Genomic DNA, 57,671 nt, shown 5'->3' on the forward strand with positions numbered 1-57,671 from the left:
GCGCGCCAGACCCATCACCTCTTATTACTACAATGAGCTGGGCGAGCAGGTCGCTGTCAGGGATGCGCGCAGCCACTATACCGGCGATGTTTATTACAAGAAGCAGGTGGTGGAAAACGGGCAGGTTGTTAAGTCCTTTGATCGCACGGGAGCGACGAAATCCTTTGCGTACGACATCTACGGCGCCAAACGTACGGAGGTCACGGAGCTGGGGCAGCGTATCCAGTATGGTTACGATGCCGTAGGCAATCTCACTTCCCAAAAACGCTTCAACGCCGCCGGTCAGTTTTACGCCCAGGATAGTTATGGTTATGATTCCCTGGGTAACCGCATTACCCATACTGATGCGGCGGGCAATACAGAAACCTATCTCTATGACGGCGCGGGTCGAGTCCGCGAGCATGTCAGCTTAGCCAGACGCAAGACCCAATACGCATATCGCTATATCGAGTCCATTGGCGGAGGTTTGGGGGGCTACGAGAAAATCACGCAAACCGGCATGTATGGCGGCAGTGGCGAGTTAAATCGCATCACAGATCAGTCTGATTACTTTGGTCGCGCCCGACTGCATAACGATTTGGGCGGTCATGTTTTCTCTTACGACTACAACCAGGCGGGTTGGCTGATGCGCCAAACCGGGACTACCGCGCTACTGGAGTCAGAATCCCGGCACAAGACCGCCCGCAATAACCAGGATATTGAGTATCGTTACTATGCTAACGGTTATCTCAAAGAGGTCATCGACCGCGGCGCGGGAACCAAGGCGAGTTATCAGTACGATAAAAACGGCAATCGCACTCTGGAGGCTTATTATGATCTGGCCCACGATGCGGACAGCGCCTCAACAGACGGATACTCAGACTATCTGCCCTATCAGGTGGCCCGTATTTATTATGATGAGCTGAACCGGGTCAAGCAGGTTGTGGACCCCGGCTTTGATATCAAATACGGTTACGACGCCAACGGCAACCGCCGCTTTACCGATACCAGGTACCTGGAATATACCGATGCAAGCGGCGCCAGACCGGCGAAAGATCCGCAAACGTTTTTCTATCTGTATGACAAGGAAGACCGTTTCAATATCACTATGGGTCGCCGTACGGGCAGCAATGGCGGCTATGTGATTGATCAAGGCAACACCGGCTACGCCATCCAATATTATGCTGACGGCAATCGTAAGAGTGCGGAAAGCAATTTGCTGGATAACAACGGCGCGGCATCGTATAGCTACGAGCGCTATGAATACGGCGACTTGGGTACTGTAGACAGGGTGTACCTGAAAACCGCTCCAGGTGGAGTGGAATCCTTGCGCGCCAAACGTGTGCATAACAATGTCGGCCATATGCAGACTTATACGGAATATGACGCTTCCGGTAACGTGACCTCGCACCACGGCTACACCTATGACAAAGACGGTGTCGTGGATAAAGACACGACCTACAAAAACGCCACGGACCTGACGAAAAAGAAATCGGAGCTGGACTACAACTATCTGATGGACGGCAAGACCGTTAAGAACGTCATCCAGACGAATTACAAGTCCAATGGTACGTCAATGGAGACCCAGATAACGACATCCTATATCTTTGATGACTCTGATAAATGGGACAGTTTCAAAGCGACGGAAGTGAGAATTAGCGGCACAGGAAGTAAAGATTACTTAAAAGTTGGCTGGAAAGAAGGGCGCTCTGTTTACACCTATGATGCTAATGGGCATAACACATACTTGTTGGATGGCCATACTGGACGTTCCATCGACTATGTCACCAACTATCAGGGACGAGTTCTTCAGCGGCAAGAGCTGAACCGCGATGAGCGTATGTCGGAGGGCAAGGCTCCGTACATACGCAGATTCTATTTCGCTAACAACAAAGTCATTGGCGATGTAGGCAATGATCCGGTTCCCTCCCGGTTTGATTATGCGCAGGCATTGGCTCAACAGGACGCCAATAAGCACAACGATATTCGTGAGCGAATCACGCCAACGACCTCTGCGGATTTTGATCAGAACTATCAGCCGATTAACCCGGATTATCCAGCGAAATCCCCTACTTATTATGTAGTGAATGAAGGCGATACCCTGCAAAGCGTCGCGCTATCGGTATGGGGAGATAGCTCTCTTTGGTACATTCTGGCGGACGTGAATGGGTTGAACGGTTCAGAGAAGCTGGTCGCCGGCTTCAACCTGAAAGTGCCGAATGTCGTCACTAACATTCATAACAACTCGGAGACGTTCAGGCCTTATGATCCAGGACTGGCGCTGGGCGATACCAGCCCGACATTGCCAGATCCGCCTCCGCCCCCACCACCCAAGAAGAAATGCGGTTTCAAAGCCCTTCTGGTTATTGTGATTGCCGTTGCAGTAGCTGTTTTGGTAACGCCCGCCGCAATTCAAGGGGTTGGAAACTTAATTGGCGCAACCGTAGCAGAAGCGGGCGCAATAGCGTTGCCCGGTGGTTTTGTCGCCAATGGATTGGGCTACACGGCTGTGGCGGCGGGAGGATTTGCCGGCGGGTTTTTAAGCAGCGCTGTATCTCAGTTGGCGGCGAAAGAGTTTGGATTGCAAGAGCACTTTTCTCTTCGAGGCGCCATACGCTCGGGGCTGACCGGCGCGGCGACCGCGGGCGCCAATAGCTATGTCAAAGTAAACGGATGGGACCAGTGGGCGCAAAACGCTGCTACAGCTGGCGCTGCAGTGGGCTCTAACTACTTGGCGGGCAAAGCCACGAATCTCCCCACCACCTTCCGCTGGAGAGACGTCGCGACCAGCTTTGCCGCCGCCTCAGTGATGAGCGGCATTGGCGTCGGCGATGAAAATGCATTTTACAACAAAGGCCTAAAGGGCTATGTCGACGGCCTTCTTCCAGACAGCATTAAAAACTCCAGTATCGCCAGAGACGCTGTCCAAGGGCTAACAGCAGGCGCAGTATCCGAAGCCGTTCGCGTAGCGATCTATGACAGCGAAGATTACCGCCCTGATTATGTGGGAATGATCGCGGGGGTTGTTGGTAGTACGTTGGGAGGCTTGGCGGTAAGCGCTGCAACAGGGGGGCAGATGATGTCTGCACAACAAGTTGCTCGTCGTGAGATATCTACAGTAAGTAATCTTGAAGGAACTACGTATCTGTACGCTTCAGAATCAGCAGGTGTAGTTGATACGGGACTGGGTAGCTTAGGTATACAGTTGGATGAGGAGACTCCAAACGCAGGCCAATATACGTTATTCGATGAGTTTTATGGATTAGCATCCCCTAGTACTGATGTGGATGAGTTGTTACTCATGGACTTTACAGATAGTCTCAATTACGGTATGAGCAAGCGCACAGAACACTTTTTTGATGACTACCAATTAAGCCTCAATGGTGGACCTTCTTGGTGGGATGAAATTAATGGACCGGTAGAGCCTCTGTGGAATGTCCAGATCAACCGTAATACAGACGTTGTCCTTACTTATGGAACTATTGATACAGGGAACGTGGTAACTAACTTCATAAGCTTTGGTGTGAAGTCACTTGCAAATGGGCTATTTACTCTCACCAACGCATTTAGCAACGGTGCTTCTCTACCGATACAAGGTTATGCGGCTGCCAGGGACCTTACTTTAGATGACGCAGATACTGAACTCACTGCGTTGGGTGCAAGTACAGGGGCCTTAGCGCCCCTGACTATGACTGGAGCCAAAATAATTTCGGTTGCACCTTTGAGATTTTTAAATAAGCTTAGCCGGTATAGCTATCTCCCTGAAACTGTTAGAGCTGCTTCAGGTCCGGTTGATACGGCCTTTATCAAATTGGATGATGGCTTTGTTGCAGCCGCAAGGCAGAGTAATTCGCTGACTTTTGTTGATGATCTAGATAGTTTCCGGTTAAGCAGCGAGGTTGGTAATACACCTAACAGGTTGGATATTGTTACCCATGGAGACCCTAAGTCCGTAGTCGTTGGTGGGGAGAGCGTTAGTGGGTATCAGCTAGCTAATGCCCTTATAGAAAGTGGGCAGCTTGAAGGTATTACACATATTAAACTAATTAGCTGTTCAACTGGATGCGACATTCCAGGGGACAAGAACGTAGCTCAGATAATGGCTAATGTAACTAGATTAAAGGTTACCGCGCCAAATAGAGATTTATGGGCTGTAAAAGGCGTGGATAAAATATTTGTCGCTGATGATATAAAGTTTGACCGCGACTGGAATCAGTGGAAGCCAGTTAATGAAGGCTTATTTGTTGACTACTTTCCAGAATAAAGGGGGGGGGATGAATACTGTTGAGTTGTTGGATTATATAAGTGGGTTAAATAAGTTTTTGGTTTCAGATGGGCCGCCAAAAGTTATTGATGTGGATGAGTGGATTGATTTGAAGGTCATGGGAGAGCTTAAAGGAGAGCCTGTTTTAAGTAAGCGTGAAAAAGAGGAGCTTTCTTCTTTGCCGCCTCTGGAGTTGCCGGTAACCACGTTGGGTTTTAATTGTCCTATTGAAAACAAAAAGATTTTCTTGGGGTTGTATTATTATGATGTGGGGGGGTGGCTGATTAATTCTATATCTGTTTATTATATAATTAACTATGATATAGTTGTTCCGGATGACTTGGTTTGTAAAATTAAAGCTCTGAGCTTGAGGGAGAGTTAAGAAAGAGTTGATGTTTATATCAATAGGGTCAGTATCAATAGGGTCAGAGCCATTGATCCTTCATCACGCGAAGATTCTCAGACTTCCTATCTCTGAATCGCCCCAATGGCTTTGTCCGTCTGCCAGTTTTGGCTTGTATCTCAGCTTTAAAACGATTATTACCTTGGTGGTCGCTTCCCGGATAGCGAAAACCTACAAACGCCACCCATACAGCGCCAACACTCCATTACCCTCATTGCAAACAAATTCCCTACTTCCCGGCAGATAGTTAACAGGAAGGTCGCACGGGTATTCGTATAGCAGTGCGCCGCTTTCCAGATCCCAGATGGTGATGGCGTCGCCTTTTCCGTGGTTGAGAACAGGTATTGGTCGTAGTAGAAGGCGTTTATGGTGGGGCCGGCGAACCATTTGATTTGGTCGCCGCTTTTGACGTCGAAAATGGCGGCGCTGGCGAGGGGGACGTCGTAGTCAGTATGCAGGTCCTGGCATCCCCAAATACAGATGCGGTCTTCGTCGATCCAGAAAAAGGGCGAGGACCACACTGACAAAGGTTACAGGTGATGAATTCAGTATGTATACCTTGGGCGCTCGGAGAACCATCATTCGGGGTAATGGTGAAAAAGTTACCGTGAGCCAAGATGTTTATGAAGGTCTAATTTCTGGGCAATATGGTAAGTGGTCTGGCCACACCCATCGCCCTGGATACTCTATCGACCCAGGTCCAGAGGATCGTCCGATGTTAATTAAGTTAGAGCAAAAGCAGAGCGCTATATGGCCTGCTAACGCAGATACCGAGCCATATTTATTTGGGCAAATAGGCAAGGCTGACGACTTGCAACTTCAATCTGATGTGGCTAGAAAAATTTGGGAGAAACTCTATGGGCAATAATAAACAAGGTGGTGTAGAGGTCGTAACCGAAAAGTTCATTGATGAGTTCCTTCGAATTCATCCGCGAGGCGGTCTTCCTCTTTGGTTTAGAAATAAAACTACCCATCAAACCCTAGATAAAGGCGATAGTTGGCAGCTTTCAATTGTTGCATCAAAGAATCACCGGAAACCCGGTAATTCTAATGTTGTTATCGATGAAAAAACTGGCGAAAAGCGCTACGTGATTGCTGATTCTTATGAGGAGATCGTTCTGTTTTCGATGAGATTTAGAAAGTCAGATTTATCTGGTGAGGTTATAGTTGATACTGATTTTTCTCAGATAGATAGTGATCAATTGGTTGGTTTAAATTAGTTGTTCCAGACAGTGATGCTCTTTTAAAGGGGAGCATGTAGACATCGTACAAAAGGGGGGGGCGGCAATGCAGCGGACCTACGTTCATTAGATGATGAGTTGAGACTAGCCGATGGCTACGGCTTCTACATAGTTGATGATGTAAGAATTAATTATATTGGGAATCTAAAACCACCTCCAATGGAGGTGGTGATCGTCAGGCAAATCGCACTATATGGTTGAATAGTAGGCAGTAAGCTCAGAGAGTACGCCTCTTTTTCTCCCCTAATAAGGACTGTTATGGGTTCTTCTTTAATTGACGGCGTTAAACACCATTTCTCCAGCCTTTCTGATCCTCGTCGAGAGACGCTCAATATGCGGCATAATTTCTATATGGCTGGCCCAGGCGATCTTTATTTGCTGAGAAACTACGTTCAGCAAGGACAAAAAGAAGCAGGTTTGAAAGTGCAACAGAATAGCGGAATTTGGAACCTGGATGGTGTTTGGGGGTTAATTGACAATGGGAACTAGTATGGATGTTGAGAAAGCTCAAGATATAGCAGAGTCTTTTGTAAAAGCTAACCCAAATAAGCTTGGAAAACGATTTAAGGAACTAGCTGCTGAACAGCTAGTTCCTAATAGTACGATTAAGAACAAGGAGTATTGGGAGTTTTGGTTAGTTCAAGAGGACTCAAAGCTTATTAATACTGAATTTACAAGGAGCTTGGGTATCAATTTGGGAGATGTTCTAACCTTTGCAGGTAAACCACCCTCAATTTTGTTATCAAAGTTGAGGGTCAATAAAGTATGTGGCGAAGTTGAGGTGGTTAATTTAACTTGAGTTTGATGTTCCAAGCTCATATATCAATAGGGTCAGAGCCATTGATCGAGACTGTAATTAAATTTGTGTATCTGCCTATCACTAGTACCCTATTGCAGGGTTAAGGATAGGCAGATAATGAGTCGGAAAGTATCAATAGGGTCAGAGCCATTGATCCTTCATCACGCGAAGATTCTCAGACTTCCTATCTCTGAATCGCCCCAATGGCTTTGTCCGTCTGCCAGTTTTGGCTTGTATCTCAGCTTTAAAACGATTATTACCTTGGTGGTCGCTTCCCGGATAGCAAAAACCTACAAACTCCACCCATACAACCCCAATACCCCATCGCCCTCATTGCAAACAAATTCTCTACTCCCCGGCAGATAGTTAACAGGAAGGTCGCACGGGTATTCGTATAGCAGTGCGCCGCTTTCCAGATCCCAGATAGTGATGGCGTCGCCTTTTTCCGTGGTTGAGAACAGGTATTGGTCGTAGTAGAAGGCGTTCATGGTGGGGCCGGCGAACCATTTGATTTGGTCGCCGCTTTTGGCGTCGAAGATGGCGGCGCTGGCGAGGGGGACGTCGTAGTCAGTATGCAGGTCCTGGCATCCCCAAATACAGATGCGGTCTTCGTCGATCCAGAAAAAGGGCGAGGACCAGAAGTAATCCCAGCTGGCGTACATGACTTTGGATTCGCCGATGTCCGGCTCCCAGGCGTTGTGGTTAAGCCAGTGTTGCAAGTCCCAGCTGTAGGCGACGCCAACAGGGTGCCATACCCAGCCGATCGTGGCGATGCGTTGGCCGTTCGGCGAGATAGCGAGGGCGCCGCTCCATTCACTCATAAAGGTAGCGTCTTCATCATGTTCTGGCGGCGTGTCGGAATGGCGTTGGGTTAGACATTCTCCTGTTCTTGGGTCGAAGATATCCAGTTGATTCCAGTCGGTGGCGCGTACTAACAAGGTTTTTCCATCATGTTCGAAAAAAGCAACGGGGAAGTCCGCTTCTTCCATATGGTAGTCGCCAGCGTCAAGCTGCATGAGGACCTCGCCAGAGCTGAGGTTCAGCACTAAGCCTTTATTGGAAGAGCCTTCGTCTGCATGCCGGTATAGCAAAGAGGTGATGGCCAGAAACTGATTGTCAGGACTGATCTTCAGGGTAATTGCCCCAGCGGGATGGATCTGCTCAACAGGTAAGGTTGCGACCTGGACGGATTCGCCATTCTGGAGATTCACACGCCACAGTCCGCCATCATCGGTGAAAAGCATGGCGTCCGTGGGATGGCTCTTTAATGGTTCAAGGGCGAGAAGGCGGCGCTTGCTCAGTAAGTCGAGATGAATTTCCCGCCGGGTAAAATGGAATTCTTTCGGTTCCCTTTTGATTTCCAGCATGCCGGCTATCGACCAATAACAATCGGCGTCCGCGGCGGCAAAACAGTCATCGCACCAATAGCAGCGGTTGAAGCTTTCTGCTTTAGCGCACTCCGAACAAAGATACTCCGCTTGCTCTCCAACTCCGATAAAGCGCTTAACGCCATTTTGAACAGACTTGTCGAAAACATGAGGGCAGACGCAAATGTGTGGGTTGGCGTGGGAACAGTGTTGAGTTGTCATTGTCATCCTTTGAGCAGACTGCTTTTAGGCAAGAATAAACCAGGCTATCGGGTTTGACTGGTGCGCCTGATGCGAATGGCGTTAGTCTGGGTAAGCTAGCGGCTTGATCGACTGGAGTCAATCGCCCTTGAGAGAAGGGCGATTGAGTTTACATCAGGCGGCGCCATGAGCTTCCGGGTTATTCAGGCGTATCGTTATCTCATGCAGGCGCGACCAGCTCTGTAATGTCGTCGGCAGTGAGACTGCCGCGTCTCCAAACTGCCAGGAATAGGTGACAATGGAGAACAGGGCGCCTGTGGTTATGCCGACATAGCCGCTACAGAGCCAAAGATTGAGCACAACGAAGGCGGTGATCAGCAAAAAAATCAGGCCGTAGACGATGGACTCCGCATCGGACAGGCGCACCTGCCAATGACGTATGGCGTGCAGATGCTTCAGCAACTGTCCCGGCTGGCGGGCGCTTAATATGCTGACTTGGCGCTCCATCTGCGAGTTAAGGCCGCCATTGAGTCGGAAAAAACGCTGATGGAAACACAGGTAGATCGTCAGCATGGCGACCAATAGCCCAAGGGAGCTCATCGCCAGGTCCATTGAGAAGGACGACAGAATCATCGCGGAAGCAACCAGTGTGATCACCGCCGCGAATAGTTCCGGCGTGTCCTTTTCAATAAAGTCGACCAATTCCGTCGCCATCTGCAAACGCGCATTGCGAATGGAGACGGACAACGCCTGCTGTCGTTGATCCAACTCCGAGCCAAGCTTGACGCGGATTTTGCTGTAGGCGCGGGTGTCATAGAAACGACGCAAGACCGCGATGGCTGTGATCAAAACGAAGGCGCATACCAGCCAGGCCAGTTGGGTGGAGCCGCCGGACAGCATGTCGTCTATCGCCAGTCCGATCAGTAGAGGGATGGCCGCGTCCAGGGCATATTCGAGAAACACCAATAGCCAAGTGAGTCCCACGCGCCAACGGAACTCTTTTAATATCCGGCGTAAGCCTATTTCAGGTATTACGTTCATCGCGAGGCCTTCCATTGGTTATTCACGCAGGCGGGTCCAGCGTGTAGATTTTTTATCGACTTCATAGTGTCAGGTTCGTCAAGTATGTAAGTTGTCATTGTTGACAATCTATTTGTGCAAGAATAAATTGTCAATAATGATAATTTATATGGGAGGCTTTATGCCGCGACCAAGCAAAAAGTTGGAAAGAACGGAGGAAATCATGCAGGCGTTTCGGCGTTGCGTGGCCCGATATGGTCTGGAAGGGAGCACGCTGGAGCGTATTGCGGAAGAGTCGGGATTGCAGCGCAGCCTGGTGCGTCATTATGTCGGCAACCGTGAGGATTTGACTCTGCAACTGATAGAGCAAATGGCGGCGCAGTATGAGCGTGAGTGGAGAGAAATGCTGAGTGAGCTGCCGGCGACGGAAGTCGCGCCAGCATTTCTGCGCATGCTGTTTGAGTATGAAGACGATGACAGAGAGCGTATGCAACTGGAGTCAGCCTTGATATTCGCCGCGAGCCGGGATGCGGCGATCAGCGACGCCATGCGTTCCTGGACAGAGCGGTTTTACAGCGATATTGCGGAGGTTCTCAGACGGGATTATCCCGATGCTGACGACGATGCTCTGCAGTCTGTCGCTTTCGGAGTCGCCTCTCTGTATTTCAATATAGATTCCATGCAGCCCTTACAGATGGCGGACCGCTACCGCGCCTCTGCGCTTGACGCCGCACGTCGTTTGGTGGCGACGTTAGAGTGATTTTTGCGCCCACCCTCCCTGTGTTGCGTAGATTTTCCCCTTCAGATATCCACATAACCTGTGGATATCTCTTTGGAAAACACCGCAATCCCTTTATTCCGTAGGGCTTGCGGGAATTTTTGCAATTTATGATCAGGGTGTTTTTTACACGGTGATGACAGTGATGGAAATGAGTTACTCGATGTAGGATTTCAACACTCTTTCATAGGTTGAAAGTCCATCGTCGCCATGATCATTTTTCAATTGGTCCAAGACATGCTGAAAGAGTTGGATCGTCTCATCTGGTGTGCCTTTGTGGAAGGCGAAATAGAGGTCGCCCGCGGAGCCAAAACTCCAGACCGATTCATAGTCCTCCAGTTTGGCGCCTTGTTGCTTGAGCAGCCATAGAGCGGTTCTTTGTCCGTATGACCATAGATGAATGCGTCGGAAAATCAGCATGCGGGCGGCGATATCCGGGTGAGAGACGGTCTGCCGAATATCTTTTGGAATATGGTAGGCGTCCAGCACCTGCTCGCCCATATCGCTGGCGACCGCGACGACTGAGAGGTCGTTCAGGTCCGATAACTGTTTCACTTCAAAATCCCGGCGCTTTCGCGCTATGAGCACCACCGGTGAAGAAGCGACCGGGCCGACCCAGCGGAACAGGTCTTCGCGGTCCGGGTTGCGGCGCGTGCTGAACAGCACGGTATTCGGCTCGTTCAACACCATGCGGTATCCCCGCGCCCAGGGATGCACCTGAATGTCTTTGCGTGTCCGTTCGGAGCCGATAATGTGCAGCATCGCTTCCAGTAAATCTACGGAGCTTCCTTTGAGCTGACCATTCTCGGTGTAGTTATAGGGGGGCGATTCTTCGGTGATAAATCGAAGCCCGCCGGCGGGGTCCGCAGCCATCGTCAGACCGGATGGCAGCAAGAATACGCATGTCAGGAGCAGGCTCCGCAACTTCAACTTCTTTGATCTGAACATCAGAACGCCACCTGCTTAGAAGGCGAACGCCGACGCAAGGCCCAAAATATCTACGGCGTCGGCTGTAGTTGTTTAAAGTATTGTATCGATATGCGGAAGCGTCAAACGGGGCGGGGAAGTTTGAAAGAAACAGGGAGCCGTGGAAACTTTGGAGTTCCTTTCAGTCAGCAATGGGAGATCTCTGATTAATGTAGAGAGTGGATGCTGAAGTTACACTTCTTATTGACTCCAATCAATTTAAATCTGCGTCAACAGTATTCCATACCGATATTAATATAATGCTCCGGTATTAAAATGGCCTCGCCTTTTAGGGGATTGTAGTCATGAAAAGGTATTCATAAAAAATGGCTGGGAATTTCTTGAATTGAGTATTAAGTCGATTGTATTGACTTAGCTCAAAACAATGACTCGACAGCTCTTTTTTTGCACGAAGAAAATAGGCGGCTTTTAATTTTATTGATGTTTTTCAAATGATTGTGTGAATTTTTGATGGTGTGAGATGCAGTGTTTCAAACGCTTGACCAAATGGCCTAATCCTGATAGATTGCCGCCCGGCTAACCTAGCCGGTAAAAGGATATGGAACGATCCGCATATAAGGAGATACGTTGTTTGGTCTGGCATAGGCTTATATTTATAAGTTGATGTATATGCCTGATCCCCGCCTTTTATACATATAAAAAATGGCTACGCATAATATCTGAACAGTTAAACGGAAAGATATAAATACTGATTTATTTAGGTTAAAAGGAGTTATAACCGTGAACAAAAACACGCTTAAACGGGCTATTACATTTTCTGTTTCTACCTTGGCGCTGGGCGTTTCCGCCGCAACCATGGCCGACGTTTCCGGTCAGGACGCGCAGTACGTTCGCGACTATCTGGAGCGTTTCCACGCTGACACCGCGGCTGTCATGGACGAAGTGCCAGTCAAAGAAGCGGTCAATGGCGACTTGGCGATGCCGCTATTCAGCGACGAAGCGATTCTCTCCGGCGAGTTCGTGGAAGACAAAGATAAGCTGCGCAGAGACCTGCTGAACAGCACAGGCGGCAACGGCTTTATGATGATGCGCTCCATGGAGCTCAGCAATGACAATGCCGCGCGCCTGGTGGACAACGGCGACCAACTGATCGGCAACGTCCATGAAATGGATAACGCCAACCTGACGCAAGCATCTCTGGACGTCCAGCCCTGGTCTGACGATTACTGGGCCCTTTACAAAGGCGCTCTGGGTATTCGTTACGCCGATCCCAAGCTGAATGATTCCTGGCCAGCCAATTGGTACGACCATTGGATTTTCGCCACTAGCACTCACAAGCCGCAAGAATACATCGACGCAGGTGAAATCGATAACCTGTCCCCGTCCGAAAAATACGACTTGCTGGTGGGCGACTCCAACTTCACTCTGACTCAGAAAATGTGGGAGTCCGGTAAAGGTTACTGGGATCGTTATGGTTCCGTTGAAGCCTGGATGGGTCTGTGCCACGGTTGGGCGCCTGCCGCCTACATGCTGCCGCGTCCAGCTAACTCCATCACGGTTAAGTCGCCAGAAGGAAAGGACATCAAGTTCTTCCCATCCGACATCAAAGCGCTGGGTACGCTGTTGTGGGCGGAAGCGTCTCCAGGCGTTCGCTTCATCGGCGGACGTTGTAACTCCAAAGATCCCGGCAAGGATGAAAACGGCCGTATCCTGGATCAGGCGTGTTTCGACAGCAACCCAGGCAGCTGGCACAAAGCGGTGGTCAACCAGATCGGCGTGAGCAAGCGCAGCTTCGTTATCGACGCGACGTTTGACTATGAAGTGTGGAACCAGCCGGTAATGAAGTACGAGTACACCTACTTCAACCCGCAAACTGGCGCTTCTTACAACTCCGCGCAAGAAGCGATTATCGCCATGAGCGATTACACTCAGGACAAGTTCTCCAAGTATCGCGCGCAGCAAGCCACTCAGGTGGTTGGCGTTCAGATGAAGCTGACTTACATTGTGGAAACCAGCCCGACTCACAGAGACAAAGACTATCCGTCCTATGACCGCGCCTACACTGTTCGTTACGTGTATGACCTGGAGCTGGACTCCAACGGGGACATCATTGGCGGCGAGTGGTACAACAACCGTCATCCGGACTTCCTGTGGACTCCGGCTCCTGGCGCGCATGCTGTTTCCTATTACAATCCGACCGGTTCTTCCAGCGAGACCAAGTCTGAGCAGAAAGCGGGCGTAATTGAGCAGAACAAGTGGGCGTTCTATGGTCCGTTCACCACCACTAGCTCATTCAAAGTCACCATGAGCGGCGACAGCGATGCGGATCTGTACGTGAACAAAGGCGCTCAGCCAAGCGACACTACTTATCAGTGCCGTCCATATCTGGAAGGCTCTAGCGAGGAGTGCTCTGCAAACGAAGCGGGAACTTACTACGTTGGCGTTAAAGGCTACAACAATAGCTCCAACTACAAACTGAACATTCAGTACACCCAGGGCGCCTCTGGCTGGGCGAAAGGACAACCTATTCCTTCCAGCTGGAAAACCAACGCCAAAAATGCGGCGGGTTACAGCCAGCCTCTGACCACTATCGTTGAGCAACTGTTCAACTGGTCTGCGGAGTAATTCGACGCACCTTTTACGTTATTTAAAGAATGCATGAGAGGGTCCGGTATTTAAGTCCGGGCTATTTTCCGGGGCGCAATTTTGCGCCCCTTTTTTTTGTTATTTTTAAAACTGTTTGGGGCTTTGATGACCGGCGCATTGCGGTTTTCATAAAGCTTGTCCATGTTTTGTGTTTTTGTTAGAAGTCCTAGGCAAAATTCGCTAGAGTGCTCTACTTTGGAGCAACCTCTCTGATCAACGTCGCCCCTGGCGGATACTGGGTTCACGGCGACTTCAACATATCTGTGTTCATTAATTAACTTCTTGTGTAATTCGCATGGCAAAGAAAACGCGTCGTCCTGCTGTGGTGGGAGTGGTCATTTTTGTTGTTTTGGCCGCTGTCGGCTGGAACGCCCTGAGTTGGTTCGAGCCTGAGCCCGTTGAGTACATCACCGCTCCCGTGGAAAAACGGGATATAGAGGAAACCGTGTTGGCCACAGGCGTGCTGGAAGGCTCCAAGCAGGTGGCGGTGGGCGCTCAGGTTACCGGGCAGTTGAAGTCCATGAATGTCTCCGTGGGCGATAGAGTGACCAAAGGCCAACTGCTGGCGGAAATCGATCCGGTTTTGCAGCGTAACGATCTGAACCGCGCGATGGCGGAATTGAAAAACGCCAAAGCTTCGCGGCGCGCCCGTGAGGCGATGTTGCGCTACTACGAGCTGGAGTTTAAACGTCAGCGTGAAATGAACGCGCAGGCGGCGGCGTCCGTATCGGAACTGGAAAACGCCCGCGCTCAGCTGGAAAGCGCCAAAGCTGAAATCGAAGCCCTGGAGGCTCAGATCAGTCAGGCGGAAATCCAGGTTGAAACCGCAAAAGCCAACTTAGGTTTCACCAAGATCGTGGCGCCGATGGACGGCGTGGTGATCGCCACCAAGTTTGAGCAGGGACAAACTCTGGTTTCGACTCAGGAAGCGCCGACGCTGCTGATTCTCGCTAACCTGGATACGATGACGGTGAAGGCGCAAATATCAGAAGCGGACGTCACCAAGGTGAAGTCCGGTCAGGAAGCCAATTTCACTGTTCTTGGCGATCCCGATCGTCAATACAACGGTATTCTGCGCACTATCAAACTGGCGCCGGATAATATTTCCGATAACGGCTCCGTCAGTAATTCCACCACTGCTGTCTATTACAGCGGCGTGTTGGAAGCGCCCAATCCCGATTACTCCCTGCGAGTGGCCATGACCGCGCAAGTGTCCATCATTATTAATAGACAGTCGCAGACACTGAGCATTCCAATTTCAGCGTTAGATCCAGAGCAGGAGATCAGCGGCGCGCAACACAAGGTGCGTGTGCTGGTGAACGGCCAGCCGGAAGACAGAACAATCGAGACCGGCATCCGCGACAATGTGTATGTGCAAGTGCTGTCCGGTCTGAATGACGGAGACAATGTGATCCTCGGCGACAGCCTGTCGGTTCCGGTTGATGGTGAAACATCTGTCGTAATTGGGGGCTGATGTCGCAGTATGAAGGAGCCTTTGATTGAAATAAGCGCCCTGAACCGTATTTTTCAGGCTGGTGAGCAGCAGGTCGCAGTGCTTAAGGACATCGACCTGAAAATTTATCCGGGGGAAATGGTCGCTATCATGGGGACGTCGGGCTCTGGAAAGTCCACGCTCATGAATATCCTGGGATGCCTGGATCGCCCCAGCAGCGGCAGCTACAGAATCAGCGGTCGTGAAACCCGGGAACTGGATGACAATGAGCTGGCGGCGCTGCGCCGTAATCACTTCGGCTTTATCTTTCAGCGTTATCATCTCTTGTCCCACCTGGATGCTTTGGGCAATGCGGAACTGGCGGCGGTTTACGCCGGAGTTTCCAAAAGCTCGCGCCGGGAGCGTGCGCACATGTTGCTGTCGCGTCTGGGGTTGGAGGAGCGTTGTGAGCACAAGCCCAGCCAGCTTTCCGGTGGCCAGCAGCAGCGGGTGAGCATCGCCCGAGCGCTGATGAACGGCGGCGAAGTCATTCTGGCGGACGAGCCCACCGGAGCGCTGGATACGCGCAGCGGTCAGGAAGTGATGGCGGTGTTGCGGGAGCTGCATCAGCAGGGGCATACCGTCATTATCGTTACCCATGATCCGCTAGTTGCGGCGAAAGCGGAGCGCATCATTGAGATTCAGGACGGCGAAATTATCGCCGACCGGGTGAACCCTGCTTCGGAATTGGAAACGTCCGCGTCGTCTGCGACGGACGCTGCTTCGGCGGCAGGCCGCAAAGAGACGAGAGGCGCCTGGCTTGGGCGTTTCTCTGAAGCCTTCAAAATGGCTTGGGTCGCCATGACGTCTCATCGGTTGCGAACGCTGCTGACCATGCTCGGCATCATTATCGGCATTACCGCTGTGGTGAGTATTGTCGCCATTGGCGAGGGCGCCAAGCAGAAAGTCATCAGCGATATTAATTCGATCGGCGTCAATACTATTGAGATTTTTCCAGGTAAAGACTGGGGAGATGAACGAGCCGCAGCCATTGATACGTTGGTGGCTGCAGATGTTGAGGCGCTACAGGCGCAGCCTTTTGTCGACAGCGTGACGCCCAGCATCGTCAATAGTCAGCAATTGCGTTACCGCAATGTCGCTGTCAATGTGAACATCAACGCCGTCGGCGAGCAGTTCTTCCGTGTAAAAGGGCTGGTCGTTGCGGAAGGCCGGCCGCTGCTGCGGGAAGATATTCGCACCCAGGCGCAGGTGGTGGTGATCGACAGCAATACGCGCGGAAAACTGTTCGCAGCTGAAGATGACCCCATTGGCAAAGTGATCTTGATCGGCGCCTCGCCCTGGACTGTGATCGGTGTGGCGGAGGATAAAAGCGATATGTTCGGAGGCGGCGGTAATCTGTCTGTGTGGATGCCCTACAGTTCCGCCACGACCCGCCTGATTGGCAGACAAAACTTCAGCTCCATTATCGTCCGCACGCCGGATGGACTCTCCAGCGCAGTGGCGGAGCAAGGCATCATTCGCTTGCTGACCGTGCGCCATGGGGTAAAGGATTTTTTCACCTTCAGCACCGACAGTATTTTGAAGGCGGTGGAGAAAACCACGACAACCTTGACCTTACTGGTGTCCTCCATTGCTGTCATTTCTTTGATCGTCGGCGGCATTGGCGTCATGAATATCATGCTGGTGTCCGTTACCGAGCGCACCCGTGAGATTGGCATTCGCATGGCGGTCGGCGCCCGGCAAAGCGACATATTGCAGCAGTTTCTGATTGAAGCGGTAATGGTGTGTCTGATCGGCGGGGGCATTGGCATTTTGTTGTCTTTCGGCGTGGGCGCTCTGTTTTCGTTGTTGGTGCAGGATATGCAAATGTCGTTTTCCGTCACGGCGATAGTGTCGGCAGTGGTTTGCTCTTCCCTGATTGGCGTGTTGTTCGGCTTTTTGCCTGCGCGCAATGCGGCGCGGCTTGATCCGATTGAAGCCTTGGCGCGGGAGTGATTGATGCACGGTAATCACATGCAGTTTGGAGTAAAGCGGGAGAGTCTCATGGGCGCGAGCGGGAAAAAACACTTAGCCCTTTTATTGCTGTCCTCCGTGTTGTTGACGGGGTGCGAAGGGCTGGCGCGTTCACAGTATGTCCAACCGCAATTGGAGCTGCCCGCATCCTGGAGTTATGCGCCAGTGAGTGGGGAGCAGGCGTTGGCGTCCGAGCAATGGTGGCGAGCCTTTCAAGACGAGGAGTTGAACAGCCTGATCGAGCGTGCGCTGCAAAGCAACAGCGACATGGCTTTGGCGGCGTTGAAAGTGCGACAGGCGCGGCTGCGCGCCGGCATTGCCGACGGCAACCTGACGCCAGACGTCAGCGCGCAGTTCAGCGCTTCCCGGGAGCGCAATATTGACGCGCATACCAGCAGCAAGTCCTTTGGTTCCTCCCTTGGATTGAGCTATGAGATTGATCTCTGGGGGAAACTGTCCAGCGCCCGTGACACGGCTCATTGGGAAGCGATGGCGACGGAACAGGAGCGGGCTGGCGCCGCGTTGACGTTGATCGGAACCACTGCAAATCTGTATTGGCGGCTGGCTTACCTGAATGAGTCTATCGCCGCCAGCGAGGCGTCGTTGGAGTACACGGCCAAGGCATTGGAGTTGGCCCAAGTTAAACATCGTAGCGGCGCGGTCTCCAATTTGGACTTGATCCAGGCTGAGCAGAATCTGGCGAGTCAGCGCGCTTCGTTGACCACACTGCGGCAGGACAAAGTGGAAGCGCAAAACGCTCTGGCGATACTGTTTGATCAGCCGCCGGAGAACGCTGTGCCGGCTCCGCAGTCATTGCCGACTATGGCGATGCCGGTCCTGCCTTTGGCTACCCCCGCTGCGTTACTGGCGCGAAGGCCTGATATGCAGGCTGCGGAGATGCGTCTGCGCAGCGCTTTGGCGGATACGGACCACAGCCGCGCCAGTTATTATCCCAGTTTCAGCTTGACTGGTTCGCTGGCGACGGGCGGTTCAGAGCTGGCGGATATATTGCGCAACCCCGTTGCGTCCCTGGGCGCAGGGCTGAGTCTGCCCTTTATCCAGTGGCGGCAGACGCAATTGAATATTCAAGTCTCAGAGGCGGCTTATGAGCTGGCGGTGATTGAATTCAGACAGAAACTCTATTCGGCGCTGGCGGAGGTGGAGAACAAACTTTCCGCCAGAACGCAGTTGATGGCTCAGGAAGACGCGTTGCGCACTTCCTTTGCGTTGGCTTCCGAAGCGGAGCGTCTGGCTGAGGTGCGCTACCGCTCCGGTGCCACCGGCGTGCAGGCGTGGTTGGATCAACAGGAAACTCGACGTTCTGCGCAATTGCAATTGACCGCCAATCGTCTGGCGCAGTTGCAGAATATGATGGCGTTGTATCAGGCGCTGGGAGGAGGTTTTTCAGAGGGCCTGAACTAGCCGGCGGATCTGGCTTTGGCCAGCGCTTGCAGCTCTGCAAATGCGTCGACAAAGTGGTTGGCCAGTTTGTCCGGGTCAGGTATCAGTCCCTGATCTACTGCGACGCCGAATTGAATCGCTCCGTTGTAACTGATAACGCTGAGGCTGACGCCAACCTCTCCGGATTGCGGCGCCCAGATCATGGGCGTCAGTAATTTGCTGCCAGCCAGATACAGCGCTTGTTTGGGGCCGGGTACATTGGTGATCACCATAGACGCTTTTCTGCTCAAGGTCTCCAATGCGGTCTGCTCCAGAAAATCCGGACCTTTGCCAAGCAACCCAAGTAATCCATAAAACGCTTTCGCCTGTTGGGAATGTTTAAGCGCCAGCATATCGCGACGCACTGCTTCAAAGCGTTCCGCCACGTCATGAATTCCGATTGGCAGTGGCGCAATCACTAGACCGAACTGATTGCCCAGAGCGTCGATTGGCTCGTCCATCGGGCGCAAGTTAAAAGGTACGGCGGCGTGAATGGTGTCCACATCCAGCTCAATGCAACGTTCCACCAGATAGTATCTCAAGGCCCCGGCGGCGGCGCACAACAACACATCATTGATGGTCGCTTTCAACGCTTTGGCGGTTTGCTTTACCTGTAAGAAGTCCAATGGCTGCGCCCACGCCAATCGCTTTCTTCCGCTTAGCGCGCCTTTAAAACAGGTGGCGGGATCTGCCGGCAACGCCGCTACGCGGGCGACTTCTGATCCCATCGCGACGCCTTGCCGCGCAATCTCCAGAATCTGCTCAGGATGTCGCGCCAGAGACATGCCTTCCTCTATGATTTCCTGTCCAATATGCATGGCTTTGGCGGCGATTCCGCTCCAGGAGGCCGGCTTTGTGGGCAGAGAGGCGTTCGGCGGAGGGGAGCGTTCATGATTCTGGTCCGCCAGGGATAATAGAACGCGAGTCAATGCAATACCATCCGCGATGCAGTGGTGTACGCGGATGATCATTGCGGAACCGCTCTTATAGCGGTCAATTAAGTGCACTTGCCAGAGCGGTTTGCTGAAGTCCAGCGGCGTGCTGCTGATGTCGCTGGCGAAGTTTTGCAGATCCTGCTGATTTCCAGCGCCAGGCAACCCGACCAGATGTACATGATTGTCGATATTAAAGTTAGTGTCGTCGCGCCAGAAGTAGCCATGCTCGGTTTTATGCACTGTCTGCCGAAAGCGGGGCAGGGGAAGCAAGCGGGCAGTGAATAATTGCTTGAGCGCGTTGGCGTGGACGGGGCTCTCCATGACCAGCACGATGCAGATCATCATCAGGTTGGCGGGACGCTCCATGCGCAACCAGGCGGTGTCTACCGCCGACATTGGCTCTCCATGTGGTTTCATAGCCGCCTCGTCAAAGCTGTCTGTGATTGAATGAGGTTAGATAGGGCGTTATGCGTGGCTGGCTTATTAAAGGCGTGCGCAAACGCTTACTTTGACGGATAAGTATGGTTGGGGAGTGGCGTTAGCTCAACCCGATGCGACAATGAAGTGAGATAAAGAGGAGAGTCAGGATAAGAACGTCTTTCCTATCCTGACTGTGTCACTGCTTAACATGATCGCGGATAACGCGTTGTTTCTGGCGGTTCCAGTCGCGCTCTTTTTCGGTCTCGCGCTTGTCGAAATCCTTCTTGCCTTTCACCAGGGCAATTTCGCATTTCACTTTATTGCCTTTCCAGTAAAGTGCCAAAGGCACGCAAGTGTGGCCGGTCTGAGACACGGCTCCAATCAGCTTGTTCAACTCACGACGATGCAACAATAACTTACGAGTGCGAGTGGGGTCAGCGATGACGTGAGTGGAGGCTTCCTTCAACGGCGTGATGTGGGCGCCTAACAACCAGGCTTCACTGTCTTTCAGTAATACATAGGAATCCACCAACTGACACTTGCCGGCGCGCAGGCTTTTGACTTCCCAACCGGTCAGCGCGAGGCCGGCTTCGAACTTTTCAACAATGTGATAGTCGAAGCGGGCCTTTTTATTCAGGGCGATAGTGGACCCGGTATTTTTGTTTTTGGCTTGACTCATATTTCCTTAAGATTCTCGGACAAAGTCGGCTATTGTAAATTAACCTGATCCATATGGCTAAGGTCTCCTGACTTGGGTCCGCATAATCCGCTACAATGCGCCATCGTCGTCGACGTAGAATTCCGTCGAATCTCTCAATTGCTGTGAATTAACGGATGTCTGAGTGCCTTTGAATTCAAAAGTTGGAATGCTCTTGCAGGGCCGTGACCGCTGGGTCAGGCAGCGCACGTTCGTCATGGCGGGCGTGGGCGCCGTCGTGGGATTCGCCAATATTTGGACATTTCCTTCTCTGATGGCGGAATACGGCGGTCTCGCTTTCCTGCTCGCTTACGCCTTGGCGTTGCTGACTCTGACGCTGCCCCTGGCGGTACTGGAAATCGGGCTGGGCCGTTATGTTCGACGCAACCCTGTCGACGTTTTGCAAAGCGTCGGCGGACAAAGCTCAGGGTTTTCTTTGTGGCGCTGGACAGGCGCGCTGATGGTGGTCGCCGCTTTGCTGACGGTGGTGATCTATTCATTGGTGGCGGGGATGGGGCTGTCTTACGCATTAAAGTCCGCTTTCAGTGAATTTCAGGGAATTGAGTCCGGCGCCATGCCGGCCGTGCTGGGCGCCTTGCAGCAGAACACCACCGTTATGATTATCTGGCTGAGCGTGTTTATTGGTCTGGTGTTTCTCATTTCAGTGAAGGGCGTTTATCACGGCCTGGAAAAAGCGATGTTGTATATCGTTCCGCTGATGTTCGTGATGTTGGCGTTGATGCTGGTTTACAGTGCGCGTTATGGCGATCTGGGCGGCGCGCTCAGTTATCTGTTTTCATTTGAATCAATTTCACTCTCCTGGGCGGGCGTACTGGCCGCCTACAAATACGCCTTTTTCTCTTTGTCCATTGGCGCAGGCGTCATGATGGTGTTGGGCGCCTATATGCCTAATCATGGCAAAGTGGGACGTTCAGTTTTGATCATTTCGTTTGCTGACCTGTTGGTTGGCGCTGTCGCGGGACTGGTGGTGCTGTCCTGGCTGTTAAAAGCGGAATTGCCTCCTGACCAGGGGTTCTCTTTGGTCTTTCAATCGCTTCCGTTGGCGTTGGGTCAATTGCCGATGGGAACTGTGTTCGGCGTATTATTTTTTATCTTTTTTACACTGGCCGCCTGGAGCTCCGCCGTTTTCCTGATTGAGCCCGGCGTCGCCTGGTTACAGGAAAGATATTCTTTATCCAGGGTGAGCGCGGCGTCCATTACGCATGTGGCGGTATGGGGGCTGGGCGCATTGTTGGTCATGTCCATGGCGGGACATCGGCATTGGCAATTGGCGGGTATGCCGCTGTTCAGTATGCTGCAGTTTGTAGTGTCCACGATTTTGCTGCCGGTTGCAGGCTGTCTGCTGACAGTCTTGTGCGGATATGTGCTGCCCTATGAGCGGCTCGCCCAGGCCTTGCGCCTCAGCCCTGAACAGAGATTGTTTCGTTGGGGTTATCCGCTGTTGAGATACTTTTGTGTTCCTGTGTTGATTGTTATACAAATCTCCATGGTTTTTGATTTACTGCTGCACAGCTGTGAATTCACCGCCCCGAAAAATGGCGGGCTTTGCTCGGAAGAAGTCGTGAGTAGCGGCAAGGAAGTCTTGGAAGAGGTTGAACCTGAAGAGATGGATTTAGTGAAATCCGCCCCGGTGAACCCGGAAGTAAATGTTGAAAACGTAGAAGAGGAGAATGAGGTTGCCCCAGATTAGTCGTAGTGCGCTGGTCACATACTCTGCTGAGCGCATGTATGATCTGGTGAATGACGTGCGCGCCTACCCTGAGTTCCTGCCCTGGTGTGGAATGACGGAAGTGATCCAAGAGAGTTCTGATGAAATGCTTGCGCGTATCCAGGTCAGTAAGGGCTCGGTAAGACATGCTTTTACTACCCGTAATAGTTTGGTGCGTCCCTCAGAAATCATCCTGACATTGGTGGATGGACCTTTTCGCAAGCTTCAGGGTCGTTGGAGCTTCCTGGCGTTGGATGAGGCTGCCTGTAAAGTGGCGTTGGCGCTGGAATATGAGCTGACCGGCGCTTTAACAGGGGTGGCGCTTGGCCCCGTGTTTTCTCAGGCGGCTGGTACGATGGTGGATGCGTTCTGCAAGCGCGCGCAGGCGATATATCGTTAGGCCGCGCATACTTTGTATTATGAGTCGGGCTTATTTGATGGATGACGGAATGCTGATGTGTAGAAGCGAGCGTGAGCATGGATAAATTAAAAATTCAGGTGGAAGTGGCTTATGCTTTGCCTGAGCAGCAAAAGATCATTCCTCTGGCCGTGGTGGAGGGCACAACCGCCTACGAAGCCGTCCAGATGTCCGGCATTACTCATTTCTTTCCACAGATCGAGCTGGACTCAGCAAAAATGGGGATATTCGGTAAGTCCATCCCGGAGCCTAAATCCCATGCTTTGAGAGAGGGCGACCGAGTGGAGATATACCGGCCGCTCAAAATTGACCCGAAACAGGCCCGACTGAATCGGGCCAAAAAGGGTTAGCCAAACTTAATCTAAGCTGTTTTGCTGAACGCTTAGTTGGTCGTTTTATAAACGTCCGTCTCTTCGACTGTCTCAGAAGGCTCAGCTTGGCCGCGGAGTTTGTAAGCTTTTCCAGGGTTCGCCAGATCAGCAGGCAGTAGCTTTGCTTTGGCAATATTCACCAGAATGTCATTCTCATATTCCAGAGTGATGTTCTGACGATAAATCTTACCGCCCGACAGCTGGATAGAATAGAAATAGGTGTCGTAGCTGGGATCAAGCGTGCTTTCCAATACTGGAGAACCCAATAGATACTGAACCTGACGACGGTTCATGCCGACTTTGAGTTGCTCCACAGCTTCTTTCTCCACGATGTTTCCCTGTTGGACATCTATTTTGTAGACGCCTGGGAAGGTGCAGGCTGTGAGAGTGTGTATAATAAGGAGGATTACAAGGGATCGTAACTTTTGCATCATGGATATTTTTAAACTATCTTGGCGTGACGTGGAATGATAACTGATTGCCAACGATACTGGTATTGGGTTTCCCGGTAAAATGACGAACGAAAACGTAGAACTGAAGAAAGCAGGCCTGAAAGTAACCCTTCCGCGGGTAAAGATTCTCAGTATTCTGGAAAACGCCGATAACCGGCACATGAGTGCGGAAGATGTTTATAAGGCGCTGCTGGAGGCGGGGGATGACGTAGGTTTGGCCACAGTCTATCGGGTTCTGACGCAATTTGAATCCGCAGGACTGATTCTTCGCCATAACTTCGAAGGCGCCCACGCGGTATTCGAGCTCAATCACGATGAGCACCATGACCACATGGTTTGTGCTGAAACCGGCGATGTTATTGAGTTCTTCGATCCGGTTATTGAAAAGCGCCAAAAGGAAATCGCGGAAGAACATGGCTATGAAATTGTCGACCATAGCCTGACGCTGTATGTGAAACCAAAGAAGAAATAGCTTCTGTTTTGTTTGGATAGCACTGGGTAAACTTCGGGCGCTATCCTGTTCCCTCTTTCTTCCGCATAACTCTTCCCAAGCTCCTTGGCGTCACCCTCTATATAGATAATCTTCAGGCAGCTTTATAAGGCTGTGAGCAATCACCCAAGGCGGCTCAAATAGCGGCGACTACTGGAGCTGGCTGGATGTCAGCATCTCGTGCGCGTGCGCCAGACTGTGTTCAGTAATGTCTACGCCGCCTAACATTCTGGCGATTTCATGTATGCGGTCGCTGCCTTCCAATTTGAGTATGGCTGATTGCGTTTGGCCATTGCTTACATGCTTGGTGACGAAAAGGTGATTATGGGCTTGGGAGGCGACTTGGGCCAAGTGAGTCACGCAGAGGATTTGCGCTTTCGCTCCAAGCTCTCTAAGCATGCGGCCGACAATTTCCGCTGTGGCTCCGCCGATGCCGACATCCACCTCGTCAAATACTAATGTAGGAGTATCGGACGATGCGGCGGCGACCACCTGTATCGCCAAACTGATCCGCGATAGCTCGCCACCGGATGCGATCTTTTGTAGAGGCTTGGGTGGTTGGCCAGGGTTCATGCTGATTAACATTTCCGCTTCTTCGTCACCCAACACAGAAGGGGATTTCAATGATGAAAACTGGATAATGAACTCCGGGTTCAGACCCAGTTTCACCAGTTGCTTTTTGACCGCTCCCTGCAGTTTTTCTCCGGCTTTGGCGCGCATGCTGGTAAGTTTTTGCGCCGCCTGACTGTATTTTTGCTCGAGCTCTTTCGATTGAGCTTCCAGTTTCTCCAGGTTTTCTTCGCCGTCAGTCAGGCTGCTGAGTTCGCTCGCCAGCTCGGCGTGGCGGGTCATCAACTCTTCCGGACCTACGCGATGTTTGCGCGCAAGGTCATAGATGGCGGTAAGTCGCGCTTCTACCTCTTGCAAGCGTTCGGGATTAATCTCCACGCTGTCCAGCACATGTCGTAGCTCCCCATTGGCTTCGTCGAGCTGAATCATGGCTTCGTTCAGCATCTGGCGGGCGGTTTGTAAGGATGCGTTGTTGAGGTTGACTTCTTCCAGCAGGTGGATAGCCCGTCGCAGTTGATCGATGCAACCGCCATCGGCCTCCAGGCAGCCCTCACCGACCTGCTGCACTGTCATAATGATGCTTTCTGCGTTGGCGAGTTGCTCCTGCTCCTGCTCCAATTGCTCAATTTCGCCTTCCTGTAACGCCAGGGCGTCCAACTCCTCGACTTGATAAGTGAGTAACTGCACCCGCGCTTCCTGTTCTTCGCTGTGGCTGAGTTTTTCTTTCAGTTTGGCCGCCACTCTGCGCCAGGATTGAAAGTGTTCCCTTACTTGCTGTAGCTGATTGGCGTGCCCGCCAAAGTCATCCACCATTTTCAAATGGGTTTCTTTCTTCAGCAGGGACTGGTGCTCATGTTGGCTGTGAATGTCCATGAGGGTTTCGCCGAGCTCACGAAGGTCCTGCATGGTGACGGGTTGACCGTTCAGGTAACCGCGAGATCGGCCTTCATGAGTAACGGTGCGGCGTAAGATGCATTCCGCGCCATTATCCAGTTCTCTGGATTTCAACCAGGCCAGCGCCTCCGGCAAACGCCTCAAATCAAAAACTGCGCTTACCTCCGCCCGCTCACAACCGTGCCTCACTATATCCGCAGAACTGCGATCCCCAAGGGTCAGGCCGAGGGCGTCCAGAACAATGGATTTGCCCGCGCCAGTTTCCCCGCTGATAGCCGTCATGCCTTCAGCGAAGTCCAGTTCCAGGTGGCTGGCGATGGCGAGGTTGCGTATCGACAAATGAGTGAGCATAGGGCGTCGTCCTATAAAGTTGACTGTCTATATATACAGTTATTTGCGTATTTATACAGCGAAATGCATAGCGCAACAAGAGGGCTCGCAGGGTATTTTTTTTGTGGGATTTGCAGTCATTTGCTGCGCTTGCTGGCGTCAATACTGGATGACTTGCGTCATTTCCTGGCGATTGTCGATATTTGGCTGGTTGAAACCGGTTTGATCGACCCCATATTGAGGGCAATTCAAAAGTATCGGATGGATTTTGGGAGATTCGATCTAATGTCTGAAGATTCTAAGAGTCAAGTAGAAGAACAAGTCGCCGCTGAGGATCAGGCGCAAGCCGCAGTGGCGGAACAAGCTGAAACGGCTCAGGCGAGTGGCGATTCAGTTGATCGTGACGAGTTGATTGAGCGGTTGCAGCAGGAGCTCGGCGAGCAGAAAGAGCAAGTGTTGCGCGTGCACGCTGAAATGCAGAATGTACGCCGCCGTGCTGAAAATGATGTTGATAAGGCGCGTAAATTTGCTCTGGAGCGCTTTGTGAAAGAGCTGTTGCCTGTAGTGGATAGCCTGGAAAAGGCGGTGGAGGCCTGTGGCGCTACCGAGTCAGCTGATTCTCAGGTTACTACTTTGAAAGACGGCGTGGAAATGACGCTGTCGCTGCTCAACTCTGGCCTGAAAAAATTCGAAGTGGAAGTGGTTGATCCCATGGGGCAGCCCTTCAACCCGGAATTCCATGAGGCCATGTCCATGGCGCCGCAGGCTGATGTAGAACCGAATACTGTCATTGCGGTATTGCAGAAAGGTTATCTACTGAGCGGACGCCTGATCCGGCCCGCCATGGTTATGGTGTCAAAAGGCGTCTGATCGCGTTTTACGCGCGTTCAGAGCCGGTTGAGAACGTACAAAAACCCGCCAGCTGCGGGTTGAAAAATTGAGATCAACTCCAATATTAGCTGGTAATCAATTAGCGAGATTTTTTCAGGAGTAGAAAATTATGGGTAAAATTATCGGGATCGACCTGGGGACTACAAACTCCTGTGTAGCGATTCTTGAAGGCGACAAGCCACGCGTTATTGAAAACTCTGAAGGCGGACGCACTACGCCTTCCATCGTTGCTTACACTGACGATGAAACGCTGGTAGGCCAGTCCGCCAAGCGTCAGGCGGTAACCAACCCCACGAATACTCTTTTCGCCATTAAGCGTCTGATCGGTAGACGTTTTGAAGACGATGTAGTGCAAAAAGACATCAAAATGGTGCCTTACACTATCGCCAAGGCTGACAACGGCGACGCCTGGGTTGACGTGAAAGGCAAGAAAATGGCCCCTCCCCAGATTTCTGCTGAAGTTCTGAAAAAGATGAAGAAGACGGCGGAAGATTTCTTGGGTGAGAAGGTGACGGAAGCGGTTATCACCGTTCCAGCCTACTTTAATGACGCGCAGCGTCAGGCGACCAAGGATGCAGGCAGAATCGCCGGTCTGGAAGTTAAGCGTATTATCAACGAGCCGACTGCGGCGGCGCTGGCGTACGGCATGGACAAAAAAGGCGGCGACCGTAAAGTGGCCGTTTATGACCTGGGCGGCGGAACCTTCGATATCTCCATTATCGAAATTGCTGATGTAGACGGTGAGATGCAGTTTGAAGTGCTGGCCACCAACGGCGACACCTTCCTGGGCGGTGAAGATTTCGACTTGCGCCTGATCGATTACTTAGCGCAGGAATTCAAGAAAGACTCTGGTATCGACCTGAAGGGCGATCCATTGGCGATGCAGCGTCTGAAGGAAGCCGCAGAGAAAGCCAAGATCGAGCTTTCCAGCAGCCAACAGACTGACGTGAATCTGCCTTACATTACTGCTGATGCGTCAGGACCTAAGCACCTTAACGTTAAAGTGACTCGCGCCAAACTGGAAAGCCTGGTGGAAGAACTGGTTGAACGTAGCCTTGAGCCATGCCGCATTGCATTGAAAGATTCTGGCTGTAGCTCTTCAGAAATCGACGAAGTGATTCTGGTTGGCGGTCAGACTCGTATGCCGCTGGTGCAGAGCAAAGTAGCTGACTTCTTTGGTAAAGAAGCGCGCAAAGACGTTAACCCTGATGAAGCGGTCGCTATCGGCGCGGCGATCCAGGGCGCGGTATTGTCCGGCGACGTGAAAGACGTACTGCTTCTGGACGTGACTCCGTTGTCTTTGAGCATTGAAACCATGGGCGGCGTTTCTACGCCGATCATCGAAAAGAACACGACTATCCCGACCAAGAAGTCGCAAGTGTTCTCAACTGCCGAAGATAATCAGACTGCCGTGACTATCCATGTTCTGCAGGGCGAGCGTAAGCAGGCTCAAATGAACAAGTCATTAGGTCGTTTTGACTTGACTGGACTGCCTCCGGCGCCTCGCGGCGTACCTCAGGTTGAGGTGACGTTCGATATTGACGCTAACGGTATCATGCACGTATCTGCAAAGGATAAGGCGACTGGTAAAGAGCAATCTATCGTAATCAAAGCCTCTTCTGGTTTGAGTGAGGACGAAATCGATAAGATGGTGCAGGATGCGGAAGCGCATGCAGCGGAAGATAAGAAGTTTGAAGAGTTGGCGGCTTCGCGTAATCAGGCTGACGCTTTGGTTCACGCTACTCAGAAAACGCTTAAAGATGCTGGCGATAAAGTGACTGCAGAGGAAAAAGTAGCTATTGAAGCGGCTATCAAAGAGCTGGAAGAAGCGATCAAAGGCGACGATAAAGAAGCCATTGAAAGCAGAATGCAGAAACTGAGCGAAGCGTCGTCTTCCATGGCGCAGAAAATGTACGCTGAGCAGGCCGCCCAGCAAGGCGGAGACGCTGGCGCTCAAGCTGAAGACGCTGCCGGCAAGCCTGCAGATGATGCGGTCGACGCCGAATTTGAAGAAGTTAAGGACGGCGATAAGAAATAGCCCGGTTCCTTACATGCTTGAGGCAGTGCGGAATTTAACCGCACTGCCTTATTGTGTTTAGGTTATAATCCGGTTTTTTGCAGTTGGCGCATAAGATTAAGTTATGGCAAAACGCGATTATTACGAAGTGTTGGGCGTTTCGCGGGACGTAGACGGTAAGGAAGTCAAAAAAGCATACCGACGTTTGGCGATGAAATATCACCCGGACAGAAACCCCGGAGACGCTTCGGCTGAAGAGATGTTCAAAGAGGCCACTGAAGCTTACGATGTGCTCTCCGATGACCAGAAAAGAGCGGCCTATGACCAGTTCGGTCACGCCGGTGTAGATGGCAACGCAGGAGCTGGCGGCTTCGGTGGCGGAGCCAGTTTCAGTGATATATTCGGCGACGTATTCGGCGATATATTCGGCGGAGGCGGTGGCGGCCGAACTCGGGCCAACCGCGGTTCTGATTTAAGATACACCTTAGACCTTGACTTGGAAGAAGCGGTTCGCGGCACAACCGTGAAAATTCGCGTGCCTTCTCAAGTTGAATGTAAAAGCTGTAGCGGCAGTGGTGCGGAAAAGGGCACTCAGCCGGAAACCTGCGGCACCTGTAATGGCGCCGGCCAGGTTCGTATGCAGCAAGGCTTTTTCTCTATCCAGCAAACCTGTCCTCGTTGTCGCGGCGCGGGCAAGATCGTTCGCAACCCGTGTCGTTCCTGTCACGGTAGCGGTTATGTGGAAGAGCAGAAGACGCTTTCCGTTAAAGTGCCTGCCGGTGTGGACACTGGCGATCGTATTCGCTTATCCGGCGAAGGCGAGCCGGGCGTAAACGGCGGTCCTCCTGGGGACTTGTATGTGCAGGTCGCTGTGCGTGAGCATAAGATATTCACGCGAGACGGACGTAATCTCTATTGCGAAGTGCCAATTTCCTTCGTCGATGCGGCATTGGGCGGAGAGCTTGAAGTGCCCACGCTAGATGGCCGGGTGAAGCTGAAGATTCCAGAGGAAACGCAAACCGGCAGACTGTTTCGTCTGCGCGGGAAGGGGGTGACGCCGGTTCGTGGCGGCGCGCCTGGAGATTTGTTGTGTCGGGTGGTGGTGGAAACACCTGTTAACCTGACCAAAAAGCAGAAGGATCTACTGCGAGAGTTTCAAACCTCAATGGAGGAGAGTGGCGGACAGCAAGCGCCAAAAAAGCATAGCTGGTTTGAAGGCGTTAAAAGCTTTTTCGACGATATGAAGTTCTAACAGTCTGCATGCGCAACTAAAAACCGGCGAACGCCGGTTTTTTTGTATTGGTGGTGCGGTGATGCAAGATCTGTAACAGTAATATTCCAGAGAAAACTAAGGAATAAGCATGACCAGAATAGCGATAGTGGGCGCTTCCGGGCGCATGGGTAAAGTGTTGGTTGAGGCGGTCTGCGATAATCCGGACGCTTCTTTGGGGGCGGCTTCGGTTCGAGTTGGCAGTTCCCTTGTTGGCGCTGATGCGGGAGAAATTGCGGGCTTGGGAAAAAAGGGCGTGGCCTGTGTTGACGACTTGGCGCAAGTGATGGACGACTTCGATGTCATTATCGATTTTACTTCGCCGGAAACCACGCTTGAATTACTGGCGCTTTGTCGCAAGGAAGGGAAGGCGATAGTGATTGGCACGACGGGGTTCAGTGATCAGCAGAAGACCCTGTTGGCGGAAGCGGCGCAAGACTGTCCTGTGGTATTTGCTCCTAATATGAGCGTGGGCGTGAATTTACTGCTGAATATTCTGGCGTTGACAGCTAAAACGCTTGGCGATGATTACGATGTGGAGGTGATCGAAGCGCACCACCGTTTTAAAAAGGATGCGCCGTCAGGTACTGCGTTGAGGTTGGGAGAAGTTGTGGCTGAGGCCATGGGGCGCAACTTGAATGAATGCGCAGTCTATGGCCGTGAAGGCATTACTGGAGAGCGGGATAAAAAGACCATTGGCTTTGAGACGATTCGTGCAGGGGACATCGTTGGCGAGCATACGGTGATGTTTGCGACGATGGGGGAGCGAATAGAGATAACCCACAAGGCCAGCAGCCGAATGACCTTCGCAAAAGGCGCTGTCAAAGCTGCGTTGTGGTTACATGGCGTTGCTCCAGGGCTGTACGACATGCAGGACGTGCTAGGGCTGAAATAGAGCGCCCGTCGGACTTCGTTGTAAGGTATAAACAATATATGTGTATGCGAACTGGGCTTGGGTGTTTTGGGTCTGAAGAAAGTAAAGCGCGAAAGGAATTGGGGAAATAAATAGACAGCCTAAGTCAAATCCACTAGAATATTGGGGTTTGTGCGCAAGTTGCCCTTACACATCGGATATCACTAAAAAAGCGGGACGGAGTTTAAATCTCCCTCTCGCTTTTTTGCAAGTTGAGTCCACCTTCATAAGTGTTTGATTAGACGTTTTCAACTGGCGAGCTATGGAATTGACTACACCCGCAATACTAGCACTTGAAGACGGAAGCATATTTCATGGGATCTCTATCGGCGCAGCCGGCGAAACCACCGGCGAAGTGGTTTTCAATACTGCGATGACCGGATACCAGGAAATTCTTACCGATCCTTCCTACGCAAAACAAATTGTCACTCTCACATACCCCCACATAGGCAACACCGGAACCAACGAAGAAGATGTCGAATCAGATCAAGTCTGGGCGGCAGGTCTGGTGATCCGCGACCTTTCCATGACAGTCAGTAATTGGCGCAGCCAAAAGAGTTTGTCGGACTATCTCCGGGAAAACGGCATTGTCGCTATCGCTGACATAGATACCCGTCGCCTGACCCGCATCTTAAGGGAAAAAGGCGCACAGAACGGATGCATCATGGCGGGCGAAGACGCTTCCGCGGAAGCTGCGCTGGCCGCGGCTAAAGCATTTCCAGGCCTTAAAGGAATGGATCTCGCCAAAGAGGTGACTCGTACGGATGTCCTGAATTGGACCGAGTCGACTTGGGTGCTTGGAGAAGGGTATCAGACTCTTGGAGATGCCGAATTTCATGTTGTCGCTTACGACTTTGGCGTAAAAAAGAACATATTGCGCATGCTCGCTGAGCGTGGCTGCCGCGTAACAGTGGTGCCGGCGAAAACGCCTGCGAAGGATGTTCTGGCGATGTCTCCAGATGGCGTGTTCCTATCTAATGGCCCTGGTGATCCTGAGCCTTGTGATTACGCAATAGAGGCTATTGCTGAAGTTTTAAAGTCCCAGACTCCTGTCTTTGGTATTTGTTTGGGACACCAGTTGCTGGCGTTGGCCAGTGGCGCGCGCACAGAGAAAATGAAGTTTGGGCACCACGGCGCCAACCATCCGGTGCAGGACTTACGCACAGGGCAAGTGATGATCACTAGCCAAAACCATGGCTTTGCGGTGGATGAGTCCTCGCTGCCCGCCAATCTTGAGGCTACGCATAAGTCTCTGTTTGACGGCTCATTGCAAGGGATTCGACGCACTGACGTCGCCGCCTTCAGTTTTCAGGGGCACCCTGAAGCGAGCCCGGGCCCGCACGATGTGGCTCCCTTATTTGACCAGTTCATTGACTTTATGCGGGAAGTCAAATACCGATCAGTCTAATACTCGGATTTCAGCGTCGGCGCCCGACGGCGCCGCGTCTGAACCGAAACAGGCGTAATTCTGGGTGATGTCGGCGGCCTGCGGGGCGTCGCAAGATTCGAGCGAGTAGAAGAGCACACATGCCAAAACGTACAGACATCAATAGTATCCTGATTATTGGGGCCGGTCCTATCGTTATCGGACAAGCCTGTGAATTTGACTATTCCGGGGCGCAGGCGTGTAAAGCACTGAGAGAAGAGGGATACCGCGTTATCCTGGTGAACTCTAACCCCGCCACCATCATGACTGATCCGGCCATGGCCGACGCCACTTACATCGAGCCGATTAACTGGCGCACCGTCGCAAAAATCATAGAAAAAGAGCGTCCTGACGCCCTGTTGCCAACCATGGGTGGGCAAACTGCTTTGAACTGTGCGCTGGACTTGGCTCGCGAAGGTGTTCTTGAACAGTATGGCGTAGAGATGATAGGCGCCACGCAGGACGCGATTGACAAAGCAGAGGACCGTGAGCGGTTCGACAAGGCGATGAAAGCCATTGGTTTGGCAACCCCTCGTTCCGCCATTGCGCATAGCATGGAAGAGGCTTTGCAAGTGCTGGATCAGATCGGCTTTCCTGCGATTATCCGCCCCTCCTTCACTATGGGTGGCTCCGGTGGCGGTATCGCTTATAACAAAGAAGAGTTTATTGAGATTTGCGAGCGAGGATTGGAGTTGTCGCCGACTCGTGAGCTGCTGATCGATGAATCGTTGATCGGCTGGAAAGAGTACGAGATGGAGGTTGTTCGCGATAAAAAGGACAACTGTATCATTATCTGCGCAATAGAAAACTTTGACGCTATGGGCGTTCACACCGGCGACTCTATTACTGTCGCGCCAGCGCAGACGCTGACAGACAAAGAGTATCAAATCATGCGTAATGCGTCGGTGGCGGTGCTGCGTGAAATCGGTGTTGAGACTGGCGGTTCTAACGTACAGTTTGGTATGGACCCAGAGACTGGCCGCATGGTGGTGATTGAAATGAATCCCCGTGTGTCCCGCTCTTCTGCATTGGCGTCCAAGGCTACTGGCTTTCCTATTGCAAAAGTAGCGGCGAAGCTGGCTATCGGATATACGCTGGATGAGTTGAGCAACGACATTACGGGCGGCGTCACCCCTGCTTCTTTCGAGCCTAGTATCGACTATGTTGTCACCAAGGTGCCGCGTTTCACGTTTGAAAAATTTCCGCAAGCCAATGCGACGCTGACTACGCAAATGAAGTCCGTTGGCGAGGTTATGGCGATTGGTCGTAACTTCCAAGAGTCTCTCCATAAAGCGCTGCGTGGATTGGAAGTAGGTTCGGCTGGCTTTGAGCCCAAAGTCGATCTTAGTTCTGAAGATGCGAGTGACGTTTTGACTCGCGGCTTGAAAGTGCCTGGCGCGGAACGGATATGGTTTATTGGCGATGCGTTCCGAGCGGGAATGAGTGTCAAGGAAGTGTACGAGCACACCAAGGTTGACCCTTGGTATCTGGTGCAGATCGAAGACTTGATCAAGGACGAAGTGACGCTGAGTAACATGGCGCTGTCAGACCTGACTGCTGATCGTTTGCGCCGCCTGAAGCGTAAAGGTTTCTCTGACCAGCGTCTTGCCGAGCTACTGGGCATCAACGAAAAAGCGTTGCGTAAGCAGCGTCTGGAATACGGCATCAAGCCGGTATTCAAACGTGTGGATACCTGTGCGGCGGAGTTCGCTTCCTCGACGGCTTACATGTATTCCTCCTATGACGAAGAGTGTGAGGCGCAGCCGAGCGACCGTGAGAAAATTATCGTAATTGGTGGTGGTCCTAACAGAATTGGCCAGGGGATTGAGTTCGATTATTGTTGCGTTCACGCCGCCTTTGCTTTGCGCGATGATGGTTACGAAACCATTATGATCAACTGTAATCCTGAGACCGTTTCAACGGATTACGACACTTCCGACAGGCTCTACTTCGAGCCTATTACCTTGGAAGACGTTCTTGCAATTGTTCACCTGGAAAAACCGCGCGGCGTAATCGTTCACTACGGAGGTCAGACTCCACTTAAGTTGGCGCGGGGGCTGGAAGAAGCAGGCGTGCCAATTATTGGAACAACTCCTGACGCCATTGACCGTGCGGAAGACCGTGAGCGGTTCCAGCAGATGGTCGTTCGGTTGGGATTGCGTCAGCCGCCGAATGCGACGGCTCGCAGTCAGGAAGAAGCGCTGAGCAAAGCGAAGGAAATTGGTTATCCATTGGTTGTTCGCCCTTCTTATGTTTTGGGCGGTCGCGCGATGGAAATCGTCTACGACGAAGTGGAGCTGCAGCGCTACATGCGTGATGCGGTGCGAGTCTCCAATGATAGTCCCGTATTGCTGGATCACTTCTTAAACGCGGCGATTGAGGTCGATATCGATGCAGTTTCCGATGGCGAAAAAGTGGTGATCGGCGCCATTATGCAGCACATTGAGCAGGCGGGAGTCCACTCTGGTGATTCGGCTTGCTCGCTGCCTCCTTATAGTCTGCCTGCGGACGTTCAGGACAAAATGCGCGAAACAGTCATTAAAATGGCTCTTGAGTTGCAGGTAGTCGGCTTGATGAACGTGCAGTTGGCCTATCAGGATGGCGAAATATATGTGATAGAAGTAAACCCCAGGGCCTCTCGTACTGTTCCATTCGTTTCCAAAGCGATTGGCGTGTCGCTGGCAAAAGTGGCGGCGTTGTGTATGGCGGGCAAGTCTCTTGAGGCGCAGGGCTTTACCAAGGAAATTATTCCTGGCTTCTATAATGTTAAAGAGTCTGTGTTCCCGTTTAATAAGTTCCCGGGCGTAGATCCGATACTTGGCCCGGAAATGAAGTCCACAGGCGAAGTCATGGGCGTCGGCAAAAGCTTTGATGAGGCCTTTGCGAAGGCGGCGGCGGCGGGCGGAGACTTTTTGCCGACAGGCGGAACTGTATTTCTGAGCGTCAGGGATGCGGATAAAGCCGGTGCGGTGTCTTTAGCTGAGGAGTTAAATGCTGTAGGCTTCGAGATTATGGCGACTGCGGGGACTGCAAAAGCGATCGAAGAAGCGGGCATTCCCGTAAAACGGATCAATAAAGTGCGAGAAGGCAGACCTCATATCGTAGACGCCATAAAAAATGAAGAAGTAGATTTGATTATCAATACTACGGAAGGCCGGAAGGCGATTGCGGATTCTGCGGAAATCCGTAAGTCGGCCCTACAATACAAGGTGACCTATACCACCACCCTGACGGGAGGTGAGGCATTCTGCCGCGCAATCAAGGTTGGGCAGGATCACGCTGTGAATCGTCTTCAGGATATTCATGCAACCATTCAAGGCGACAAATGAGCAAAATACCTATGACAAAAGCAGGGGAGCAAGCCCTGCGTGAAGAGTTGAATCGTCTGAAGACTGTGGATCGGCCGCGAGTAATCACGGCCATCGCGGAAGCCAGAGAGCACGGAGACTTAAAAGAGAACGCCGAATATCACGCTGCGCGTGAACAGCAGAGCTTTATCGAGGGCCGCATTGCGGAAATTGAAAGTAAGCTGTCCATGTCTCAGATTATTGACCTTACCTCTATTGAGAATACGGGTAAGGTCATTTTTGGCGTAACCGTGAATATCATCAATCTGGATACAGACGACGTCAGCTCTTATCAGATCGTGGGTGATGATGAGGCGGATATTAAGAAGGGCAAAATTTCAGTGTCTTCGCCGATTGCGCGCGCATTGATTGGAAAAACTGTTGGCGACGTAGTCGTTGTGCAGGTGCCGAGCGGTATGGTTGAGTATGAAATTGATGGCGTGCAGCACCTGTAATCAGGGCGGCGCGTAAATAAAAAGCCGGCGTCAGCCGGCTTTTTTAATTTATTTACCTGCGCCGGATTGATGACGCAAAAGGTTGGAAAGCTTCGGGTTGGGCCTGGGGTTTTTGCGAAGCAAAATCGCGGTGCGCCCAATCACTTGAACTAATTCTGAGCGAGACATCTCGCAAAGCTCTTTGATAACCCCGGCTCTTTCTTCCTTTTCGCCGACAGCAATTTTAATTTTTATCAGCTCGTGGTCGTTCAGTGCGCGCTCAAGCTCACTGATAACGCCTTCGGTAATGCCCGCGCCGGCGATAGTGACGATCGGCTTCAAGTGGTGTGCGATAGCGCGGTACTGTTTGCGTTGCTCTATGGGTAGAGTCATGTCTGTGTGGAAACCTTCTTGCGTATGAAAAACGTGTATAGTAGCGCACTATGGCGCACTTTCTGAACAAAAAAACACAGTATCAGCAAATGTGCCTATACTAAAATAATCGTGTCAGAGGCAATAAAGTGGGACGTTCTAAATCCAGCTCTCGGTGGCTGAATGAGCATCATAGCGATGTCTATGTTAAAAAATCCAAAGAGGACGGATTTCGCTCAAGAGCCAGCTACAAATTGATTGAGCTCGACCGTCAAGACAAATTATTGAGGCCGGGAATGACGGTGATAGATCTCGGTGCGGCGCCGGGCGGCTGGTCTCAGGTCGTCGCTGACGTGGTGGGAGACCAGGGAAAAGTTGTTGCATGCGATTTGTTGTCAATGGACAGTATTGCTGGCGTGACGTTTTTCCAGGGCGACTTCACAGAGGATGAAATGCTGGATGCGATCCTTAACGAAGTAAACAGTCGGCCTGTTGACCTTGTAATTTCCGATATGGCCCCCAATATGAGTGGGATGAAATCGGTTGATATACCAAAAGCGATGTATCTGGTTGAATTAGCGCTTGATTTGGCGTGTCGCGTCCTTAAGAAGAATGGATGCTTTGTCGCCAAGGTCTTCCAGGGGGAAGGCTTCGATCAGATTTTGCAGGAGTCCAGGGGCAGGTTTAGTAGCGTAAATATACGCAAACCTGACGCGTCCCGTGCTCGGTCACGTGAGATTTACCTAGTTGCCAAAGGGTTTCGAGGATAAACTTTCGTTATCGCCCTGTTTAGTAAAATTAATGTAAATAGCGGCGATAATGGACATATAGTATGGTTTGGTGTTATCTAAACCCTGCGAATGCATTGAACCGAGCGACAAATCATTATTCGAGTCTGTAAGAAAAGAGGGATGGCCCTTGAACGATATGGCTAAAAATTTATTACTTTGGTTGATTATCGCAGCAGTGCTGCTGACGGTATTTAACAATTTCAATGTCCCCTCGTCCGCCCAAAAGCTCAATTACTCTGAATTTTTACAGATGGTCAATAATGGCCAGGTGAAAAAGGTAGTCATAGACGGTGTGGCGATTGACGGGGAGAGACAAGACGGGTCCAGGTTCTCGACCATCCGCCCTGAAATTCCTGATCTGGGTTTAATTGGCGATCTCATGAAAAATGAGGTGGTTGTTGAGGGGCGCGAGCCAGAAACTCAGAGTATCTGGACGCAGCTACTAGTCGCCTCATTCCCGATATTGGTCATTATTGCTGTCTTTATGTTCTTCATGCGGCAAATGCAAGGAGGGGCTGGCGGCAAGGGGCCGATGTCATTTGGCAAGAGCAAAGCCCGACTGATGGGCGAGGATCAGATTAAGACGACCTTTGCTGATGTGGCGGGTGTCGATGAAGCTAAGGAAGAAGTTAAAGAAATCGTGGACTTCTTGCGTGATCCCAGCAAGTTCCAGCGTTTGGGGGGGAGAATTCCTCGCGGCGTGTTGATGGTAGGTAATCCCGGTACTGGTAAGACCCTGCTGGCCAAAGCTATCGCAGGTGAAGCTAAGGTTCCTTTCTTCTCTATCTCTGGTTCGGATTTTGTAGAGATGTTCGTTGGTGTTGGCGCCTCGCGTGTTAGAGATATGTTCGATCAGGCCAAGAAGCAGGCTCCTTGCATTATCTTTATTGACGAGATTGACGCAGTTGGTCGCCATCGTGGCGCAGGTTTAGGCGGCGGTCACGATGAGCGTGAACAGACGTTAAACCAGTTATTGGTTGAAATGGACGGGTTTGAGGGCAATGAAGGCGTTATTGTGATCGCTGCGACCAACCGTCCTGATGTTCTTGATCCTGCGTTGTTGCGCCCTGGTCGTTTTGATCGACAAGTGGTTGTGGGACTGCCTGATATTATGGGGCGTGAACAGATTTTGAAGGTGCATTTGCGAAAAGTGCCGCTAGAAGATGATGTCAACGCCTCTGTTATCGCAAGAGGCACACCGGGCTTCTCAGGGGCTGATCTCGCCAACTTGGTGAATGAGGCGGCTCTGTTTTCTGCGCGTGCGAATAAACGTACAGTTGGTATGCATGAAATGGAGTTGGCAAAAGACAAAATCATGATGGGCACGGAGCGCAAATCAATGGTTATGTCGGAGAAAGAGAAGCGTAACACTGCCTACCATGAAGCGGGCCATGCCATTGTTGGCAGGTTGGTGCCTGAACATGATCCTGTTTACAAAGTGAGTATCATTCCGCGTGGTCGAGCACTGGGTGTGACGATGTACTTGCCTGAAGAGGATCGATATAGCTATAGCAGACAGTACTTGATCAGTAGAATTTGCAGCTTGTTTGGTGGGCGTATTGCGGAAGAACTGACATTGGGGGTTGATGGGGTAACGACAGGAGCCTCCGACGATATTAAGCGCGCGACGGGTCTGGCGCGAAGTATGGTTACCAAGTGGGGATTATCTGAAAAGCTTGGACCTCTTTTGTATGATGATGACAATGAGGAAGTCTTCCTCGGTCGATCTGCTGGTCATGCGCAGAAAGTATACTCTCCAGAGACGGCGCAGCGGATTGATGATGAGGTAAGGACAGTGATTGATGACTGTTATGAGCACTCGCGTAAGTTGCTAGTCGAGAACATGAGTAAACTGCATATGATGGCGGACGCATTGATGAAATACGAGACCATTGATGCGGAACAGATAGACGCCATTATGGCAGGGCAAGAGCCGCGGCCTCCGAAAGGCTGGGGTGACTCTAATCCGCCCAGTGGCGCACAGCCTGTAAAAGATGTCGAGGCGAATGCAAATCCCCCGAAAGGCGGTGAGATCGGTGGAGCGGCCGGATCTCATTAATTTCAATAAGCATTTCAGTCTAGTTAAATGACCCGGTTTTTCCGGGTCTTTTTATTTTGTATAACCCTCACCAGATTTCGCATGAGATAACAAATGAAGCTGACACTTCCAAACTCTGTATTGGACTTGAGCGCCCCAGTGGTTATGGGGGTGTTGAATGTCACTCCTGATTCTTTCTCTGATGGGGGACGGTTTTTGTCTCCAGATGACGCTTTAAGCCAAGTTGAAAAGATGGTAACCGAAGGAGCCGCCTTTATTGATATTGGTGGAGAGTCCACTAGGCCCGGGGCGGCTCCAGTGACGGTCAGTCAGGAGTTGGATAGAGTTTGTCCATTAGTTGAGGCTGTGCGGGCGCGCTTTGATGTAAATATTTCTGTGGACACCAGCACCCCTGAAGTGATGCGTGAGTCAGTGGTCCTTGGAGCGGACTTAATTAATGATGTGCGCGCTCTGAGTCGAGAGGGCGCACTGGAGGCGGCTGCATCCTCAGGAGCGGCTATCTGTCTGATGCATATGAAGGGAGAGCCCGGAGCTATGCAGGATAATCCAACCTATACTGATATTGTTAAAGAGGTATCGTCATACTTGGGTGAAAGACGCTCTGTCGCGCTCGAAGCAGGAATCGATATAGATAGAATAATGTTGGATCCAGGGTTTGGTTTCGGCAAAACCTTGGAGCACAACCTCGTTCTAATGAAACATTTGCAAGTGTTTGTGGACATGGGCTCCCCTGTGTTGGTGGGAGTGTCTCGCAAAAGCATGCTGGGAATGATAACAGGTAAAGCGGTGGAGGAGCGCCTGATTGCAAGCGTTTCCGCTGCGGCGGTCGCCATATATAACGGCGCTCGTATAATTAGAGCGCATGACGTCGGAGCTACTGTTGATGCAATTAAAGTGGCTGCAGCGATTAGAGGAGTCTAAACAGATATGAGTAAAGAGTATTTTGGTACCGATGGGATACGTGGAAGAGTAGGTGAAGGCCCTATTACTCCTGAATTTATGTTGAAATTGGGTTGGGCGGCTGGACGTGTTTTTCGTCAGGAGGGGCGTCGTAACCGGGTTCTCATTGGTAAAGATACTCGTATATCTGGATATATTTTTGAATCTGCGTTGGAATCAGGGTTGGCGGCGGCGGGTGTAGACGTTGCGATGCTGGGGCCAATGCCAACACCTGCCATTGCGTATCTTACCCGCACATTTCGTGCTTGCGCAGGTATTGTTATCAGCGCATCACACAATCCGTTCAATGACAACGGAGTTAAATTTTTCTCGGCTGAGGGGACTAAACTTCCCGACTCAACGGAAGAGCAGATTGAGCACTTCATTCGGCAGCCTATGGAGATTGTGCCGTCAAGCCAGTTAGGTAAGGCTGCTCGGTTTGAGGATGCAAAAGGCCGTTACATAGAATTCTGTAAAAGTACAGTCCCCTTTCATATGTCATTTGCAGGAATGCGTGTTGTGCTGGACTGCGCGCAAGGCGCGACCTATCAAGTTGCGCCTAGTGTTTTTAAAGAGTTGGGCGCCAAAGTCGAGACTATTGGCGTGACGCCGGATGGTTTGAATATTAATCATGAAATAGGTTCTACTCACCCTGATCAATTGGCCGCCAAAGTGGTTGAGGCAGGCGCGGATCTGGGGATTGCTTTCGATGGCGACGGGGACCGTGTTGTCATGGTTGACCACAAAGGTGAGATTGTTGATGGTGATGAGATCCTGTATATCATTGCGCGCGACAAAATGCGTAAGGGGCGTTTAAAAGGCGGTGTTGTCGGAACGCTAATGACGAACTTCGGCGCAGAGCTTGCCTTCGGTGAATTGGGGATTCCCTTCGAACGCGCTAACGTTGGCGATAGATATGTTATGGAGGCGCTGCTGCGTAACGACTGGTGTCTGGGTGGTGAAGGCTCCGGGCATATTGTTTGTTTGGATCGGACTACTACGGGGGATGGTATTATTTCCTCTTTGCAGGTTTTGGCGGCGCTTTCGGATTTGGGAATTACGCTCCATGAGGCTAAAAAAGGCATGAGTAAGTTGCCCCAGCATATGATTAATGTGAGGGTAAGTCAGAAAGTGGATATAAAGGGGCACACGACAATCCAATCTGCTGTTGCTAATGCTGAAAAGCAATTTGCAGGCAAGGGGAGGGTGTTGTTGAGGTCATCAGGGACCGAGCCGGTCATTAGGGTGATGGCCGAAGGTGAGGATGAAGCTAAAGTTCGTTCTATAGTGGCTGAGCTGGCTAAAATAGTTGAAGGGTCTGTGTAAAGACCTTTCACATATTGAGTAGTTAGATAATAGTGGCGCACTACTTGTAACTTATAGGGAGTTTGGTTAGTATGTGCGCCTCGCGCGAACTGGAGGGTTGAATGCGAAAAAAACTGATCGCCGGAAACTGGAAGTCTAATGGAAGTCTTGAGCGTAATAAGGCTCTATTAGAAGGTATAGTTAACGCTAAGGCGTTAGGCTCAGTTGATGTGGTGGTTTGTCCTCCATTTCCGTATCTTCAAAGTGTTGAGAGTGCAGTTTCTGATTCCATGATTGAGTTGGGGTCTCAAAATTGCTCCGCCACTGAAGATGGCGCATATACCGGTGAGGTTAGCGCTAAAATGTGCGCTGATATGAAGTGTTCCTGGGTGATACTTGGGCATTCTGAGCGCAGGGCGTTATACGCCGAGAACGATGAAGTTATCGCTTGTAAAGTTAAGCGTGCAGTTGAGTCGGGATTGGCTCCGATACTGTGTGTGGGCGAAACGCTGGCGGATCGCGAGTCAGGCCGAGCTGAAGAAGTTACGCTTAAGCAGCTTGATGCTGTGTTTATGTCTGTCCAACCTGATGATTCGTGGGTTGTGGCGTACGAGCCGGTATGGGCTATAGGCACGGGTAAAACTGCTTCGCCAGAGGATGCGCAGAGTATGCATAAAGCCTTACGGAACAATATTCGTAAGCATTTTCCGCAGATAGCGGATAAAATTAGAATTTTGTATGGCGGCAGCGTTAAGTCGTCAAACGCGAAAGAACTGTTCTCAATGCCGGATGTAGATGGGGCTCTAGTTGGTGGCGCCTCGTTAGTCTCGGAAGAATTTGTCTCTATTATCGAGGCTGCGGTAGAGTAAGGTAGATTAAATGGAACTGTTTGAAACCCTGATTGTTATAGTTCATGTGATCGTTGCAGCTGGCGTTATTGGCTTGGTGTTGATTCAACAGGGTAAAGGCGCTGATATGGGGGCCTCCTTTGGTGGCGGTGCTTCTCAAACGGTTTTTGGTTCTAGTGGTAGTGGTTCTTTTTTGACGAACATGACAACTACTCTGGCCATTGTTTTCTTTCTGAGTAGTTTTGCATTGGCATATGTTGCTAAACAAAAAGCTAGTCAGGTCACTGCAAGTGGAGTTCCTGTTATTGAAACGGTCTCTGGCTCTTCCTCAGAGTCTGATGAGCTTTCAATTGATGCAGATTCTACTAATGCTGGTGAGGTTCAGGGCGCTGCGGAAGCTCCTTCCGATAGCAAGCCTGAGTTAGAGTGAGGTTTATGCCGAAGTGGTGAAATTGGTAGACACGCTATCTTGAGGGGGTAGTAGCCTATGGCTGTGCCGGTTCAAGTCCGGCCTTCGGCACCATATTAAAGACAGGCGAGCCCATTGCTCGCCTTCTTTGCAGCAACTATAATTTTGCTGCCGTATTTTCTGGAATACGCGTTGTAAAACCCCTTTTCAGGGGTTTTTTATTAACTGCACTATGGTGTGGTCGGAGGATGGGCTTAATGCCCATTTTTTGTTTGGCGACTTGGCGTAAAGTAACGCTGGGTATGCTCCTTATCGGAGATAATCTATTGGCTCGTAAAGACGATCTATACCAGCTTCTCAAGCCCGTGGTAGAAGGAATGGGCTGTGACTTTTGGGGGATGGATTACATCGCTCAAGGGAAGAGGAGTTTGTTGCGAATCTATATCGACAAAGAGTCCGGGGTGTTAGTTGATGACTGTGAAAAGGTGAGTCGTCAAATTAGCGCTATTTTGGATGTTGAAGATCCGATAAAGGGGGAGTATACCCTGGAGGTTTCTTCGCCTGGGTGGGATCGGCCGCTCTTTAACGTTGAGCAGTATAAGGCATATATAGGCTCTATTATTGAGGTCAGGCTGCAAGCGCCTTTTAATGGGCGGCGTAAGTTCAAGGGCCTTTTGGCGGCTGTTGAAAATGATGAAATAGTGCTCCAAGTGGACGCGGAAGAATTTATATTTCCTGTGGAAACGATAGATAAAGCGAATGTTGTGCCGCAGTATTGATGGGATTACGGGGTAAAGATGAACAAAGAAATCTTGTTGGTTGTGGAAGCGGTCTCCAACGAAAAAGGGGTAGATAAAGACGTCATTTTCGAAGCTATTGAATTGGCTTTGGCTACCGCTACTAAAAAGCGCTACGAAGATGAAGAGGCTGATATCCGAGTGGATATCGATAGAAAGACTGGTGAGTACCAAGCGTTTCGTCGTTGGTTGGTGGTGGATAATGATGCAGTTCCTGCTTTGGGAACTGAACTTACTTTGGAAGAGGTTCATGAGAGTGGCCTTGACCTGAAGCCTGGCGATACCCATGAAGAGGAAGTCGAGGCGGTCGCTTTCGGGCGAATCGGTGCGCAAGCAGCCAAGCAGATTATTGTTCAAAAAGTGCGCGAGGCTGAGCGAACTAAAATCGTTGATAGCTATCGAGAAAAAGTCGGCGACTTGGTAAACGGCGTTGTTAAAAAGGTGACCCGAGATAACATTATTGTCGACTTGGGGGCGAATGCTGAGGCGTTGTTGCCTAAGGATCAATTGATCAGCAGAGAGACTTATCGTGTAGGAGATCGCGTTCGCGCGTTGCTTTTAGATATCAGAATGGACAACCGAGGGCCTCAGTTAATCTTGAGTCGCGCTTGTTCTCAGATGCTGATCGAGCTATTCAGAATCGAAGTCCCTGAAATCGCAGAAGAAGTTATTGAAATCAAAGCGGCTGCGCGTGATCCGGGTTCCCGGGCGAAAATAGCGGTTAAAACTAATGATGGGCGTATAGATCCAGTCGGCGCCTGTGTGGGTATGCGGGGTTCGAGGGTGCAAGCGGTATCCAGTGAGCTTGGCAACGAACGTATAGATATTGTCCTGTGGGACGATAACCCCGCTCAGCTGGTTATCAACGCCATGGCTCCGGCTGAAGTTGCCTCCATCATCATGGATGAAGATAGCCACACTATGCAGGTGGCGGTATCAGAAGATAATTTGGCGATGGCTATTGGACGTAGCGGCCAGAATGTCAAGTTGGCCTCCGAAATGACAGGGTGGGAAATTAATGTTCTGACTGAGGAGCAGGCGGGGCAGCAGCAGGAAGAAGAGTTTAGACGCTATGTCGATTGCTTTATTGACCAACTGGGCGTAGAGGAAGATTTGGCGGAAGTGTTGGCTTCTGAAGGCTTTACGTCGTTGGAAGAGGTCGCCTACGTACCAATGGAAGAGATGCTCGCTATCGATGATTTTGATGAGGATCTGGTGACTGAGCTGCGCAAGCGCGCAAAAAATGTTCTGATCAATCAAGCGTTAGCGAGTGAAGAGCAGCTGGAAAAAGCGGAGCCTGCGGAAGACCTGTTAAACATGGAGGGGATGGATCGGCACTTGGCGTTTGTGCTCGCAAGCAAAGGTATTGTCACGATGGAAGATTTGGCCGAACAATCTGTTGATGACCTCCTCGATATAGATGAAGTTGATGAAGAACGAGCTGCGCAGCTAATCATGACGGCGCGTAAACCATGGTTTGAGGAACAACAGTAATTCGGGGGCAAACAGGAGACAAGCATGGCAGAAGTTACTATTAAGCAGCTTGCCGAAGACGTCGGGGCTCCCGTTGAGCGTCTGCTAAAGCAGATGGTTGACGCGGGTCTAGAAAAGCGCGGTGAAGGCGATATCGTTACCGACTCAGAGAAACAGAAACTATTGGCGTTTTTGAAGCAAAGCCATGGAGAATCATTTTCTGAGCCAAAGAAAATCACCTTAAAGCGTAAGACCACTACTACGCTGAAGGCATCAGGAACTGGGGCTAATCGGTCTATTAACGTTGAAGTGCGTAAGAAGCGCACCTACATCAAGCGCAGTGAAGCTGTTAACGATATAGATGCGCAGAAGCAGCAGGATATACAAAGGGCTGCTGAAGAAGCGGCAGCGAAAGAACGAGAAACTGAAGTTGAAGTTGCGCTTCAGAATGAGCCGGGCATGGAAGCTACTGCTGAGGTTGTTGAAAGCGTGCAGCAGGAAGCGGCGAACATGGATACTCAAGAAGCTGAGGCAGCGCCCCAGGCGTCGGTCGATGAGTCAGTTAGCGCTACAACTGCTGGCGGCAGTCAGGAGAAAGCTGGCGTAGCAGCTGACCAGGAAGCGGAAGATGCTCAAAAGTCAGAAGCAAGAAAAACGTCTAAACATAGACGTAATAAAGAAGACTCAGAGGTGCGTCGCGAGCCTGCCGATGCTGAAGACCTTAAGCGTCGTGAGAAGCATAAGCCCAAGCCTGCTCCTCAACTCAAGTCTTCAAAAGTCATCGCAATTGAAGAAGATGACTCAAGTGAAGAAGCCCCAAGACGGGCTCGCCAACGTAAAAAGAAGAGCAAAGTGGTTCAGGACCGTTCTGTCCAGCCAATTGTTCGGGAGGTTGTGATTTCGGATACTATTACAGTCGCAGAACTAGCCCAGAAAATGTCCGTGAAAGGCGTGGAAGTTATCAAACGTCTGATGGGAATGGGGATCATGGCGACTTTAAATCAGTCAATCGATCAAGATGTCGCTCAGCTGGTTGCTGAAGAAATGGGGCATAAAGTCAAACTGCTTCAAGAAGATGCAGTGGAGACAGAAGTGTTGGAATCCATTTCTTTCGAAGGCGAATCAAAATCGCGTGCTCCAGTCGTCAGTGTCATGGGACATGTCGACCACGGTAAGACCTCTTTGCTTGACTATATTCGTCGCGCGAAGGTAGCCGCTCAAGAGTCTGGTGGGATTACTCAGCATATTGGCGCGTACCACGTAGAAACTCCTCGTGGAATGATTTCGTTTCTGGATACGCCTGGCCATGCGGCGTTCACCGCCATGCGCGCTCGCGGAGCGCAGTGTACTGATATTGTTATTCTTGTTGTCGCTGCGGATGACGGTGTTATGCCGCAAACGCAAGAAGCAGTTCAGCACGCGAAAGCGGCCGGCGTGCCTCTTGTAGTGGCTGTTAACAAGATGGACAAGGAGCAGGCAGACCCCGACCGTGTTAAGAATGAGTTGTCCGCTCTTGACGTTATCCCTGAAGAGTGGGGGGGCGATGTTCAGTTTGTCCCCGTGTCCGCTCACACTGGCGATGGCATTGATGACCTTTTGGAAGCAGTGCTGTTACAGTCAGAAATGTTGGAGTTAACAGCGGTGCCTGACGCGCCAGGTAAAGGCGTGGTAATTGAATCCAGTCTGGACCGTGGCCGCGGTTCTGTCGCAACTGTTCTTGTCCAAAACGGAACTTTGCGTCATGGCGACATCGTTTTGGCCGGTGAATACTATGGTCGCGTAAGGGCCATGGTGAACGAAAATGGTCAGAATGTTCAGGAAGCAGGCCCATCAATCCCTGTGGAAATTCTAGGGTTGAACGGTACCCCGGATGCGGGCGATGAATTCATCGTTGTGCCTGATGAGAAGAAGGCTCGTGAAGTTGCTGAATTCCGTCAAAATAAAGAGCGTCAAACTCGTCTTCAGCGCCAGCAGGCAGCAAGCCTTGAAAACCTGTTTGAAAATATGGGTAAAGGCGGCGTAAAAGAGCTGAACATTGTTTTGAAGACTGATGTGCGTGGTTCCTTGGAAGCGTTAATCGGGGCCTTGGCGGAGATTGGTAATGAAGAAGTTCAGGTTAAGATCATAGCGAGTGGCGTTGGCGGTATTACTGAAACTGATGCCAACTTAGCGCTTTCCACTCAGGCGATCATAGTGGGCTTCAATGTGCGTGCAGACGCAAGTGCTCGTAAGATCGTTGAAAAAGAAGGTATTGAACTTCGTTACTATAGTGTCATCTATAACATTATTGACGATGTTAAAAAGGCGCTGACCGGTATGCTGGCGCCGGAGTTCCGGGAAGATATTGTTGGCACGGCAGAAGTGCGCGATACATTCAAGAGCCCGAAGTTCGGTCAGGTTGCAGGTTGTATGGTTCTCGAAGGCGCTGTCTATCGCAACAAGCCAATTCGAGTTCTGCGCGACAACGTGGTTATTTTTGAAGGTGAGCTTGAGTCTCTGCGTCGCTTCAAGGATGACGTAGCGGAGGTGCGCGCAGGTACTGAATGCGGTATTGGCGTTCGCAACTATGAAGTTAAAGTTGGCGATATTATCGAAGTATTCGACAAGATAAGGGTCGAGCGTTCTCTGTAACGCTCTCCGTGTCTTGCGTAGTCGCTGCATGCATGCAATTAAGAGTAAAGATATAGATGGCTCGAGAGTTCAGTCGATTAGACCGGGTTGCGGAGCAGATTCAAAAAGAGCTCGCGCAACTGATTCAAAGGGAATTGAAGGATCCACGCTTGGGAATGGTGACAGTAAACAGCGTTAAGGTGAGCAAGGATCTCTCATATGCGGATGTATACGTAACCGTTCTAAACCTTAAGGACGTGGAAGATGATGGCGATGCTTCTAAAGCATCTCTAAAAGTCTTGGAGAGTGCTGCAGGATTTTTGCGTTCGGAATTAGGGCGCGCCATCAAACTGAGAGTCATGCCCCAACTTCGGTTTCATTACGACGCTTCCGTCAGTAATGCTCAACGTTTAGGGGCGTTGATTCAAAAGGCGCGGGCCAAAGATAGCAGCGCTTCTGACTCTAGTGACGACAGTCACAACTGAGGGTAGAGTCGGCGGTGGCGAGACGTAAGAAAGGTGCGCCTTTAAATGGAGTAATGGTCGTTGATAAGCCGCAAGATTGGACGTCCAATGCTGTATTGCAAAAGGTTAAGTACGCGCTGAACGCGCAGAAAGCGGGTCATACGGGCGCTTTGGATCCTCTAGCGACAGGGGTTTTACCCTTGTGCTTTGGTGAAGCTACAAAGTTTAGCCAATTGCTGTTGGACTCTGATAAAGAGTATGTTACGTGCGCCTATCTTGGCCGTACTACAACCACTTCTGATGCTGATGGCGATATCATAGCGGAGTCGCCTGTTCCTGGCCTCTCTGTTTCTGATCTGGAAAGTGTCCTTGGGAAATTTAGGGGGAATCTAAAGCAGATTCCCTCAATGTATTCAGCTTTAAAGCATAAAGGCACTCCCCTTTACAAGCTTGCCCGGCAGGGGATAGAGGTAGAGAGGGAAGCCAGGGATATCATCATTCATGAGCTTGAGCTCCTAGACTACACTCCTCCTTTTTTGCGTTTACGGGTTCTCTGCAGTAAGGGAACCTATATTCGTAACCTAGTGGAGGATATCGGTCAGGTTTTAGGTTGTGGAGCGCATGTAATGGAATTGCGTCGTACACGTTGCGGACCATTTTCGCTGGCGGATAGCGTTGAGTTTGTTTCATTTGCTGATGAAAGCGGACGCCAAGCCGCGGCGGAGAAGTATAAAGAACGTTTGCTGCCCATAGATTCGTCTGTCCAACAGTTCTCCGAAATAATTTTGGACGAGGCTAATACAGGCTCGATTATCCAGGGGCAAACGGTTAAAATATCGCCTCTCTCAAGCGAGGGGAAGGTTCGTCTGTATACTAACAGGCGTCATTTTATCGGCTTGGGAGAAGTGATGAGCGATGGAACGGTTAAGCCCGTTCGGTTGCTCAATGTGAGCGCGCTTAGCGCTGAATGAATGGGGCGGCTGTTAATATGCGCGGTCGTTTCCGCATTAATCGCATATTTGGAGAAAAATCATGGCATTATCTGCTACCGAAAAGTCGGTTATTGTTAAGGAATATCAAGTAAAGGAAGGGGATACTGGTTCTCCTGAAGTTCAAGTTGCTCTGTTGACTGCTAATATCAACAAGTTGCAAGATCACTTCCAGGCGAACAAGCATGACCACCACTCGCGTCGCGGGCTGATTCGTATGGTTAACCAGCGTCGTAAGTTGCTTGATTACCTGAAAGGCAAAGATACCCAACGTTATGTTGACCTGATCCAGAAGCTGGGTTTGCGTCGCTAAGAAGACAAAGGTATTGCTTTAGTATCCGGGGTATCAAATGTTTGATACCCCGTTACTTTTTGAGGAACCTCCGATTTATTCGATACTTGATGATTTTCAAAGAGCTTCGCGCTCAATGAGATGAAGCAAGAGGGGCTGGCGCTGACGGACGTTTTCCGCACACCTTGCTCCTTAAGTGTTGGAGAAGTCTGTGGTCTTGTTGAGAGATCGAATAAATCAAAGGTTCCTTTGTTGGGTATCTAAGGCTCGAATCGGTAAGTAGCAGCTGATTCCGGATTAAAATTTAAGCGTAAAAATTAAAAAACACTCGTAAGGAGTCAAAGTGAACCCAGTTCGTAAAACATTTCAATACGGCAACTCAACAGTCACTCTGGAAACTGGCCGTATAGCTCGCCAGGCTACTGGAGCCGTGTTGGTGACAATGGACGATACTGTTGTTTTGGTCACCGCTGTTGCAGAAAAAGAAGCTGTTCCAGGTCGTGATTTCTTTCCTCTTTCTGTTCACTATCAGGAAAAAACCTATGCAGCTGGGCGTATTCCAGGCGGTTACTTTAAGCGTGAGGGGCGTCCATCAGAGAAAGAAACTCTGACTTCCAGATTGATCGACCGCCCCATCCGCCCGCTGTTTCCAGATGGTTTCATGAATGAAGTACAAATCATTTGTACTGTTATGTCAGCAAACAAAGATGTCGATCCAGATATCGCCTCCATTATTGGCGCGGCGGCTGCGTTGGAAATTTCCGGCGTTCCCTTCCAAGGTCCACTGGCGGCTGCGCGCGTTGGTTACACTGACGAAGATGGTTACCTGCTGAATCCTGGCTTCAAGGCAATTGAAAACTCTAAGTTGGATATGGTTGTCGCAGGTACCGAAGATGCGGTTCTGATGGTTGAGTCGGAAGCGAAAGAGTTAACAGAAGACCAGATGCTTGGCGCAGTATTGTTCGCTCACCAGGAAATGCAGGTGGCTGTGCAGGCGATTAAAGAGTTTGCTCAGGAAGCTGGTAAGCCTAAATGGGATTGGCAGGCGCCGGAAGTTAATGCTGAACTTTTGGAGGCCTTGAAGGCCAAATTTGCCGGCTCTATCGGTGAAGCTTATGGCATCCGCGTTAAAGCTGATCGTTACGCTAAGTTGGGCGAGCTTCGTCAACAAGCGGAAGAAGAGCTGGCGGGTGAAGAAGAAGGCAAGTTTGAAGCTGAACTGGTCAAGAAATACTTCAGCAAGCTTGAGAAGGCTTGTGTCCGTCAGAATATTATTAAGGGTGAGCCACGTATTGACGGTCGTGATACCAAAACGGTTCGTGACCTGAAAATTGAAGTTGGCGTACTGCCGAACACCCACGGTTCCGCATTGTTTACGCGTGGAGAGACTCAGGCTCTGGTAACAGCGACTCTGGGTACTATGCGTGATGTATTGATGGTGGACGCGTTGGAAGGTGAGAAGAAAGACTCATTCATGTTCCACTATAACTTTCCTCCATACTCTGTGGGTGAAGCATCCCGAGTTGGCGGTGTAGGTCGCCGCGAGATCGGTCATGGTCGTTTGGCGCGTCGTGGCGTACAAGCGTTGATGCCGAATCTTGAGGAATTCCCCTACGCAGTACGCTGCGTCTCTGAGATTACAGAGTCAAATGGCTCTAGCTCAATGGCCAGCGTATGCGGCAGCAGCCTGGCTCTGATGGATGCCGGTATTCCTGTTAAAGCTCCAGTTGCAGGCATTGCAATGGGCTTGGTCAAAGAAGGCGACAGCTTTGCTGTATTGACTGATATCCTGGGTGATGAAGATCACTTGGGCGACATGGACTTCAAAGTAGCGGGAACCGAAAAAGGTGTTACCGCTCTGCAAATGGATATCAAGATCAACGGCATTACCGACGAAATCATGGAAATTGCGTTAGAGCAAGCTCTGCATGCGCGACTCCATATCCTCGGTGAAATGAATAAAGTGATTTCCGAACCACGAGACTCCGTTGCAGATAACGCGCCGAAGATGGAAACCATCAAGATCGATCCGGATAAAATCCGTGACGTTATCGGTAAGGGCGGCGCCACTATTCGTTCTATCTGTGAAGACACAGGCGCTTCTATCGATATCGACGACAATGGTACTGTGCGTATTTACGCGGAAAGCAAGCTGGCGGCGGATGAGGCTATTTACCGTATCACCGAGATCACGGCTGAAGCGGAAGTTGGTAAGCTGTATCGCGGCAAGGTTGAGCGTATTGTTGAGTTCGGCGCGTTTGTAAACATCCTGCCCGGTAAAGACGGTCTGGTGCATATTTCTCAGATCGCGCAAGAACGTGTAGAGAACGTCACTGATTATCTTAAAGAAGGTCAGGAGGTCGTTGTTAAGGTGCTGGATATTGACGCTCGTGGCCGTATCAAACTTTCTATGAAGGAAGTGACTGAAGACGAAAAAGCTTCAATGGCTGGTTAATTCCTCTCTTCCCAAGAAAAGCCGCTCTATGCGGCTTTTTTTATGCCAAATTTAAAGTGGCGAGCGCTTGGGATTGGCGAGAAAGTTCAGTAATACCTGGCGATATTCTGCAATGCTAAAGGTAGCTGTGTGAGGGGTATTGGTGCTTAAGAAGTACTTTGGGTCGCCTGCGTGCTGAAATACTCTCTCGCCGTGGTGATAAGGGATGATTTGGTCAGAGACGCTGTGAATCATCAACAATGGGACTGGTGAGATATTTCCAACGTAATCCTCTGGGTCATAATTCGCAGGAAGGATATAGGAAAAGGGATATTGAAAGGCCCAGGTCAGCCACCCTGCTGCAAGTTTTTCTCGTGCGATCTCCCTTAGATCGCTAAAGGGAGCGTCGGCGATGACCGCGGTGGGTTTATCCGCATGAGGGGGCATCTGTCCTACAAAATTAATGCTCAGCACTGCGCCGATGCTTTGTCCAAGTACAAAGAATGGCGTGTTTGCACCTGGATATCGTGTTTTCAACCATTCGTAACCTGTTTCTACGTCGCTAAGAGCGCCCGCCATCTCTGGCTTGCCAGAGGATAAGCCAAATCCACGGTAGTCCAGACAAAATACCTCATAGCCCTGTTGCGGAAGCCATAGTACGTTGCCGCAATGAGTACTGATATTTTCTGCATTGCCATGCAGGAAATAGACTACGCCTCGCAATGGAGGAGAGGCCTGAAGCAGCCATCCATGAAGACGCTCGCCATCAGGTGTGTTGAGATAAATGTTCTCATATCGAACTTGCGCTTGATCGGGGGTGCGATAGATATGCTTGTCTGGGTAGAAAAGCAGTCCACTACAAGCGCTAAGAAAAAGCAGCGCCCCTAACAATCCAAGTTTGAAAACGGCGTTAGCAAGAGTATTAAATTTATCTGATGTGACGTTCACAATTTGATCTGCCTGTATACCTGAACTAGGCTTACCTCGGGCCATGTAATGGCGCCAAGTCTGTACGCCCTGGTGAGAAATGACCAAGCGTTTCTGTTTCAGCATAGCTGTTTGATGTCTATTTCAGAAAGAGTTTGTCACAACTCGGTTTTCGAGTTGGTTGGCGTTTGTTGCCAGGATGGGCGCTGATACTTGCACAAATAGTACGCGACGAGAATAAGCTAACGTTGAAAGAGGAATCGTTATGAGAAAAATGATGCTCGCTGTTGGGTTTTTGTCGATGACATCCGGCGCTTTTGCTGAAGCCCCTGGGGGACCGGATTGTGGATGGGGCAACATGCTGTTCGCAGGAGAAAGTGGACTGCCTATCCATCTTTTGGCCACCATTACTAATGGCACTTCAGGTAATAACACATTTGGCATGACCTCCGGAACCAATGGATGTTCTGCTAATGGCGTGCTGACCTATGGCGGATCGCCGTTAGTCAACCTCACGCCAATCATGGATGAGTTTTCTGAGGACGTGGCGCGAGGTCATGGAGACGCCTTGACCACCGTTGCTGTCGCGCTGGAGGTCAAGCAGGAAGACCGCGCACGCTTTAACCAGGTTATGCATGATAATTTTAATCAGCTGTTCCCAAGCGAAAGTGTAACGGCGGAGCAGGTGATGCAGTCCGTCATGGATGTGATGAAGACCGACGCAAGGCTTTCCAAGTACGCCGCTTGAAGTCAAAACATGAAGCGACGCCCGGTAGTCCGGGCGTTGATTCGTTTTTCTTAACCCCTGCTGATCAAGAGCGCATGTCGCCCTATGCGGATTATGCATTTCCTGTCCGTTGCTTTTTCTACCATGTTTCTTTTTATCAATACCGTATTCGCCGCTTCTCCTGGAGTTGTTGATGATTTGACTCACTCACAAACATCGCTCAAAACCTTGGCGGCATCTTCGGAATGGCTGGGTTTATTACACTTTCGCCCCGACTCTCTGAGCCCAACGGGTTATTCAAGTTTCATTGACGATCCCGGCTTTTTCCTGGCGGAAACGGGAAAGACCGATGCAGAGGCGGAGCTTGAGGAAACCTTGCAGTTAATGATGAGCGAGGATTCATATATTAGAGAAAGCACATCCTGCCGTTTTCCTTTGCGCAAGCAGTGGCTTGAGGCGCAACTCCCGAATATTTCCGCTTTGAGGGCGCCTTCAACATGCCCTGAATATCTTCAATGGCGCGAGGAGGTAAACGCGTCCCAAGTCTCTCTGATCTTCCCAGCCGCCTATTTGAATAGTCCATCATCAATGTTCGGACATACCTTTCTGCGATTTGATCCCGCCGACGTTGAAGACGACTCAGAATGGTTGTCTTGGGCGCTAAACTTTGGGGCGACTATTAATGGCGACGACAACTCCATTTTCTTTGCATATCGAGGTTTAGCCGGCGGTTACCCCGGACAGTTCAGCATGATGCGTTACTTCGAAAAGATCAAAGAGTACAGCTACATGGAAAATCGGGACATGTGGGAGTATCGCCTGAATCTGAGTCCCCACGAAGTAGAGCGCATGTTGATGCATCTATGGGAGTTGAAAGACGTGCGTTTCAAGTACTATTTTCTGGATGAAAACTGCGCTTTTCGTCTTCTTGAGCTACTGGAAATTGCAAGGCCGTCTGCGCCATTGACATCGAAGTTTCCTTTGACTGCAATTCCAGCAGACACCGTGCGTGCAGTTATCGAAGGCCGTTATGTGGCGGAACGGCGCTACCGTCCCTCGGAGGCTGTGCTTTTGCAGGAAAGAATACGCCAACTGGCTGACTCTGAAAGAGAGCTGGCCTATAAGGTCGCGACAGATCCAGAGATGATGGCGTCAATGGACTTCAGCGCTTTACCATCTTCCAGGCAGGGCGCCGTTGCGCAGACGGCGTATAGCTACACTCGCTATGAGCAGAGAAAGACGCAAAGGAGTCCGGAACTGGCGCGCCGTAGCTTTAAATTATTGCAGCGGATAAGCCAACTTCCAGCGGATAGCGTTGCGCCAGAAATCCCTGAGCCGCCCGAAACCGGGCATGGCAGCACGATGGCCGCCATTGGGGGCGGCAACCGTGATGGCGACGCGTTTACTCAGATTCAATTTCGCTACAGCTATCATGACTTGTTGGACCGTCAGCAAGGGTATCCCCGAGGCGCTCAAATAATCGCTGGCGACGCCCAGTTGCGTAATTACGAAAATGACGGCTGGGAGCTGCATCGCTTTGACGTGATTAATATTATTTCTCAGTCCCCTGTGAACAAGTTTCTACGTCCGTTGTCATGGAAAGTGCAGGCGGGTTTCGAACGAGTCTGGAGTGACGTCGGCAGTGACAAAGCTTACCAAATAAACGCTGGAGCTGGACGCAGTTATAACGTGACGGAAAGTTGGAGCTTATTTGGCTTTTTGACTGCGCGCCTGGAGCATGATCCAGATTATAAAGCCTGGATAGACCCGGCTGCAGGAACAAGCGCAGGCTATTTATTGAATTTGCCTTGGGGCTTTCAGTCCGCGAGAGTGGAAGGGGAGTACTTTGGCAGCGATGAAATACGCTATCGCGGTGTGCTGGAGCAGAACTTCGATTTGGCGCAGAACCATGCTTTCAGGGCGCACTTGTTCCAAGAATGGAATCGCAGTGACGGAAGGTGGGAAGCTGGGGTCGCCTACAGATACTACTTTTGAAAGGCGGCGTACAGCTTAGCCTGTAGCGCCGCCGGATAGAGAGGAGCGTGGCTTTTAGCCCCCCAAGTAAGCTTTGCGGACGTCTTCGTTCACCAAGAGATTCGCGCCAGTATCCTGCAGCACGACTTTGCCGTTCTCCAGTACATAGCCGCGATCAGCTAAGCGTAACGCCTGGTTGGCGTTCTGCTCTACCAGGAAGATGGTCATGCCTTCCTCTCTGAGCTTGCCGATGATTTCAAATATCTGATTGATGATGATCGGCGCTAAACCTAGTGAGGGCTCATCCAAAAACAGCATTTTGGGATGGCTCATCAATGCGCGGCCAATCGCCAGCATCTGCTGCTCTCCGCCGGACATTGTGCCTGCACGCTGACTATGGCGCTCACGTAACCGTGGAAACAGGTCATACACATATTCCAGCGTACGCACAAAGTCGCTCTTGTCAGAGAAGAAAGCGCCCATCTGCAGGTTTTCCATCACTGTCAGTCCGGAGAAAACGCGACGTCCCTCCGGCACAATAGCGATGCCGCCACGCATGATATCGGACGTTGGCGTCTCGGTGATGTCCTGGCCCATGAACGTGATGCGGCCTTCACTGGCTCTGGGGTCGCCACAGACCGTCATTAGCAGGGTGGTTTTACCTGCGCCGTTTGCGCCGATCAGAGAGACGATCTCACCTTGGTTTACCTCCAGGCTGATGCCGTGGAGAGCCTCGATTTTGCCGTAATGGGTATAAACATTCTCGAGTGTAAGCATTAGTCTTCTCCCAGGTACGCCTTGATGACATCTTCGTTCGTTTTAATTTCATCTGGCGTGCCATTGGCCAAAGGCGTGCCTTGGCTGACGACATAGATGCGATCAGAAATGCCCATTACCAGCCCCATATCGTGCTCAATCAGCAGGATGGAGACATTGTAGTCATGCTTCAGGCTGACTATCAGCTCGTCAAGGTCCCGCGTTTCTTTCGGGTTCAAGCCGGCAGCAGGCTCGTCAAGCATCAACAGATCCGGGCCCGTCACCATGCAGCGGGCGATCTCCAGACGACGCTGCTGGCCGTAAGCCAGATTTCCCGCTTCACGGTTTGCGAGGGGCAGGAGGTCCACTTTCTTCAGCCAGTAAGCCGCTTTTTCCATGGCTTCACCTTCCTTTTTACGATAGGAAGGCGTCTTTAACAGACCGGAAAGCAGGTTGGTGTTGACGTGCCGGTGTTGCGCCACCAATAGGTTTTCGATAACCGTCATACGGTTGAACAGGCGTACGTGCTGAAACGTACGCACCATTCCAAGACGGGAAATCTTGAAGTCGGGCAGGCCCTGAACAGGTTTACCCTTGAATGTAATTTGCCCTGAAGTCGGCTTATAGAAGCCGGAGATGCAGTTAAATACAGTCGTTTTACCTGCGCCGTTCGGGCCGATAATGGAAATGATTTCCCGTTCGTTGACGTCCAGCGACACGCCGTTTACTGCGAGAAGGCCGCCGAACCTCATGGATAAATCGCGAACAGACAGCATTGTCCTACTCCTGTTTCAACTGCAGATGTGGGCGTTTCATTGGGATCAGGCCTTGCGGACACCAGATCATCATCAACACCATGATCATGCCGAAAGCCAGCATACGATACTCCTCGAATCCTCGGGTCAGTTCCTGAAGCAATACCACTAACACAGCTGCAATCATAACTCCGATTTGAGAACCCATACCGCCAAGAACAACGATTGCGAGAATGATTACTGATTCCATGAATACAAATGATTCTGGACTAATATGTCCTTGACGGGCTCCATATAATGAGCCTGCGAAGCCAGCAAAAGCTGCGCCAATAGTGAAGGCTGACAGCTTAATTGCTGTACGATTCAAGCCCAGTGAACGACAGGCGATTTCATCCTCTCGTAGTGCTTCCCAAGCGCGCCCGACTGGCATGCGAATCAGTCTTCGAACGATAAGTATAGTTGCGAGGGCAAGTGCTAAGGCTATGAGGTAGAGTACGACTACTTTAAGTGACGAGTCGTAAGGTACCCCGAAAAACTCATGGTAGGGCACATTGCCCTCACTCGCTCTGCGGCTGAATTCCAAGTTCACCACAGCTACCTCGGGGTTGGTCTGAA

General features: G+C 50.9%; 50 protein-coding genes and 1 tRNA gene (2 of these 51 cut by a window edge). 38 read left to right on the forward strand and 13 right to left on the reverse strand.

Annotated elements, in window-relative coordinates; all coding sequences use genetic code 11:
- On the forward strand, positions 1-4,243 hold the 3' portion of the coding sequence (locus HCH_RS05375; RefSeq protein WP_011395145.1) for a LysM peptidoglycan-binding domain-containing protein. Its footprint begins 11,927 nt before the window's first position; 4,243 of the gene's 16,170 nt are visible here — the last part of the coding sequence; its start codon lies beyond the left edge, outside the window; its stop codon occupies positions 4,241-4,243.
- A 10-nt stretch (positions 4,244-4,253) separates the two neighbouring features.
- Entirely contained in the window at positions 4,254-4,625 is a 372-nt protein-coding gene (locus HCH_RS05380; protein WP_011395146.1) for a hypothetical protein, read from the forward strand.
- A 158-nt stretch (positions 4,626-4,783) separates the two neighbouring features.
- Here the strand turns inward: HCH_RS05380 and HCH_RS34120 are convergent, their stop codons facing one another.
- Positions 4,784-5,167: a hypothetical protein gene (locus HCH_RS34120; protein WP_041598438.1), complete on the reverse strand. Its 384-nt coding sequence runs from the start codon at positions 5,165-5,167 to the stop codon at positions 4,784-4,786.
- Positions 5,168-5,196: 29 nt separating this feature from the next.
- Between HCH_RS34120 and HCH_RS05390 the strand changes: the two genes are divergently transcribed.
- The 4 genes from HCH_RS05390 (at position 5,197) to HCH_RS05405 (ending at position 6,686) form a co-directional block, all read left to right on the forward strand.
- Positions 5,197-5,514: a hypothetical protein gene (locus HCH_RS05390; protein ID WP_041598439.1), complete on the forward strand. Its 318-nt coding sequence runs from the start codon at positions 5,197-5,199 to the stop codon at positions 5,512-5,514.
- Complete coding sequence (locus HCH_RS05395; protein ID WP_041598440.1) at positions 5,504-5,866, forward strand: hypothetical protein; 363 nt, start codon at positions 5,504-5,506, stop codon at positions 5,864-5,866. Before HCH_RS05390 ends, HCH_RS05395 begins: the two co-directional genes overlap by 11 nt.
- 279 nt (positions 5,867-6,145) lie before the next feature.
- On the forward strand, positions 6,146-6,376 hold the full coding sequence (locus HCH_RS05400; RefSeq protein ID WP_011395150.1) for a hypothetical protein: 231 nt from the start codon (positions 6,146-6,148) through the stop codon (positions 6,374-6,376).
- Between the two features lies 1 nt (position 6,377).
- Positions 6,378-6,686 carry a hypothetical protein gene (locus tag HCH_RS05405; RefSeq protein WP_041598441.1) on the forward strand — a complete coding sequence of 103 codons (309 nt, stop codon included), beginning with the start codon at positions 6,378-6,380 and terminating at the stop codon, positions 6,684-6,686.
- Between the two features lie 290 nt (positions 6,687-6,976).
- On the opposite strand, the gene HCH_RS05410 is transcribed toward HCH_RS05405, so the two are convergent.
- Complete coding sequence (locus HCH_RS05410; protein WP_011395151.1) at positions 6,977-8,275, reverse strand: WD40 repeat domain-containing protein; 1,299 nt, start codon at positions 8,273-8,275, stop codon at positions 6,977-6,979.
- A 153-nt stretch (positions 8,276-8,428) separates the two neighbouring features.
- The gene (locus HCH_RS05415; RefSeq protein ID WP_049780843.1) at positions 8,429-9,295 is read right to left on the reverse strand and encodes an ABC transporter six-transmembrane domain-containing protein; all 867 of its coding nucleotides are present in this window, start codon (positions 9,293-9,295) and stop codon (positions 8,429-8,431) included.
- A 160-nt stretch (positions 9,296-9,455) separates the two neighbouring features.
- Here HCH_RS05415 and HCH_RS05420 point away from each other — a divergent pair, with 160 nt between their 5' ends.
- Positions 9,456-10,034 (forward strand): TetR/AcrR family transcriptional regulator, encoded by a 579-nt coding sequence (locus HCH_RS05420; protein WP_011395153.1) that lies wholly within the window; start codon positions 9,456-9,458, stop codon positions 10,032-10,034.
- A gap of 174 nt (positions 10,035-10,208) precedes the next feature.
- Here HCH_RS05420 and HCH_RS05425 read toward each other — a convergent pair whose 3' ends face one another.
- Positions 10,209-11,000 (reverse strand): substrate-binding periplasmic protein, encoded by a 792-nt coding sequence (locus tag HCH_RS05425; protein ID WP_011395154.1) that lies wholly within the window; start codon positions 10,998-11,000, stop codon positions 10,209-10,211.
- Between the two features lie 759 nt (positions 11,001-11,759).
- On the opposite strand from HCH_RS05425, the gene HCH_RS05430 reads away from it, so the two are divergent.
- From HCH_RS05430 to HCH_RS05445, 4 genes are all read left to right on the forward strand, one after another.
- Positions 11,760-13,604: a pre-peptidase C-terminal domain-containing protein gene (locus HCH_RS05430; RefSeq protein ID WP_011395155.1), complete on the forward strand. Its 1,845-nt coding sequence runs from the start codon at positions 11,760-11,762 to the stop codon at positions 13,602-13,604.
- 316 nt (positions 13,605-13,920) lie between these two features.
- A complete protein-coding gene (locus HCH_RS05435; protein ID WP_011395157.1) occupies positions 13,921-15,099 on the forward strand; it encodes an efflux RND transporter periplasmic adaptor subunit in 1,179 nt (392 codons plus the stop codon).
- A 9-nt stretch (positions 15,100-15,108) separates the two neighbouring features.
- The gene (locus tag HCH_RS05440) at positions 15,109-17,073 is read left to right on the forward strand and encodes a MacB family efflux pump subunit (RefSeq protein WP_011395158.1); all 1,965 of its coding nucleotides are present in this window, start codon (positions 15,109-15,111) and stop codon (positions 17,071-17,073) included.
- A 3-nt stretch (positions 17,074-17,076) separates the two neighbouring features.
- Positions 17,077-18,513 (forward strand): efflux transporter outer membrane subunit, encoded by a 1,437-nt coding sequence (locus tag HCH_RS05445; protein ID WP_011395159.1) that lies wholly within the window; start codon positions 17,077-17,079, stop codon positions 18,511-18,513.
- Here the strand turns inward: HCH_RS05445 and HCH_RS05450 are convergent.
- A complete protein-coding gene (locus tag HCH_RS05450; RefSeq protein ID WP_011395160.1) occupies positions 18,510-19,883 on the reverse strand; it encodes a WS/DGAT/MGAT family O-acyltransferase in 1,374 nt (457 codons plus the stop codon). The two genes, HCH_RS05445 and HCH_RS05450, sit on opposite strands and share 4 nt — an antisense overlap.
- A gap of 199 nt (positions 19,884-20,082) precedes the next feature.
- Positions 20,083-20,565 (reverse strand): SsrA-binding protein SmpB, encoded by a 483-nt coding sequence (smpB, locus tag HCH_RS05455; protein ID WP_011395161.1) that lies wholly within the window; start codon positions 20,563-20,565, stop codon positions 20,083-20,085.
- 169 nt (positions 20,566-20,734) lie between these two features.
- Here smpB and HCH_RS05460 point away from each other — a divergent pair, with 169 nt between their 5' ends.
- The 3 genes from HCH_RS05460 to HCH_RS05470 all read left to right on the forward strand — a co-directional run bounded on the left by HCH_RS05460 (position 20,735) and on the right by HCH_RS05470 (position 23,080).
- The gene (locus tag HCH_RS05460; protein WP_158304928.1) at positions 20,735-22,294 is read left to right on the forward strand and encodes a sodium-dependent transporter; all 1,560 of its coding nucleotides are present in this window, start codon (positions 20,735-20,737) and stop codon (positions 22,292-22,294) included.
- Positions 22,275-22,712, forward strand: coding sequence for a type II toxin-antitoxin system RatA family toxin (locus tag HCH_RS05465; RefSeq protein WP_011395163.1), 438 nt, complete (start codon positions 22,275-22,277; stop codon positions 22,710-22,712). The genes HCH_RS05460 and HCH_RS05465 overlap by 20 nt, the downstream gene beginning before the upstream one ends.
- Positions 22,713-22,789: 77 nt before the next feature.
- Complete coding sequence (locus HCH_RS05470) at positions 22,790-23,080, forward strand: RnfH family protein (protein WP_011395164.1); 291 nt, start codon at positions 22,790-22,792, stop codon at positions 23,078-23,080.
- Positions 23,081-23,112: 32 nt separating this feature from the next.
- Here HCH_RS05470 and HCH_RS34125 read toward each other — a convergent pair whose 3' ends face one another.
- Positions 23,113-23,430 carry an outer membrane protein assembly factor BamE gene (locus tag HCH_RS34125; RefSeq protein WP_049780845.1) on the reverse strand — a complete coding sequence of 106 codons (318 nt, stop codon included), beginning with the start codon at positions 23,428-23,430 and terminating at the stop codon, positions 23,113-23,115.
- Between the two features lie 184 nt (positions 23,431-23,614).
- Between HCH_RS34125 and fur the strand changes: the two genes are divergently transcribed.
- The gene (gene fur / locus HCH_RS05480; protein ID WP_011395166.1) at positions 23,615-24,025 is read left to right on the forward strand and encodes a ferric iron uptake transcriptional regulator; all 411 of its coding nucleotides are present in this window, start codon (positions 23,615-23,617) and stop codon (positions 24,023-24,025) included.
- A 168-nt stretch (positions 24,026-24,193) separates the two neighbouring features.
- Here the strand turns inward: fur and recN are convergent, their stop codons facing one another.
- The gene (gene recN, locus HCH_RS05485) at positions 24,194-25,858 is read right to left on the reverse strand and encodes a DNA repair protein RecN (RefSeq protein WP_011395167.1); all 1,665 of its coding nucleotides are present in this window, start codon (positions 25,856-25,858) and stop codon (positions 24,194-24,196) included.
- Between the two features lie 264 nt (positions 25,859-26,122).
- Here recN and grpE point away from each other — a divergent pair, with 264 nt between their 5' ends.
- The 7 genes from grpE to greA all read left to right on the forward strand — a co-directional run bounded on the left by grpE (position 26,123) and on the right by greA (position 36,156).
- Positions 26,123-26,707 (forward strand): nucleotide exchange factor GrpE, encoded by a 585-nt coding sequence (gene grpE / locus HCH_RS05490; protein ID WP_041599257.1) that lies wholly within the window; start codon positions 26,123-26,125, stop codon positions 26,705-26,707.
- A gap of 130 nt (positions 26,708-26,837) precedes the next feature.
- The gene (gene dnaK / locus HCH_RS05495; RefSeq protein ID WP_011395169.1) at positions 26,838-28,766 is read left to right on the forward strand and encodes a molecular chaperone DnaK; all 1,929 of its coding nucleotides are present in this window, start codon (positions 26,838-26,840) and stop codon (positions 28,764-28,766) included.
- 103 nt (positions 28,767-28,869) lie between these two features.
- A complete protein-coding gene (gene dnaJ, locus HCH_RS05500; RefSeq protein WP_011395170.1) occupies positions 28,870-29,997 on the forward strand; it encodes a molecular chaperone DnaJ in 1,128 nt (375 codons plus the stop codon).
- Between the two features lie 109 nt (positions 29,998-30,106).
- Positions 30,107-30,910, forward strand: coding sequence for a 4-hydroxy-tetrahydrodipicolinate reductase (gene dapB / locus HCH_RS05505; protein ID WP_011395171.1), 804 nt, complete (start codon positions 30,107-30,109; stop codon positions 30,908-30,910).
- 286 nt (positions 30,911-31,196) lie between these two features.
- Positions 31,197-32,336, forward strand: coding sequence for a glutamine-hydrolyzing carbamoyl-phosphate synthase small subunit (gene carA / locus HCH_RS05510; protein ID WP_041599258.1), 1,140 nt, complete (start codon positions 31,197-31,199; stop codon positions 32,334-32,336).
- A 119-nt stretch (positions 32,337-32,455) separates the two neighbouring features.
- Positions 32,456-35,683: a carbamoyl-phosphate synthase large subunit gene (gene carB, locus HCH_RS05515; RefSeq protein ID WP_011395173.1), complete on the forward strand. Its 3,228-nt coding sequence runs from the start codon at positions 32,456-32,458 to the stop codon at positions 35,681-35,683.
- Positions 35,680-36,156 (forward strand): transcription elongation factor GreA, encoded by a 477-nt coding sequence (gene greA / locus HCH_RS05520; protein WP_011395174.1) that lies wholly within the window; start codon positions 35,680-35,682, stop codon positions 36,154-36,156. Before carB ends, greA begins: the two co-directional genes overlap by 4 nt.
- 48 nt (positions 36,157-36,204) lie before the next feature.
- Here greA and HCH_RS05525 read toward each other — a convergent pair whose 3' ends face one another.
- The gene (locus tag HCH_RS05525) at positions 36,205-36,528 is read right to left on the reverse strand and encodes a YhbY family RNA-binding protein (RefSeq protein WP_011395175.1); all 324 of its coding nucleotides are present in this window, start codon (positions 36,526-36,528) and stop codon (positions 36,205-36,207) included.
- A gap of 128 nt (positions 36,529-36,656) precedes the next feature.
- On the opposite strand from HCH_RS05525, the gene rlmE reads away from it, so the two are divergent.
- The 14 genes from rlmE (at position 36,657) to pnp (ending at position 51,938) form a co-directional block, all read left to right on the forward strand.
- A complete protein-coding gene (rlmE, locus tag HCH_RS05530; RefSeq protein WP_011395176.1) occupies positions 36,657-37,277 on the forward strand; it encodes a 23S rRNA (uridine(2552)-2'-O)-methyltransferase RlmE in 621 nt (206 codons plus the stop codon).
- Positions 37,278-37,434: 157 nt separating this feature from the next.
- A complete protein-coding gene (gene ftsH / locus HCH_RS05535) occupies positions 37,435-39,357 on the forward strand; it encodes an ATP-dependent zinc metalloprotease FtsH (RefSeq protein WP_041598443.1) in 1,923 nt (640 codons plus the stop codon).
- A 93-nt stretch (positions 39,358-39,450) separates the two neighbouring features.
- Positions 39,451-40,278 carry a dihydropteroate synthase gene (gene folP / locus HCH_RS05540; RefSeq protein WP_011395178.1) on the forward strand — a complete coding sequence of 276 codons (828 nt, stop codon included), beginning with the start codon at positions 39,451-39,453 and terminating at the stop codon, positions 40,276-40,278.
- A 6-nt stretch (positions 40,279-40,284) separates the two neighbouring features.
- Entirely contained in the window at positions 40,285-41,622 is a 1,338-nt protein-coding gene (gene glmM / locus HCH_RS05545; protein ID WP_011395179.1) for a phosphoglucosamine mutase, read from the forward strand.
- A 101-nt stretch (positions 41,623-41,723) separates the two neighbouring features.
- Entirely contained in the window at positions 41,724-42,470 is a 747-nt protein-coding gene (gene tpiA / locus HCH_RS05550) for a triose-phosphate isomerase (RefSeq protein WP_011395180.1), read from the forward strand.
- 10 nt (positions 42,471-42,480) lie between these two features.
- Positions 42,481-42,879 (forward strand): preprotein translocase subunit SecG, encoded by a 399-nt coding sequence (gene secG, locus HCH_RS05555; RefSeq protein WP_011395181.1) that lies wholly within the window; start codon positions 42,481-42,483, stop codon positions 42,877-42,879.
- A gap of 7 nt (positions 42,880-42,886) precedes the next feature.
- A tRNA-Leu gene (locus HCH_RS05560) sits at positions 42,887-42,972 on the forward strand.
- A 188-nt stretch (positions 42,973-43,160) separates the two neighbouring features.
- Entirely contained in the window at positions 43,161-43,637 is a 477-nt protein-coding gene (rimP, locus tag HCH_RS05565) for a ribosome maturation factor RimP (RefSeq protein ID WP_041599259.1), read from the forward strand.
- An 18-nt stretch (positions 43,638-43,655) separates the two neighbouring features.
- Entirely contained in the window at positions 43,656-45,149 is a 1,494-nt protein-coding gene (gene nusA / locus HCH_RS05570) for a transcription termination factor NusA (RefSeq protein ID WP_011395183.1), read from the forward strand.
- 24 nt (positions 45,150-45,173) lie between these two features.
- Complete coding sequence (infB, locus tag HCH_RS05575; protein WP_011395184.1) at positions 45,174-47,759, forward strand: translation initiation factor IF-2; 2,586 nt, start codon at positions 45,174-45,176, stop codon at positions 47,757-47,759.
- Between the two features lie 56 nt (positions 47,760-47,815).
- Positions 47,816-48,223, forward strand: a complete 408-nt coding sequence (gene rbfA, locus HCH_RS05580) for a 30S ribosome-binding factor RbfA (RefSeq protein ID WP_011395185.1) — start codon at positions 47,816-47,818, stop codon at positions 48,221-48,223.
- Between the two features lie 53 nt (positions 48,224-48,276).
- Positions 48,277-49,173, forward strand: a complete 897-nt coding sequence (truB, locus tag HCH_RS05585) for a tRNA pseudouridine(55) synthase TruB (RefSeq protein ID WP_420794870.1) — start codon at positions 48,277-48,279, stop codon at positions 49,171-49,173.
- 61 nt (positions 49,174-49,234) lie between these two features.
- Complete coding sequence (gene rpsO / locus HCH_RS05590; protein ID WP_011395187.1) at positions 49,235-49,504, forward strand: 30S ribosomal protein S15; 270 nt, start codon at positions 49,235-49,237, stop codon at positions 49,502-49,504.
- Positions 49,505-49,826: 322 nt separating this feature from the next.
- Positions 49,827-51,938 carry a polyribonucleotide nucleotidyltransferase gene (gene pnp / locus HCH_RS05595; RefSeq protein WP_011395188.1) on the forward strand — a complete coding sequence of 704 codons (2,112 nt, stop codon included), beginning with the start codon at positions 49,827-49,829 and terminating at the stop codon, positions 51,936-51,938.
- Between the two features lie 51 nt (positions 51,939-51,989).
- On the opposite strand, the gene HCH_RS05600 is transcribed toward pnp, so the two are convergent.
- Positions 51,990-52,910 (reverse strand): alpha/beta hydrolase, encoded by a 921-nt coding sequence (locus tag HCH_RS05600; RefSeq protein WP_011395189.1) that lies wholly within the window; start codon positions 52,908-52,910, stop codon positions 51,990-51,992.
- Positions 52,911-53,109: 199 nt separating this feature from the next.
- Between HCH_RS05600 and HCH_RS05605 the strand changes: the two genes are divergently transcribed.
- On the forward strand, positions 53,110-53,592 hold the full coding sequence (locus HCH_RS05605) for a DUF3015 domain-containing protein (RefSeq protein ID WP_041598444.1): 483 nt from the start codon (positions 53,110-53,112) through the stop codon (positions 53,590-53,592).
- A gap of 177 nt (positions 53,593-53,769) precedes the next feature.
- The gene (locus tag HCH_RS05610) at positions 53,770-55,566 is read left to right on the forward strand and encodes an Lnb N-terminal periplasmic domain-containing protein (RefSeq protein ID WP_041599261.1); all 1,797 of its coding nucleotides are present in this window, start codon (positions 53,770-53,772) and stop codon (positions 55,564-55,566) included.
- A 54-nt stretch (positions 55,567-55,620) separates the two neighbouring features.
- Here HCH_RS05610 and HCH_RS05615 read toward each other — a convergent pair whose 3' ends face one another.
- The 3 genes in view from HCH_RS05615 to HCH_RS05625 are tightly spaced (at most 4 nt apart) and all read right to left on the reverse strand, a layout consistent with a single transcriptional unit that may run on beyond the window.
- Positions 55,621-56,322: an ABC transporter ATP-binding protein gene (locus tag HCH_RS05615; RefSeq protein ID WP_011395193.1), complete on the reverse strand. Its 702-nt coding sequence runs from the start codon at positions 56,320-56,322 to the stop codon at positions 55,621-55,623.
- The gene (gene livG, locus HCH_RS05620; RefSeq protein ID WP_011395194.1) at positions 56,322-57,077 is read right to left on the reverse strand and encodes a high-affinity branched-chain amino acid ABC transporter ATP-binding protein LivG; all 756 of its coding nucleotides are present in this window, start codon (positions 57,075-57,077) and stop codon (positions 56,322-56,324) included. The genes HCH_RS05615 and livG overlap by 1 nt, the downstream gene beginning before the upstream one ends.
- Positions 57,078-57,081: 4 nt before the next feature.
- Positions 57,082-57,671, reverse strand: partial view of a high-affinity branched-chain amino acid ABC transporter permease LivM gene (locus HCH_RS05625; RefSeq protein ID WP_011395195.1) — the end only. The gene runs 706 nt beyond the window's last position; 590 of the gene's 1,296 nt are visible here — the last part of the coding sequence; its start codon lies off the right edge, out of view — the gene reads right to left on this strand; it ends in the stop codon at positions 57,082-57,084.

Origin of the sequence: Hahella chejuensis KCTC 2396 (assembly GCF_000012985.1) — a bacterium.
Lineage (GTDB): Bacteria > Pseudomonadota > Gammaproteobacteria > Pseudomonadales > Oleiphilaceae > Hahella > Hahella chejuensis.

Coding starts and splice junctions, on each gene's coding strand:
- HCH_RS05605 (WP_041598444.1), top strand. CDS start 53,110: ATGAGAAAAATGATGCTCGCTGTTGGGTTTTTGTCGATGACATCCGGC.
- truB (WP_420794870.1), top strand. CDS start 48,277: ATGGTCGTTGATAAGCCGCAAGATTGGACGTCCAATGCTGTATTGCAA.
- HCH_RS05445 (WP_011395159.1), top strand. CDS start 17,077: ATGCACGGTAATCACATGCAGTTTGGAGTAAAGCGGGAGAGTCTCATG.
- HCH_RS05425 (WP_011395154.1), bottom strand. CDS start 11,000: ATGTTCAGATCAAAGAAGTTGAAGTTGCGGAGCCTGCTCCTGACATGC.
- dnaK (WP_011395169.1), top strand. CDS start 26,838: ATGGGTAAAATTATCGGGATCGACCTGGGGACTACAAACTCCTGTGTA.
- dnaJ (WP_011395170.1), top strand. CDS start 28,870: ATGGCAAAACGCGATTATTACGAAGTGTTGGGCGTTTCGCGGGACGTA.
- HCH_RS05395 (WP_041598440.1), top strand. CDS start 5,504: ATGGGCAATAATAAACAAGGTGGTGTAGAGGTCGTAACCGAAAAGTTC.
- tpiA (WP_011395180.1), top strand. CDS start 41,724: ATGCGAAAAAAACTGATCGCCGGAAACTGGAAGTCTAATGGAAGTCTT.
- HCH_RS05615 (WP_011395193.1), bottom strand. CDS start 56,322: ATGCTTACACTCGAGAATGTTTATACCCATTACGGCAAAATCGAGGCT.
- grpE (WP_041599257.1), top strand. CDS start 26,123: ATGTCTGAAGATTCTAAGAGTCAAGTAGAAGAACAAGTCGCCGCTGAG.
- HCH_RS05470 (WP_011395164.1), top strand. CDS start 22,790: ATGGATAAATTAAAAATTCAGGTGGAAGTGGCTTATGCTTTGCCTGAG.
- HCH_RS05400 (WP_011395150.1), top strand. CDS start 6,146: ATGGGTTCTTCTTTAATTGACGGCGTTAAACACCATTTCTCCAGCCTT.
- HCH_RS05525 (WP_011395175.1), bottom strand. CDS start 36,528: ATGACTCTACCCATAGAGCAACGCAAACAGTACCGCGCTATCGCACAC.
- infB (WP_011395184.1), top strand. CDS start 45,174: ATGGCAGAAGTTACTATTAAGCAGCTTGCCGAAGACGTCGGGGCTCCC.
- rimP (WP_041599259.1), top strand. CDS start 43,161: ATGCTCCTTATCGGAGATAATCTATTGGCTCGTAAAGACGATCTATAC.
- folP (WP_011395178.1), top strand. CDS start 39,451: ATGAAGCTGACACTTCCAAACTCTGTATTGGACTTGAGCGCCCCAGTG.
- HCH_RS05465 (WP_011395163.1), top strand. CDS start 22,275: ATGAGGTTGCCCCAGATTAGTCGTAGTGCGCTGGTCACATACTCTGCT.
- carB (WP_011395173.1), top strand. CDS start 32,456: ATGCCAAAACGTACAGACATCAATAGTATCCTGATTATTGGGGCCGGT.
- rpsO (WP_011395187.1), top strand. CDS start 49,235: ATGGCATTATCTGCTACCGAAAAGTCGGTTATTGTTAAGGAATATCAA.
- HCH_RS05440 (WP_011395158.1), top strand. CDS start 15,109: ATGAAGGAGCCTTTGATTGAAATAAGCGCCCTGAACCGTATTTTTCAG.
- glmM (WP_011395179.1), top strand. CDS start 40,285: ATGAGTAAAGAGTATTTTGGTACCGATGGGATACGTGGAAGAGTAGGT.
- ftsH (WP_041598443.1), top strand. CDS start 37,435: ATGGCTAAAAATTTATTACTTTGGTTGATTATCGCAGCAGTGCTGCTG.
- HCH_RS05420 (WP_011395153.1), top strand. CDS start 9,456: ATGCCGCGACCAAGCAAAAAGTTGGAAAGAACGGAGGAAATCATGCAG.
- secG (WP_011395181.1), top strand. CDS start 42,481: ATGGAACTGTTTGAAACCCTGATTGTTATAGTTCATGTGATCGTTGCA.
- HCH_RS05405 (WP_041598441.1), top strand. CDS start 6,378: ATGGATGTTGAGAAAGCTCAAGATATAGCAGAGTCTTTTGTAAAAGCT.
- HCH_RS05435 (WP_011395157.1), top strand. CDS start 13,921: ATGGCAAAGAAAACGCGTCGTCCTGCTGTGGTGGGAGTGGTCATTTTT.
- HCH_RS05390 (WP_041598439.1), top strand. CDS start 5,197: ATGTATACCTTGGGCGCTCGGAGAACCATCATTCGGGGTAATGGTGAA.
- smpB (WP_011395161.1), bottom strand. CDS start 20,565: ATGAGTCAAGCCAAAAACAAAAATACCGGGTCCACTATCGCCCTGAAT.
- HCH_RS05410 (WP_011395151.1), bottom strand. CDS start 8,275: ATGACAACTCAACACTGTTCCCACGCCAACCCACACATTTGCGTCTGC.
- fur (WP_011395166.1), top strand. CDS start 23,615: ATGACGAACGAAAACGTAGAACTGAAGAAAGCAGGCCTGAAAGTAACC.
- rbfA (WP_011395185.1), top strand. CDS start 47,816: ATGGCTCGAGAGTTCAGTCGATTAGACCGGGTTGCGGAGCAGATTCAA.
- HCH_RS05380 (WP_011395146.1), top strand. CDS start 4,254: ATGAATACTGTTGAGTTGTTGGATTATATAAGTGGGTTAAATAAGTTT.
- HCH_RS05600 (WP_011395189.1), bottom strand. CDS start 52,910: ATGGCCCGAGGTAAGCCTAGTTCAGGTATACAGGCAGATCAAATTGTG.
- recN (WP_011395167.1), bottom strand. CDS start 25,858: ATGCTCACTCATTTGTCGATACGCAACCTCGCCATCGCCAGCCACCTG.
- livG (WP_011395194.1), bottom strand. CDS start 57,077: ATGCTGTCTGTTCGCGATTTATCCATGAGGTTCGGCGGCCTTCTCGCA.
- HCH_RS05450 (WP_011395160.1), bottom strand. CDS start 19,883: ATGAAACCACATGGAGAGCCAATGTCGGCGGTAGACACCGCCTGGTTG.
- nusA (WP_011395183.1), top strand. CDS start 43,656: ATGAACAAAGAAATCTTGTTGGTTGTGGAAGCGGTCTCCAACGAAAAA.
- HCH_RS05415 (WP_049780843.1), bottom strand. CDS start 9,295: ATGAACGTAATACCTGAAATAGGCTTACGCCGGATATTAAAAGAGTTC.
- greA (WP_011395174.1), top strand. CDS start 35,680: ATGAGCAAAATACCTATGACAAAAGCAGGGGAGCAAGCCCTGCGTGAA.
- dapB (WP_011395171.1), top strand. CDS start 30,107: ATGACCAGAATAGCGATAGTGGGCGCTTCCGGGCGCATGGGTAAAGTG.